Genomic DNA, 54,355 nt, shown 5'->3' with positions numbered 1-54,355 from the left:
CATCGTCTACAAGGCGCTCAACATCTGGCTGGTCAGCCAGACCGACTGGTCGAAGCTCGTGCTCGGCATCTTCATCGTGCTGATCGTGGTGGTGTTCCCGAAAGGCATCGTGGGCGTGGTCGAAACCGTCATGCATCGGCGCCGCGCAGCGGCCCCCAAGGGGGCTTCGCTGTCGGCCAAGATGGAGGGCGCACAATGAGTCTCGGCGTGTCGCTGCTCTCGGTCGAAGGCCTGTCTAAATCCTATGGCGGCATTCACGCCGTCCGTAACGTGTCGTTCACGCTGCAGGCCGGCGAGATCCTCGCGCTGATCGGTCCGAACGGCGCCGGCAAGAGCACCTGCTTCGACATGCTCAACGGCCAGAACGTGCCGGACAGCGGCCGCATCACCGTGATGGGGCAGGAGACCACGGGGCGCAAGCCGCGCGAGGTCTGGCGGCTCGGAGTCGGGCGAACATTCCAAATCACCGCGACCTATCCGACCATGACGGTGCGTGAGAACATCCAGGTCGCGCTGGTCTCGCATCATCGCCGCCTGTTCGATTTCTGGAGCCCGATGCTTGGCATCGAGCGCGACGAAGCAGATCGCCTGCTCGATCTCGTCGGCATGGCCGGCTATGCCGAGCGTCCCTGCGGCGAGCTCGCCTATGGCGACCTCAAGCGGCTGGAGCTCGCGATCGCGCTCGCCAACCAGCCGAAGCTGCTGCTCATGGACGAGCCGACCGCCGGCATGGCGCCGCGCGAGCGCGTCGAGTTGATGCGGCTGACCGCCGGAATCGCGCGTGAGCAGTCGATCGGTGTCCTTTTCACGGAGCACGACATGGACGTGGTGTTCGAGCATGCGGACCGCATTCTCGTGCTCAATCGTGGCAGTCTCATTGCCGAGGGATCGCCAGCCGAGGTGCGGGCCAATCGCGAGGTGCAGGCGATCTATCTCGGCGAAGGCCTGCTGTATGATGCCGATCATCGCGAGGGAGCTCCGGCATGAAGCTGTCCGTCGCCAATCTCAACAGCCACTACGGTCCTGCGCATATCCTGTTCGACATCGGCCTCGAGGTCGGCGAGGGCGAGGTGGTGGCACTGCTCGGGCGCAACGGCGCCGGCAAATCGACGACCTTCCGCTCGATCGTCGGCCTGGTCGAGCTGCGCGAAGGCCAGATCATGTTCGAGGGCAAGGACATCTCGTCCGCGCCGACCCATGAGATCGTTCGCGCCGGCCTCGGCTATGTTCCGGAAGAGCGCAGAATCTTCACCGAGCTGACGGTGGAGGAGAATCTCGAGGTCGGGCGCCAGAAGCCGCGGCCCAATGCCCCGCAATGGACCCGCGAGAAGTTGTATCAGCTGTTTCCAAATCTCGGCGAGATGAAGAGTCGCCCGGGCGGCCGCATGAGCGGTGGTGAGCAGCAGATGCTGACCATCGCCCGCACGCTGATGGGCAATCCGTCGCTGGTCCTGCTCGATGAGCCCTCGGAAGGCTTGTCGCCGAAGATCGTGGAGCAGATGGTCGATGCGATCCTGACCATGAAGAAGGAAGGCGTCTCGCTGGTCGTCTCCGAGCAGAACCTGCATTTCGCGAAGCTGATCTCTGACCGCGCCTACATCATCGAGCGCGGTCGCATCTGCTTCTCCGGCACCATGGCCGAGCTCGACGCGCGGCCCGACATCCGCGACGCGCATCTGTCGATCTGAGGCGAGGAAAGATATGGCCAAGAGCGCCCCGCTGAAGCGGTCGACAAAAGCGGCGACCAAGACGACGCCGAAGCCACAGGCCAAGCAAGCCGCGAAGGCTGCGCCAAAGCCGGCCCGCACGGCCTATGTGCTGGACGACCAGATCGGCTTCATCCTGCGGCAGGTGTGGCAGCGCCACACCATGATCTTCGCGCGCGACATCGGCAGCAACCTGACGCCGACGCAATGGGCGGCGCTGTCGAAGCTGGTCGAGACCGGACCGTGCTCTCAGAACCAGCTCGGACGGTTCACGGCGATGGATGTCGCGACCATCAAGGGCGTGATCGATCGGCTGACGGCGCGCGGTCTCACTGAAACCAGCCCGGACCCGCAGGATGGTCGCAGGCTGTTAGTCAGCCTGACCCGCGCCGGCCAGCAGCTCGCGGAGAAGACCGCACCGCTCGCGCTGGCGATCTCCAAGGAAACGCTGGCGCCGCTCGATGCGAAGGAACGCGAGACGCTGCTGTCGCTGTTGAACAGGCTGCGGTAGTCGCCACGAGCGCAGGTCGTGTAGGGTAGGCAAAGACGCATTCGCGTAGCGAATACGTCGTGCCCACCATCTATGCTGCGACGAAGACGCTGGGTGCGTCGCACACGGCGCTGGCGCGTCGCGCGCGCCTTTGCCCAACCTTGCTACGCAATCTTCATCAAACTCACGGCGTCATTGCGAGGCGCCCTTGCGCCGAAGCAATCCAGAGCTTCACATGCGGCCCTGGATTGCTTCGCTGCGCTCGCAATGACGGCGGAGAAAGCCGGTCGATCCTATTTCGCCACGATCTCCGGGATCTTCGTCGCCGGCGGCGTATTCCGGCTGCGCTGGGTGCGGACGATGCCGTCGATGATGGTCATGCCGATGCCCGGGAGGTCGCCGAGCTGGACGCTGTCGAGCAGCGTCTCGGCCGGCGAGTGCTGCGCCTTGTCCATGATGACGAAATCGGCGGAGCGGCCGATTTCGATCAGGCCGCAGTCGAGCTCGCGCATCCGCGCGGTGTTGCCGGTGGCGAAGCAGAACGCGATCTCGGCCGGCACGTCGCCGAGCGAGGACAGCAGCGACACCATGCGCAGGATGCCGAGCGGCTGCACGCCGGAGCCGGCCGGCGCGTCGGTGCCGAGGATCACGCGGTTGAGTTCGTTCATCTCGCGCGCGGTGCGCAAGGTGAACAGCGCCGAGCGCTCATTGCCGTTGTGCACGAGCTCGAGCCCGGCCTTGCAGCCCTCGCAGATGCAGCGGATCTGGTCGTCGGGCAGGGCGGTGTGGCCGCCATTGATGTGCCCGATGACGTCGGTGCCGGCCTCCAGCACCACGTCCTTGTCGATCAGGCCGGAGCCGGGGATCGAGGGGCCGCCGGTATGGATGGTGCTCTGGATGCCGTATTTCCGCGCCCAGCCGACCATCTTGCGCGCGGTCGGGCCGTCCTTGACGCCGCCGAGGCCGACCTCGCCGAGCAGCTTGACGCCGGCCGCGGCGAGCTCCTTGAAATCGTCCTCGACCATCTCGCATTCGATGACGGGCGCGCCGGCATGCACCTTCACGCCGCCCGGCCGCAGCGTCCAGAACGCGCGCTGCGCGAAGATCGCCATCGCCTTCAGGCCGACGACGTCGCGCGGACGGCCGGGCATGTGCACCTCGCCGGCGGAGATCATCGTAGTGACGCCGCCATGCAGATAGGAGTCGATCCAGTTGGTCTGGTTCTGCCGCGGCGTCCAATCGCCGGCGACGGGATGGACGTGGCTGTCGATCAGGCCCGGCGCCACCGTCGTGCCATGGGCATCGACGATCGTGGTCGCACCTTCGGTGTCGACGTCCTTGAAGCGGCCGATTCCCGTGATCTTGCCGTTCTCGGCGACGATCGTGTCGGCATCCAGGATGGGCCGTTCCAGTGCGCCGGACAGCATCAGGCCGATGTTGCGGATGACCAGCTTGCTGGGACCGGTTGCTTGCGGCGCGTCATGGGCCATCGGGATATCCTTCTCTCCTGGCAAAGCATTTGCGGCAGTTTGCGCCTGCACGCGGCGCAGCATCAAGCCGGTTTCGGTCATTCGTACACGAATGATCGGGGCCGGCAAGCTGCGGCCTGCACGAAGATTTGGCGCGGGTTGCCTACCCTTCAGACACAGCGCGGGCCCTATGAGTGCGGCTTCGGTCGCGTGTTCGACATTCCCGTCCCCTGTGCTTGTGGCGGTGGTCTACGCGCTGGTGATGAACCGCACCCCTGGACGTTGCTGCCGCAATCCGGCATCACCTCGTGCGATCCTTTTGCGACGTCGGTGACGGCAATGAGCGACGACCTTCACACGATCAGCGCGGGCGGCATCACTGCCGCGGTCAAGGCTGACGGCGCCGAGCTGTGCTCGCTGAAGACGGGCGGGGGCCTGGAGTTGCTTTGGCAGGCCGGAGCCGTCTGGCCGCGCCATGCGCCATGGTTGTTTCCGATCGTCGGCCGACTCAAGAATGACCACCTCCACCACCGCGGCCAGACCTATCCGATGACGCAGCACGGCTTCGCCCGCGACCTCCGCTTCACTTGGCTGGAGCGCGGGGCCGAGTCGTGCGTGTTGCAGCTGACCGACGACGAGACGACGCGGGCGCGCTATCCGTTCGCCTTCCGTCTCACGGTGAGCTACCGGATCACCGCTGATGCGCTGGACGTGGCGGTCGAGATCGCCAACCCCGGCGCGGAGGTTCTGCCCGCCTCGTTCGGATGCCATCCCGCCTTCAACTGGCCGCTGCTCCCCGGCCAGCCGAAGGAGAGCTACCGGCTGATTTTTGCAGAGCCGGAGCCGGCGCCGATCCGCCGTCTGACTGGCGGTTTGCTGCGCGAGCGGCCGGAGCCCTCACCGATCGAGGGGCGCGTTCTCCCGTTGAGCGAACGTCTGTTCGACGACGATGCCGTGATCCTCGATCAGCCGGCCAGCCGTTCGGTTCGCCTCGTCGGAACCACAGGACCGGCGCTTGAGTTAACTTCGGATCATTTTCGTCAGCTTGGAATCTGGTCGAAGCCCGGCGGCGTGCCGTTCCTGTGCATCGAGCCGTGGCGCGGTTTCGCCAGTCCGCTCGATTTCGACGGCGAGTTTGCGGCCAAGCCCGGCGTCATGCACATCGCCCCGGACTCTGCAGAGACGCTGCGATGCCGCATCCGGGTCGACGGATTGCTATGACTGATGCTCGCAGCGCCCATTTGCGTGCACAGCGGTAACTGTGACTCGCAGTTTTGGGCCTGGAAATGACGGCGCCGTGACCTACATCAGAGACGAGCGCGGAACTTTGGCTATGATGCGTCGAACGACCGGCGGTTGGTGGGCGCTTTCTCCGAACTGATAACGGTCGATCACCGAACATGATGTGCGGCGTGATGTCAGGCGCTCTTAGCTGGCTCTTGCAGCCGGGCAGCGCTGCGAGTTCGCCATCGGCCGGCGTGCAGAGATCTCGCGGCGGGGCGCGTAAGTGGCGTTACGCGGGGAACGGGAGGACGGGATGGTGTTGAGAGCTGTTATCGGCACGATTACATGCGCCGTGTTGCTCACGGCGAGCGATGCTGTGGCGGGGGCCTATCGGCCGGGTGACTTCCTCAAGCTTGATCTGTCGAAGGCCGTGTTGTCGCCGGAGCCGCTCGGCCCCGAGGCGCATTTCGAACCTGTGCCTATCGAAGCCAAATCAGATCGACCTGCGGTCGCCGTCCGTTCCGCGATCGACCCGGACGAGCGCTCCGCCATCCCGCGCGCCGTCGCCACCCGGCGCGCTCATGGCACCAGGACGGCCGAGCGGCCCCGCGGCGCCGCTCGCACCAAGCTCGTCCATCGGCGCGGCAATCCGCTGGACGCGCAGGCGATGGATACGCGCATCCAGACCTGGCCGTGCCGGCCCGGCAGTGGCGGCATCTGCAACTGGCGCTGAGCAGACAGGCTCGGCGTGCGCCTGCACGCCGGAACCGACCTCCCGACATCTTGATTGAGGTGGATGCCGGCTCGCTTGAACTCCCAAGCGGAGCGAAGGCAAGCTGAGCGCTTCCCGCCAAGGTCTTGATGTTTCGAGGCTGCCGCCGGCGTTCGCTGGCGAGTGGTTCGCGCGATTCCAGGAGAATTCATGAACGCCATCGACACCCAGGGTATTCGTCTGCCCAAGCTCGGGCTCGGCACCTTTCGCATGCAGGGCACCGTCTGCCGCGAGGCCGTCGAGAGCGCGCTCGCGCTCGGGTACCGCCACATCGATACTGCCGAGATGTACGCCAATGAGGATGCGATCGGCGCCGCGCTTGCGGCAACAAATCTGCCGCGCGCCGAATTGCACGTCACCACCAAGGTCTGGCCGGAGAACCTCGCGCCGGACGCGATCCGTCGCGCATTCGACACGAGTCTGAGGAAGCTCAGGCTGGAGTTCGTCGACCTCTATCTCATCCACTGGCCGGCCAAGGGAATGGACCTGCCGGCTGCGCTGGAGACACTGTTGAAGCTGAAGGAGGAGGGGCGCACGCGCGCGGTGGGCGTCGCCAATTTCACCGTCGCGCTGCTGAAGCAGGCGGTCGAGGAGATTCGGGCGCCAGTGGCGTGCAACCAGGTCGAGTATCACGTGATGCTCGATCAGTCGAAGCTGATGGCTTACATGGCGAGCCGGTCAATTCCCCTGGTGGCTTATTGCCCGCTGGCGCAGGGACGCGCCGCCGCCGACGAGACGCTGGGGGCCATCGGCAGGAAGCATGGCGCCAGCGCCGCCCAGGTCGCGCTGAAATGGCTGTTGGACCAGGATGGGGTGGCGGCGATCCCCAAGGCAGCGCGCCCGGAAAGTCAGCGGGCGAACTGGGATGCGATGAAGCTTCAACTCGATGATGAGGATCGTGCCACCATCGCGTCCCTCCCGAAGGACAAGCGCTTCGTCAATCCGGCCTTTGCGCCGGACTGGGATCGCTGACGACCGTGCCATCGGGCCGGGGTGAATGGACCACAGAAAATGGCCCCTTGCGGGGCCATTGCTGCGTCGAAGTCCGCGGATCAGTCGCGCTTGATGATCACGGTGCGGTCATGATGGCGGTGGAGCGGCCGGACATAGTGGTGAGGCCGGTACTCACGATGCATGCGGTATTCGGCGTGGGAGCGATCCCAGCCGTGGTGGTAGTGATGGCCGCCACGCTTGATGACCACCGTCTCCGCGTTGGCGATCGACGGTGCCGCGAGAGCGACGACTGCAAGGGAAGCGAGCGCGAGAGCGATTTTCTTCATGTTGTCCTCCAGAATGAAAGTGCGGGATCAACTTGAAGTGTGAAAGAACGTTCCGCAGGACCTTCCACGAAGTTGCTGAATACACGTTCAGATTTGGTCTTCACGCTTGCGGGCGAGCTGCGTCTCGAGCCTGCCGCGTCAGTCGCACTTCCTGAGCGCTGGCGTCGGCTTGCCGTTGGCGACGAAGCGCGCCTCGCGAATGGTATAGCTGCCGTCCTCGCCACGATTGAACACCGAGCGGATGCCGCCGTCCGTCGTCTTGATGATCCCATTCTCGCGCGTCTGGCGCGCCCTCGACAGGACGATCGAGAGGACCAGAGTCTGGTCGGGTTCGATCCGCGCGGTGGCGACCTCATTGACGTCGGAGGGATCATGGTCGCGGCGATAGACCAGGCTGCCGTCCGGCGAGATCTCGTAGGAGATGATGGCGCCGCGGCCTCTGACCGGAGGCGCACTGCAATCAGCAGCCCAGGTTCCGATCAGGCCCCACGCACGTGCCACCTCGGCCGTATCGTCCGCCGAGGCGGCCGGCGCAAAGGATGATGCGAGCAGGAGGATTGCGAGCAGGCGTTGGGAGATCGAGGTCATGGGGTCTCGCAGGAATGTCGTCCGTCCATCTTAATGCACCGCGTCAACGGCGCAATGTCGGACCTGCGAGATAGGCCCGAAGCGTCGATCTTCCGGTGCGGGTCTTGCCGGAGCCGCCGACAAGGCGCATGCTATCGGCAACTACAAATAAGATGTGGGGGAGGCCGAGCATGTCCGCGCTGTCGCGCCGTCATTTCCTGTTGTCTTCCGGAGCGGCCGCCATGGCTGCGGTGTCGGGCCCGGCTCACGCGGCGATGGGGCCGGCCGACAAGTTCGACCTTCTCATCAAGGGCGGCGACGTCATCGATCCCAGCCAGGCCCTGCGCGGCCGGCGCGACATCGGGATCCGCTGGGGCGTGGTCGAGGCCCTCGAACCGGACATTCCGGTCGAGCGTGCGCTGCGGTCGATCGACGCTGCCGGCCGGCTGGTGATGCCGGGCCTCATCGACCTCCACAGCCACGTCTATCCCTATGGCTCGGCGATCGGGATTCCGCCGGACGAGCTCGTGCAATTCCAGGGCACCACGACGGTCGTCTCGGCCGGCGATGCCGGGGTGAACAATCTGGCGGCGCTGCGCCGCTTCATCGCCGCCCAGTCGCGCGCCCGCATCTACGCCTTCGTGCATATCGCCAACAATGGTCTGTCGGCATTTCCGGTCGCGGAGCTCTATAACATCGACAACGCCCAGGTGGATGCCTGCGCCATGGCGCTGGCCGAGAACCCGGACTTTCTGCTCGGCGTCAAGGTGCGGATGTCGGAGAACGTGATCTTCAAGCATGGGCTCGAGCCGCTGAAGCGCGGCATCAAGGCCTGCGAGTTGTGCGGCTGGCCGGCGCGGATGATGGTGCATATCGGTGGCGTCGAGACCGGTGAGTTGATGTCGCAGATCCTGGACCTGCTGCGCCCCGGCGACATCCTGACCCATGCCTATTCCGGCGCGCCGAACATGGGCGGCGCCTTCACCAACATCGTCCAGGACGGCAAGCTGCTGCCCGCGGCGCTCGCCGCCAAGCAGCGCGGCGTGCTGTTCGATGTCGGCCATGGCGGCGGCAGCTTCGATTTCACCGTGGCCGAGGTCGCGATCCCCGGCGGCTGCGGCCCGGACACCATCTCCTCCGACATCCACGTGTTCTCCGGCAATAGCCCGGGCATGCCGTTCCTGCCCAACGTGATGGCGAAATTCATGGCGATGGGACTCTCGCTGGAGCAGGTGGTGAGCATGGCGACCTCGGCGCCGGCCAAGATCATCAACCGTGCGCCGAAGATCGGCACCTTGCAGGTCGGCGCGCCGGCCGACGTCGCAATCATGGACCTGGTCGAGGGTCCCGTCAGCTTCGTCGATACCCGCGGCAACAAGCGCGAGGGCAAGCTGCAGCTCAAGCCGGTGCAGACGGTGATCAATGGCGTGCCGTTCGGGCGGCCCTACCAGTCGCCATTTTCGGTGCGATGAGCAGCGCGCGATCACTCGATCGCGCGCGTCCGCTCCACATTGGACGAGCGCAGTGGCACGCCGAACTCCTCCCGGCAGACGTCGGCGAGCACCGCGATGCCCTTGCGGATGTCCTGATGCGAGGGGCTGGCGAAGCACAGCCGCAGGCGGCTCCGCGCATGCGCGGCGTCGGTGGACCATTCCGGTCCCGGATTGATCGACACGCCGCGCTTGAGCGCGGCCTGTGACAGCTTCATCGCGTCAACCTGGTCCGGCAGCTTGAGCCAGAGGAAGATTCCGCCCTTCGGCGCCTCGAACTCGGCGGCGGTGCCGAACTCGGCGTTGAGCGCCTCGATCAGGGTGTCCAGCTTGGCGCGCAGGCCCCGCACCAGCTGCGGCACGTGGGTCGCGAAATGCGGCCCGCAATATTCCGCAAGCACCATCTGCTCCAGCGCGCCCGAGCCGGCATCGGTCTTGAGGGACAGCAGCACCGACATGATCTCCCAGGGGGCGACCAGGAAGCCGACCCGCAACGCGGGCGCGACCGACTTCGAGAACGACCCGAGATGGATCACCCCGCCATGGTCGGACATGCCGTGGATCGCGCGGGGCCGTTTGCCATCCCAGATCAGGTCGGCGTAGCAGTCGTCCTCGAACACCGGAACACCATAGGCGCGCGACAGCCATAGCAGCTCGGCCCGGCGGCTTTCCGGCATGATGGTGCCGGTCGGGTTCTGCACCGTCGGAATGGTATAGATGTATTTCGGCCGGATGCCGCGATCCCTTAGATCGGCCAGCACCGTCGCCAGCGCATCCGTTCGCATGCCGTCCTGGTCGAGCGGGATGCCGATGACCTTGACGCCCAGTCGCGCCAGCCGCGTCAGCGTGCCCTGGTAATTGTCCTGCTCGACCAGCACGGTGTCGCCGCGCGTCAGCAGCGCCTGGTTGACGAGGTCGAGGCCCTGCAGCGAGCCCGAGAGGATCATGATGTCGTCGGCGCGCGCCGACATGCCGGCGTCCCGCGTCAGCTTGGCGGCAAGGAAGTCCCGTAGTGGCCGGTAGCCTTGAGGCCCATGCGCGAGGCCGTAGGTGGCCAGCGCGCGTCCCTCGCGGGCGAGCACGGCGTCGGCGGCCGCGCGCAAGCCCTCCACGGGCACGGCATCGGCGTCGTTGTTGCCACCGACGAAGCTGTATTTTGCGAGTCCCGTCCAGCGCGCGGCCGGTGCGGGCAGGCCGGGGCTGAGGAGGGGTGCAAAATCGAATGCGGCCATGAGGCGCGGCTCCCTTGTTCTCGATTTGAGGCGACTTTAAACAGATACCAGGGCGCTTGTCCTCGCAGGGCAGGTCCTTTTCCCGGGGGAAGGCGACCTTCGAACGGCGGTTCCACCGCTCTGGCGCGCGCCTGCGATCCCGGCTAAAGCAGCCCGGAAAAGCAGCGAGACTTGCAATGGCCGACTCGATCCAGGAAGTTCTGTACGCCTTCGCCAAGGGTGAGATGGTCGTCGTGACCGATGACGACGACCGCGAGGGCGAGGGCGATCTCATCGTCGCCGCCTCGCTCTGCACGCCCGACAAGATGGCGTTCATCATTCGCCATACCTCGGGCATCGTCTGCGCGCCGATCACGGCCGACGACGCGCGGCGGCTGCGGCTCGACCCGATGGTCGCGCACAATGATTCCAACCACACCACGGCCTTCACCGTCTCGATCGACTACAAGCCGGACGGTGGCACCGGCATCTCGGCCGAAGAGCGCGCCTCCTGCTGTCGTGCGCTCGCCAACCCGAATGCCGGCGCCGCTGATTTCGCGCGCCCCGGCCACATCTTCCCATTGATCGCGCGTGACGGCGGCGTGCTGCTGCGCTCCGGCCACACCGAGGCGGCCGTCGATCTCTGCAAGCTCGCGGGGCTCCCGCCGGTCGGCGTCATCTCCGAGTTGATGAACGACGACGGCACGGTCATGAAAGGCGAGCAGGTCGTTCGTTTCGCCGCGGCCCACAATCTCAAGCATGTCACCATCGCCGATCTGATCTCGTACCGGCAGGCGCGCGAGAAGCTGATCGAGCGGGTGTCGACCTTCACGACCGACAGCCCGATCGGGCCGTTGCAGGGCTTCGCCTACCGCTCGCCGTTCGATCCGATCACCCACGCCGCGTTCGTCTATAACGGCATCGGCGACGGCAAGAACGTGCTGACGCGGCTGCACAAGCCCAACATCGTGAAGGATCTGATCGCAGGTCCGCAGCGTATCCAGGCGGTGCTGCAGCACTTCAAGCAGGCCGGTCGCGGCGTGCTGATCTATCTGCGCGACGGCGCGGCCGGCGTTCCCGTCGAGCCGGTCGAAGAGCCGCACACCGCGGAGGCCGATCGCCATCGTCAGTGGCGCGAGGTCGGCGTCGGTGCGCAGATCCTGCGTGATCTCGGCGTGACCTCGATCCGGAACCTGACGTCGTCGGCGCATGACTACAAGGGCCTGTCGGGTTTCGGCATCGAGATCGTCGCCAACGAGCGGCTTGAAGGCTGAACCTCCAGGATTTAACCTCTAGACTGCTGCGACCCGTGCGCAGCGAGACGCGAAAGGACCATTCATGAGCGCGCGCCCTCAGGCAAAGGACAAGCCGGCCCAGTCGAGCTTCCAGTGGGACGATCCCTTCCTGCTGGACGATCAGCTGACCGAGGACGAGCGCATGGTGCGTGACACCGCGCGCGCCTACGCCCAGGACAAGCTGCTGCCGCGCGTGACCAAGGCCTATCTCGAAGAGAAGACCGACCGCGAGATCTTCAACGAGATGGGCGAGCTCGGCCTGATCGGCATCACCTTGCCGGAGGAATATGGCTGCGCCAATGCGAGCTACGTCGCCTATGGCCTGGTGGCGCGCGAGATCGAGCGGGTCGATTCCGGCTATCGCTCGATGAATTCGGTGCAGTCCTCCCTGGTGATGTATCCGATCTACGCCTATGGCGACGAGAGCCAGCGCAAGAAGTATCTGCCGAAGCTCGCCAGCGGCGAATGGGTCGGCTGCTTCGGCCTCACCGAGCCGGATGCCGGCTCCGATCCGGCCGGCATGAAGACGCGTGCCGAGAAGGTCGGCGACGGCTATCGCCTGACCGGCAGCAAGATGTGGATCTCGAACGCGCCGATCGCCGACGTGTTCGTGGTGTGGGCCAAGTCGGCCGCGCATGACAACCAGATCCGCGGCTTCATCCTCGAAAAGGGCATGAAGGGCCTGTCGGCGCCGAAGATCGGCGGCAAGCTCTCCTTGCGCGCCTCTATCACCGGCGAGGTCGTGATGGACGGCGTGGTGGTGCCGGAGAGCGCGCTGCTGCCCAACGTGTCCGGCCTGAAGGGGCCGTTCGGCTGCCTCAACCGCGCCCGCTACGGCATCTCCTGGGGCGTGCTCGGCGCCGCCGAGGACTGCATGCACCGCGCCCGCCAGTACACGCTGGACCGCAAGCAGTTCGGCAAGCCGCTCGCCGCCACCCAGCTGGTGCAGAAGAAGCTCGCCGACATGGAGACGGAGATCGCGCTTGGCCTGCAGGCGAGCTTGCGCGTCGGCCGCCTGATGGACGAGGGCAAGATGGCCCCGGAGATGATCTCGATCGTCAAGCGCAACAATTGCGGCAAGGCGCTCGACATCGCCCGCGTCGCGCGCGACATGCACGGCGGCAACGGCATTTCGATCGAGTATCAGGTGATGCGCCACGCCGCCAACCTCGAGACGGTCAACACCTACGAGGGCACGCATGACGTTCATGCGCTGATCCTGGGCCGCGCCATCACCGGCATCCAGGCGTTCTTCTAGTCTTCGTCGTTCCGGGGGCTCGGCAGGAGTCCCCAACTGTCATCGTCCGCCCCGGGTCCCGCCTTTGGCGAGCTTGAGGACAGGCTCCAGCGGACGATCCGGTACTCGGAAACAACAGGATCAGTCGAGATGTCGCGGCGTACCGAATGCCCCGCCTGCGCGGGGCATGACGTCCGAGAAACGGGTCATCAAGTGCCCGTCGAAAGATGAGGCAAGTGATGGCCGAGGAAGACGTCCCGTTCAACCGTCATTTCCCGCTTCCCGCGGGCGTCGTCGAAGAGGTGCGCCCCGGCATTCGCCGCGTCCTCTGCAACAATCCGAGTCCGTTCACCTTCACCGGCACGGTCAGCTACATCGTGGGCACCGGCAACGTCGCGATCATCGATCCCGGCCCGGACAACGAGGCCCATGCGCAGGCGCTGCTCGATGCCATCAGAGGCGAGACGGTAACGCACATTCTGGTGACGCACACCCATCGCGATCACTCGCCGAACACCGGCCGGCTGAAGGCCGCGACCGGCGCCACCGTCTATGCGGAGGGCCCGCATCGCGCCTCGCGGCCGCGCTACGAGAGCGAGAAGCACAATCCGGAATCCGGCGTCGACCGCGACTTTGCGCCGGATGTCACCGTTGCTGACGGCGACGTGATCGAAGGGCAGGGCTGGCAGCTCGAAGCCGTGGCGACGCCCGGCCATACCGCCAACCATCTCGCCTTCGCCTGGGGCGAGCGCGGCACCACTTTCGTCGGCGATCACGTGATGGGTTGGGCGACCTCGATCGTGGCGCCGCCCGACGGCGCGATGGTCGACTACATGGCCTCGCTGGAGCGGCTCGCCGCGCGACCTGAGGAGTTGTATTTCTCAGGCCACGGCCCGGAAATTCCGGAGGGACCACGCTACACGCGCTTCCTGATGCGCCACCGCCAAGCGCGCGAAGCCTCGATCCTGCATCGTCTCGCCAAGGGCGAGGCTGACATCCCGACGATGGTGCGCGCGATCTACATCGGCATCGACCCGCGGCTCACCACGGCGGCGGGCTACTCCGTTCTCGCCCATCTGGAAGACCTCGTCGCCCGCGGCATCGTCGCAACGGAGGGCGATCCGGTGATCGGCGGGACGTATCGGCTGGTGTAGCGAATAGCGAATAGGGAATAGCGAGTAGGGGAAGAGTGCGAGCCGGGAAGACTTCATTCCCTATTCGCTACTCCCTATTCGCCATTCGCCCCGCTCACTTCTTCACCGTCTTCGCATTCCCCTTCGCCGCCACCGGCGGCGGCGTGACCTTCTTCACCGGCTTCTGCGCCTCGGCCTCGCCGGCGTTGGACAGGTCCTCGATCAGCTTGGTCACGCGCGCGGCGTTGCTGCCGATATCGGACTCGAAATAGCGCGAGGCGGAGCGGACGTCGACGCGGGAATCCTCGCCGTCGGGCTGGATGCGGATCGAGATGTCCTCGCGGAAGCCCATGATCGGTGTGCGTGCGACCGCCTCGATGCGGCCGACGCGGCGCGGCGGCTGCGGCGCGCGCTCGTCGACCACGAACCATTTGCGCCGGTTGACCAGCTTCAGGGCGATCGCGTAGGCGCGATCGGGCGGCAGCTCGATCTGCACCGGCTCGATGTCCGGATAGAATTTCTGCTGCTGCTCGGCCGAGTACAGCCCGGCATAGACGGCCGTGTTGGTGCCGTCGCCGTTGCGGAGCGGCGCCAAAGCCTCGAAGCGCGGCGGATCGATCGGGTCGGTGGTGATGTCGTAGATCTTCGGCAGCTTGCGGTACTGGAGCGCGAGGTAGGCCGGATAGGCCAGCACCACGGCGTCGATCATGAAGGCGAGCAGAATCCGGCTCATGCCGCGGCTGCCGTTGCGCCAGATCGCGACGAAGGCGGCAAGTCCGAGCAGGATCGACAGCGCGGCAAGCCCCAGCGCGCCGAAGAACGTCGCCAGCGCCGGCTTCATCTCCAGAAAATCGAAGCGCAGGATCAGGATCGAGACCAGCACGGCGACGACCGAGAACACCGCCAGATTGCGGGTCCAGGTCGCGAGGCTGGAGATCGGCTCCGACAGATAGGGGGCGTGAAACCTGCGTGCCATCGTGTCAGGAACTGCCGGGTTGGGCCGCTGCCTGCATTGCGCCGGGCGGCCGGGTCATCCGTGTGAGACCACGCGGATGGGGTAAATTCAAGAGGCGTCTGGTCCGGAGAGGGCGGATGATCCGGACACCGTCTCAGGTGCTTTCGCTGGGGCGGATACGCAAGGCCGTCAGCATCAACAGGACGGTCGTGATGGAGAATGCTGCGCCGGTCGTGAACGTCGCCCGCGGCCCATAGGCGTGCCACAGCCAGCCCGCCAGCAGGCTTGCGACGAGCAGCGCACCGCCGGTGACGAGGTTGAAAAGGCCGAAGGCGGTGCCGCGCAAGTCCGGTGGGGCGGTATCGGCGACCATCGCCGAGAGCAGCCCCTGCGACAGTCCAAGATAGAGGCCCCAAAGCGCAACGCCGATCGCGGTGCCGATCAGGCCGGGCAGGAATGCCAGCGTCAGGTCGGCGGCTGTCAGCACGACGAGGCCACAGGTCAGCACGTTGCTGCGGCCGATATGGTCGGAAAGGATTCCGGCCGGCATGGCCACGCCGGCATAGACCAGGTTCATCAGCACGTAGACCAGCGGGATCAGGAATAGGGGAAGGCCGTCGGCCTGCGCCTTGAGCACCAGGAACGCCTCGCTGAAGCGGGCCAGCGCGAATACCGCGCCGATGGCGACCACGATCCAATAGGCGCGTGGTAGCCGGCACAGCTCGCGCGCATGGATCGGCCAATCGCGGCGCGGCACAGGCGCGGTCTCCACCGGTTCGCGCAGGCCGAACAGGATCAGCAGCACGGCGAGCGCGGCCGGCAGTGCCGACCACCAGAACACCGCGCGGAAGTCGTTGGCGTAGAGCGCCATCAGTGCCACGGCGAGGAGGGGACCGGCAAAGGCGCCGACCGTGTCGAGCGCCTGGCGCAGGCCGTAGCTCGCGCCGCGGATGCCTTCCGGCGTCACGTCGGCTATCAGCGCGTCGCGCGGCGCCTCGCGGATGCCCTTGCCGATGCGGTCGACGAAGCGTGCGGCGAGGATCTGCCACGACGTGCTGGCGAGCGGAAACACCGGCTTGGTCAGTGCCGCCAGCCCATAGCCGATCCCGACCAGAAGCTTGCGCTTGCCGATCCGGTCCGACAGAGCGCCGGAGAACACCTTCGTCACCGCCGCGGTGGCCTCGGCCACGCCTTCGATCAGGCCTATGGTCACCGTAGAAGCGCCGACCACGGTCGCGAGGAAGATCGGCAGCAGCGCGTGGATCAGCTCCGAGGAGATGTCCATCAGGAGCGACACCAGCCCGAGCGTCAGCACCGTCGACGGCACGTCGCGCCATGTCGTGCGCGCGGTCCGTGGTCCTGTCGTGTTCATCGCGGCATTGTAGCGATTGGATCTCGTCGAGCCTTGCGCCACGTCAACGCTGTATGCCGGCGGCAATGCAGAACGGCCTCCCCGGTGATGGAGAGGCCGCTCGTAATGATGCGCCGTTGGACGTGGCCTGCTCAGGCCGCGGCGTTGGGGAAGCGATAGCTCTTGAACTGGTCGCGCAGCGCGGTCTTCAGGATCTTGCCGGTTGCCGTGTGCGGAATGCCGTCGACGAAGGCGACGTCATCGGGCATCCACCATTTGGCGATCTTGCCTTCCATGTATTTCAGGATGTCCTCGCGCGTCGTCGTCTGGCCGGGCTTCAACTGCACGATCAGCAGCGGGCGCTCATCCCATTTCGGATGATAGACGCCGATGACGGCAGCCTCGGCGACGGCGGGATGGCCGACCGCGAGATTCTCCAGGTCGATCGAGGAGATCCATTCGCCGCCGGACTTGATGACGTCCTTGGAGCGGTCGGTGATGCGCATATAGCCATGTTCATCGACGGTGGCGACGTCGCCGGTGTCGAAGAAGCCTTCATCGTCGAGGATGTTGCTGTCGACCTTGTAGTAGGCCTTCGACACCGCGGGTCCGGACACCTTGAGCCGGCCGAAGGTCTTGCCGTCCCACGGCAGCTCGGTGCCGGCATCGTCGGTGATCTTCATCTCGACCCCGAACGGGGGGAAGCCCTGCGTCTGCAGCACATCGAGCTTGGCGTCGCCGTCGGCGCCGAGGAACGGCGGCTTCAGGGTGGCGAGCGTGCCGATCGGGCTCATCTCGGTCATGCCCCAGGCGTGACGCACGCCGATGCCCATGTCGAGGAAGGCCTGGATCATCGAGCGCGGCATCGCCGAGCCGCCGCACACCACCATCTTTAGATGCGGCAGTTTGAGGTTATGCGCCTGCATGTGCTGCAGCAGCATCAGCCACACCGTCGGCACGCCGGCGGTGTAGGTCACCTTCTCGGTGTCGAGCAGCTCGTAGACGGACGCGCCGTCGAGCTTGGGGCCGGGCATCACCAGCTTGGTGCCCATCGAGGGAGCGGAGAAGGCAATGCCCCAGCTGTTGGCATGGAACAGCGGAACCACCGGAAGCATTGTGTCTGCTGCGGACGTACCGAGCGAATCCCGGCTATTGGCCATCAACGCATGCAGCACGTTGGACCGATGCGAATACAGCACACCTTTCGGATCGCCCGTGGTGCCGGACGTGTAGCACATCGCGGCTGCGGTGTTCTCGTCGAAGGTCCCCCAGGCGAAATCGCCGTCGGCCTCGCCGATCCACGATTCGTAGGCGACGGCGTTCTTGAGCGTCGTCTGCGGCATGTGTGCGGCGTCGGTCAGCACGATGTAGCGCTCGACGCTCGGCAGCTTGTCGGCGAGCTTCTCGAGGATCGGCACGAACGTCAGATCGGTGATGACGATGCGGTCCTGGGCATGGTTGATGATCCAGCCGATCTGCTCGGGAAACAGGCGTGGATTGACCGTGTGACAGATCGCGCCGATTCCCATGATGCCGTACCAGACCTCGAGATGGCGGCCGGTATTCCAAGCGATGGTGGCGACGCGGTCGCCCAGCTTGATGCCGTCGCGCGTCAGCTTCTGCGAGACCTTGAGAGCGCGGTCGTGGATTTGCCGATAGGTGGTGCGAACGATGGGGCCTTCGACCGAGCGGGTCACGACCTCCTGGGAGCCGTGGATTGTCGCCGCATGCTCGATGATCCGGTGACAAAGCAGGGGCCAGTCTTGCATCAAACCAAGCATCAGGTCGTTCCTCCGGTATTCGCTTGCAGCGAGGGTCTTTTGGTCTCTTTGGTCAATTTTAGCGCGTGCCGCATCCGACGCAAATGGACTTGTGATGGCCACGACGTCGCGCCGGGCGTGATGGTTAGCGCTGTGGCCGTGGCGATCGCATTGAGCTGGCTCATGGCGGCGCCGGCGGCGGCCGCGAAATCAGCGCACCGCAGCCCGCCCGCGGCCTCTGAGCTCGCTGCGAAGCTGGCCGATGGCGTTGCCAAAGTGCCGCTTCCGCAGCCGCGGCCGGCCGACGCGCCGGCGCGGGAGGCGGCCAAGGGCGAGGATGCCGCTCCGCGCGACGAGGCCAGCACCGGTCCGAAGGTGGATGCCAAAGCCCCGCCGCCGCCTTCGGCTTGCAGGCTGGCCCTGACCGAAGAGGTCGCGATCGCGCCGTCGATTCCGCCGATCAAGGGTCCTGGCGGCTGCGGCGGCGAGGATCTGGTGCGGCTGGAGGCGGTGGTGCTGCCTGACAAGCGCAGGGTGGCGCTGACGCCCGCGGCGACCATGCGTTGTCCGATGGCGACTGCGGTCGTCAATTGGGTGCGCGACGATGTGGCGCCGCTGGCCGAACGGCTCGGCAGCGCGGTCACCGCGCTCGACAATTTCGATTCATATCAGTGCCGCGGCCGCAACAATGTCAGCGGCGCGCAGCTATCGGAGCACGGCCGTGCCAATGCACTGGACGTCCACGGCTTCGGGCTGGCCGACGGCCGCATGATCGATCTCACCGACCGCACCCAGCCGCGCGATTTGCGCGAGGCGGTGCTGCACGCGGTGTGCACCCATTTCTCCACGGTGCTCGGCCCCGACTCCGACTGGTACCACGAGGATCACATCCATCTCGACCTGATGGAGCGGCGGAACAATTACCGGATCTGCCAATGGGACGTGCTCGACCCGCTGCCGAAGGTCGCGCCCTTGATGCCGGCCGCCCGGCCTGACGATGCGCCGCCGCGCGAGACCGAACAGGCCGGCACTGAACGCTCCAGGAAGACCGCGAGCACCCCGGCCGAGCGCAACGGCACCAGTCGCGGCGTCTCGGCGGAGATGGAGGCCGGAACGTCTACCGCAGCGGACGGCACCGCTCCGTCAGCTGACGAGGGGACCGAACGGTCCGCCGTGGAAGAGCGCTCTCCCGCGCAAAAACCAGCTGATTCGGCCCGCAATCGGCGCACGGCGTCAAAGCCGGCGCCCGAGCAGCAAAAGGTCGAAGCCGCTGCGCCAGAGGCGCGATCCTCGACCGCCAAGCCGCCGGCAGGCGGTCCATCCGCAGTGTCGGACAAAACCCGCGATGCAGCCGGGCGCGACCAGCGCGCGCAGACGAGCCAGAATGGGGAGCGAGCCTTGCCCTCGAAGCCGGCGTCGCGGAAGCGCCATCACAGTCGCCGAAGCTGGGATCCGTTCCGTGGATTGTTCTAGCGCGTGATGAGATGAGGTCTGGTTGCTAGCTGCGAACGAAGGTGCGCTCCCTCTCCCGCTTGCGGGGGAGGGCTGGGGTGGGGGTGTTGCCGCGATTGAGGCTGCCCGAGCGGAGAGAGCCCCCACCCGGCGCTTCGCGCCGACCTCCCCCGCAAGCGGGAGAGGTGAAGCGAGCCTGCGGTTAAGTCGATTCAACCAAGAGGCATCGCGCTCTAGCGCCCAAAACAAAAGAGCGCCGGTTGCCCGGCGCTCTCAAAGAAGGATGCTAAACGCGTTTCTCGGCTTTTGAATTTCGTCCGCCGCAGGCGATGCTTACTGCATCGCGGCGTAGGTGCCGCCGCCCTGCAGCGCCATCTGCGGCTTGTAGGGCGAATCACCCTTCTTCGGATCCAGCACCACGACGATGGTGCCGACCTTCACCCGGTTATAGAGATCGATCGCATCCTCGTTGGTCAGGCGGATGCAGCCCGAGGAGATCGAAGCACCGATATATTCCGGCTGGTTGGTGCCGTGGATGCGGAACAGCGTGTCCTTGCCGTTGGCATAGAGATACATCGCGCGCGAGCCCATCGGATTGTCCGGACCGGCCGCAACGTAGGTCGGGACGCCCAGGCGCTCGATCTCGCTCTTGGTCGGATGCCAGGCCGGCCATTCGGTCATGGCCCCGACCTTGGCGATGCCCGACCACGCCATCGCCTCTTCGCCGACGGTGATGCCGTAGCGAATCGCCTTGCCGCCATCGAGCACGTAATAGAGGTAGTGGCTGTCGGAATCGACCACGATGGAGCCCGGGGCTTCCTTGCGGTGATAGTCGACGATCGCGCGCCGATAGGGCTCGGCCACCGGCGTGTTGGTGTAGCGGATCTTCGCGAGAAGCTCCTTGTCCTTCGGCTTGAAGGCCTGGGTGTTGGTCGCCTCGTACGTCGTGGCCTGCATGCAGCCCGACAGCATCAGGCCGGCGGCCAGGAGTCCGAGTTTCACCTTCAGCGACATGTCACCAATTCCAATCGACAGCTGACGTTGCAATGACACGGCCGCGCCACTGCAGCGCGATTCCACATGTCCCATTATCGTCAAAATCGTTCTCAATTCCAGCCGCTACACGCACAGGTCACGCTGCAGCGCCGCGATTGTTGCTTTTTTGCCGCAAAGTTGCGGGCAGTCATCCACAGCTGTGCTCCGAATGGCACGGTCATGCCCCCCTGGGCGCTGCGCGAGAGGCCGCGGAGCATGGGCCTGAAAAGTCCATGGACCGGGCCCGCAAGCTGCGTCACAAGGCAGCAGCATCCCACCGCTAAGTCCCCGAAATTCACGTTTCGCGATTCGGAGTTTGTCCATGTTCTCGGTGTTCGTCCCGTCGGAAGCCGCGCTGAAGAAGGTGGCGGTCACCGATCCCGCGGCTCTGCCCGAGAATGCGGTGTGGGTCGACCTGGTCAACCCGAGCAATGCCGAGGATCGGGCCGTCGAAAAGCTGGCCGGGATTGCGGTGCCGACCCGCGAGGACATGCAGGAGATCGAGATCTCCAGCCGTCTCTACATCGAGAACGGGGCCCGTTACATGACGGCCACGCTGATGTGTCACTCGGATTCCGATATGCCCAGGACCACGGCCGTCACCTTCATCCTGGCTGGCCACCGTCTCGTGACGGTGCGCTACGACCAGCCGCGCCCCTTCGCCGTGGTGGAGGCCAAGCTCGCCCGCAACTGTGCGCCCGGGATCACCGGCGAGATGGTGCTGATGGAGTTGCTCGATGCGGTAATCGACCGCTGCGCCGACATTCTCGAGAAGGTCGGGGCTGATATCGACCAGGTCAGCCACGAGATCTTCGAGCCTAACAATGAGCGTCACGGCCATGCCAAGCAATATTCGCAGATCCTGATCGCGATCGGCCGCAAGGGCGACCTGACCTCGAAGGTACGTGAGAGCCTGGTGTCGATCGGCCGCCTCGTCACCTTCCTGTCTGCGGTGGTCGAAGGCGTGAAGTGGTCGAAGGACATGCGTGAGCAGCTCAAGACCATGCAGCGCGACGTCGCTTCGCTGACCGACCACGCGTCCTACCTCGCGAGCAAGATCACCTTCGTGCTGGATGCGATGTTAGGCGTCGTCAACCTCGAGCAGAACAACATCATCAAGCTGTTCTCGGTGATGGCGGTGGTGCTGATGCCGCCGACCTTGATCGCATCGATCTACGGCATGAACTTCAAGATGATGCCGGAGCTCGAATGGGTGCACGGCTATCCGATGGCGCTGGTGCTGATGCTGATCTGTGCGATCGTGCCGTACTACATCTTCAAATTGAAGAAGTGGCTGTAGTGCCGCTGGCCTGAAAATCCAGGCTCTACGCGAGAGGGACGAATCTGCGCGAGGCCTGCGGCATTGTGCCGTCATTCCAGGCGATGCCTCATTCGCGCCCTGTTGTTAGCAGCGGCGTAGACATGTCATTGATCGATCGTCATGCTGTCCGTCGCTATGCACTTAAGGTGACACAAGCGGTGAGATGCAACACATAATAGGAAATACTTGTTAGGCCGGCTGCAATGCCGCTGCAAAGCTGCCCCAATTCCTCAGGTAAAATTTGATGGGAACGCTGAACGTTTGATCGAAACTTCTCTGCGATAAATCTGCACCAGCATGACAAACAACGAGCGCCTCGGCGCGTGGCATGCAAGGCAGAGCTCGAGGGCGCGTTCATCGCGCCTTATCCAAGAGGCGGCGGCAATGGTTGAGAAACGCATAATGGCATCGAACAACGTGATCGATCTTGCCAGCTATCAGCGCAGCCGCGCCGACATTGTCGTGGCGTTGTCGCCGCGTACCTGCCGCTACTGCGGCGCCGAACTCGAGGACGACGAGCGCGATGATGATTGCTCCAGCGCTCTCAACGTCGAGTCCGACCGCCTGCGCTGGCGCGCCGCGCAGATTCTGCGCGGTTTGGTGTGCGAAGGCTGAACGACCGTTCTCGACTGGGCGGTATTCAGGCAATGCCGCCCGCGCTGCCAATGATCGGAAATTCGGTGCGCCGATCCCATCCCATGAACAGCGTTCCCTCCGGGAGCGCTGTCTTGTTTGTGGTGGTCGGTAGGTTCCGTAGCGATCTTCGGAGATGGCGTTAATCGCGCCTTCGTCCGGTCATCCGGAACTTGCCGAACGTGGCAAGCCGCTATGAACCAAATCGCCGCTATGAACCAAATCGAAGACGGGCAAGCGTCTCTGCGTCGATTGCCTCAGACGTGCTGGCCGCCGTTGATGTGGATCTCGGCGCCGTTCACGTAGGAGCTGGTCTCCGAGCACAGCACATAGATGATCTTGGCAACCTCGTCGGGGGTGCCGAGGCGCTGCATCGGGATCTGCTCCTGGACGATCTTCTCGGTGCCCGGCGACAGGATCGAGGTGTCGATCTCGCCGGGGGCGATCGAGTTGACGCGGACGCCGACCCGGCCGAAATCCGACGCCATCTCGCGGGTCAGGGCGGCCAGCGCCGCCTTGGAGGTCGCGTAGGCCGCGCCCGCGAAGGGATGCACGCGCGAGCCCGCGATCGAGGTGACGTTGACGACGGAGCCCTTGGCCGCCTTCAGCTCCTTGATCAGGCCGCGCGCCATCATGATCGGCGCAAAGAAGTTGACGCGGAAGACGTGATTCCAGGTGTCGAGGTCGGTGTCGACGGTGCCGAGCCGGGCGCCGCCGGCGCCCTTCGGCGAGATCGCGGCGTTGTTGACCAGCGCGTGCAGCTCGCCGCCGTCGATCCGCTGTTTGATCTCGGCGATCGCGCGCACGGTGTCCTCGGGATCGGACAGGTCGACCTGGACATGGTCCTCGGGGCCGGCGCCCCACGGGCATTCTTCGGGAAAGGGGTGCCGTGAGCAGGTGAGGACGCGCCAGCCGGCAGAGGAGAAGCGGATCACGGTGGCATGGCCGATGCCGCGGCTGGCGCCGGTCAGCAGCATCGTGCGCCGTGGCTGGTTGGAAGAGGTCGGCATGAATTGCGTCTTTCACGATCCCGGACGGATCAACTTACCACAATGGTTGGTGTGTTCGGCGCCTGATTCACGCGCGCGATGGCGATTCGTTGGCGCGTCGGACGCCTAGAGGCCGGGCGCAAGCGCGCGCGGCGATCCCCCTACGGATACATCCGCACTTTGGTCCAGGGCTGGCCCGAAGCCTCGCGCCGGAATTCGATGCGGTCGTGCAGGCGGAATGGCCGGTCGTGCCAGAACTCCATGCTGACGGGCGTGATGCGCCAGCCGCTCCATCCTGGCGGGCGCGGCACGTCGCCGATGATGTATTGCGCGGCGACCTTGGCGATCGCCTGCTCGAACGCGAAGCGGCTTTCCAGCGGCTGCGACTGCTTGCTGGCCCAGGCGCCGAGCTGCGCCTGCTTCGGCCGGGTCGCGAAATAGGCGTCGGCCTCTTCGTCGGTCACCGGCGTCACGAGGCCGCGGATGCGGACCTGGCGGCGCAGCGACTTCCAGTGAAACAGCAGCGCGGCCTTCGGATTGGCGGCGAGCTCGCGGCCCTTCTGGCTGGCCTTGTGGCTGTAGAAGACGAAGCCGTCCGCGTCATAGCCCTTCATCAGCACCATGCGCACGTCAGGCAACCCACTGTCGTCGACCGTTGCCAGCGCCATCGCATTCGGATCGTTGGGCTCGCTCTTGCCGGCTTCGGCAAACCACGCCGCAAACAGCGCAAACGGCTCGCCGGCCTGGGTAAAATCGGCCGATGTACCGGATGTTAAGGTTGTCTGGTGTTTGATGCTCGTGGGGTCGGTCATGTGTATGGGGAGTCCGAGTTTTGCGTTCACCCGCGGCCAGGCGCGTGCAAGTCCATTCTGGTCCGGCCCTATATAGGGCATCGGTCCGGCTTGGCCTATCCGCGATCGGTCATGCCGGCACCGCTTTGACACTCATTCTAATCGGCTTGTCCGGCAGCGGCTGCAGCCTGTCGCACCCTGAAACGGCCTTTGCCAAGATGGACGATGCAGAGGTCACCGGCGCGATCAGCCCGCCGCCCGAGCGCGAGCCGACCGAAGCCGATCTCGCTTTTGCCCGCAACGCTGCGTCGGACGTGCTGACCAAGGGGACCAAGGATTCCAGCCAGCCCTGGCAGAATCCGCAGACCGGCGCCCGCGGCTCGGTGACGCCGATCGCCAAGTCCTACACCGCGGACAACGGCCGTACCTGCCGGGATTTCCTGGCGAGCTACGTCAACGGCAAGACCGAGCGCTGGCTGCAGGGCTCGGCGTGCCGGATCGAGCGGGGGCGATGGGACATCCAGACGCTCAAGCCCTGGCAGCAAAGCTAGCTGGGATCGTCTGAAACCCGTTGCAAAAATACAACGGACTCCCCAGATGAAATGCAAAGCGGGCGGGGAGCCCATAGGTTAGTATCTGACTTTCTGTAAGGAGACGTGACGGATGCGCGACCCCTATGAGGTCTTGGGGGTGCCGCGAAGCGCCAGCGCTGCGGCCATCAAGAGCGCCTATCGCAAGCTCGCCAAGAAGCACCACCCCGACAGCAACAAGGATGATCCGAAGGCATCGGCAAGGTTTGCCGAGATCAGTTCTGCCAACGAGATCCTGGGCGACGAGGAGAAGCGCAAGCAGTTCGATCGCGGCGAGATCGATGCTGACGGCAAGCCGCGCTTCCAGGGCTTTCCTGGTGGCGGCGCCGGGCGCGGCGGTCCAGGGGGCGGCTTCGAGAACTATACCTTCCGCAGTGGCGGCGGGCCGGGCGGCGGCTTCGGCGGCGGCGGTTTCGAGGACATTCTGAACAGCATGTTCGGCGGCGCCCAGCGCGGCGCGCGCGGCGGGGGCAGCCCGTTCGAGTTCGACGCCGGCGGTGTCGGCCTCGATCTCGATCTGAAGGTTGCGATGTCGGTCTCGCTCGAGGAGTCCGTCAAGGGCGGCGAGAAGCGCGTGCGGCTGCCGTCGGGCAAGGAGCTCAACGTCAAGGTCCCCGCCGGCGTCACCGCCGGCCAGCAGATTAGGCTGAAGGGGCAGGGCGAGAGCGCGCCCGGACACCGGCCGGGTGATCTCCTGATCACCATCCAGATCGCGCCGCATCCGTTCTTCAAGGTCGAGGGCAGCGACCTCAGGCTCGATCTGTCGATCACGCTTTACGAGGCGGTCCTGGGCGCCAAGGTGAGGGCGCCGACGCTCGGCAGCGCGGTCGAGCTGTCGATCCCGAAGAACACGTCCAGCGGCCGGACCTTCCGGCTCAAGGGCAAGGGCTTGCCCAAGAGCGATGGCTCGGCCGGCGATCTGTTCGTCACCACCCGGATCGTGCTGCCCGACGGCAACGACGCCGAGCTCGAGGCGCTGATGACCAAGTGGCGCGATCGCCATCCCTACAATCCGCGCAGCAACCTCTCCTGAGGTTGCATTTCGCAGGTATATCGGCTAGAAGTTGAAGTGCGAGCTGGAAAGCTAAAAAGTGCGGCCTCGAAAGGGGGACCAGCGCGGTACAAAACCCCAATCGAGGCCGCTTCCGTGTCGATCGGCGGATCGAACACTCCTCATTTTTTCGTGAACATTTGGCGCTATATTGAGACGTGCCGGTGACCGGATTCCAGATTTCCGGTGACCGAATTGCGGCGCCGACCTTGGCGTGTCCCCCTGCGCGGGAGGACGCAGGCACCGCTTCCCCTCGCTCATCTCCTGCAGCCTGCGAGCAAGCCCTTCAGATCGTATCGGGAATTGTGACGGTGCTCGTGGGGGCCACGATCTCCGGCGTCTCGCCGCTAGCCGCCCGTCCGTTCGGACTGATCATAAACAAGGCGCGCAACCTGGGTGAGACGCGTCCGGTCGCTGCTGCCGCTGACGACGTAGCTGACGCCGCGCTCCGCCCAGGACAGCGCAGCGGTGGTGCCCTGCGCCGTATAGCGCATCTCGGCCGCCTCGATCCCGACCTTGGTCGCATACACCGTGAAGCGCTCGCCGGACGTGCTCTCATACATCAGGAAGGAGGCCGGGCCGGTCGGTCCCGGCAGCAGCCGGCCACCGACGAGCTTCAGTCCTGTGGTTTCCAGCTCCGGCGCCTGCACGGTGCGACCACAGCGCCGCGTCAGCCATTGCTGCAGATGGGCCTTCTCGTCGCCGGGGACCTCGACCGGATGGCGCACCTCCACGACGTAGAGCCGGTGCGCATCGAGCGCCTCGCCGGCGAGGGCCTGCAGCGGCGACGGCGAGGACGCGGCGCCACGCGCGACCCAGCCGACCGCGCCGCCGACCGCGAAGGCCGCCACGCTTGCCGCTATCGCACCGATGACCCAGCGCCGCGGCTGGCGTTCCAGACCGTCGAGGTCGAGCCGCGGCGGCACCGGCTCGTTGACGATCGAATCGTAGCGGGCGTGAAGCGCCTCGGCCATGCTGCGCCAGGATTGCACCCGCTCGGCGTCCGCCGGATGCTCGGCCAGCCAGCGCTCGACGTCGCTGCGGCGCTCGGCCGGCAGCTCGCTGTCGACATAGGCGTGCAGCTCGTCTTCGGTGACGGGAATGGTCGGGTCGGTCATCATCGGGATCTCATGGCAATCGAGCGGCTGCGGCGATGCGCGGTCGCTGCAGGCTTGAGCAGGCGAACATGGCAGGGCGGCTTTTGTGCAGTGGTCATTTCACCCTCCGCAGCGCCGGCCGCTCGCCCTCGAGCACGGCACGGACATGGGCGCGAGCGCGGGCGAGGCGGGACATCACGGTGCCGATCGGGACACCCTGGATGTCGGCGACCTCGCGGTAGCTCATGCCTTCGAGCACGACGAGGAGAAGCGCTGCGCGCTGCTCCTCCACCAGGGTCGCCAGTGCGCGCTCGATGTCCCGGCCCTCGGCCTCGGTGCCGCTGGCGTCGGGATTGTCGTCCCGAAGCGGCATGAAGTGGGGCCGGCGCGCCAGTGAACGCCGGCGGTTCTTGTTCAGATTGGTCAGGATCGTGTACAGCCAGCTCCTGATGTCGCCGCCCAGGAACAGCCGTTCCGAGCGCAGCGCCCGCACCAGCGTGTCCTGGACCAGCTCGTCGGCCGCGTCCATGTCGCGCGCCAGCGCCCGGGCATAACGGCGCAGTGCCGGAATCATGGCCTCGACGCTCTGGCGGAACGCGTTCATGGAATGCCCTGCGGCTGTTCGCTGCGATGAGAAGGGCGCAGGCCGCAGCCTGTGCCTTGCAAAGATCATAACACCGCGATGACGCGCCTATTCCGGGCCGCAAGCCCTGCGGGGAGTTTGCCACAGAGCGGGCGGAATGGGGCTGTACCGGGCCAGACCGGTGGTGTACGTCCAGTCCTTAATAATCAGTTCGATGGGAAGCCGCATGGCGCAGATTTCAGGTTTGATGCAGGGCAAGCGCGGGGTCGTTCTCGGCGTGGCCAACAACCGCTCGATCGCCTGGGGCATTGCCAAGGCGGCGCGTGCGGCGGGCGCGGAGATCGCGCTGACCTACCAGGGCGACGCGCTGAAGAAGCGGGTCGAGCCGCTGGCGGCCGAGCTCGGCGGCCTCGTGCTCGGCCATTGCGACGTCACCGATCCCGCCACCATCGATGCGGTGTTCGACGTGCTCAAGGAGAAGTGGGGCAAGATCGATTTCGTCGTCCACGCCATCGCCTTCTCCGACAAGAACCAGCTCGACGGGCGCTACATCGAGACCACGCAGGACAATTTCTCCAAGAGCATGCTGATCAGCTGCTACTCGCTGACCGCGATCGCGCAGCGCGCCGAGAAGCTGATGACGGACGGCGGCTCGATCATCACGCTGACTTATTACGGCGCCGAGAAATGGATGCCGCACTACAACGTGATGGGCGTCGCCAAGGCCGCGCTGGAGGCCAGCGTGCGCTATCTCGCCGCCGATCTCGGCGAGAAGAACATCCGCGTCAACGCGATCTCGGCAGGACCGATCAAGACGCTGGCCGCCTCGGGCATTGGCGACTTCCGCTATATCCTGAAGTGGAACGAGTACAACGCGCCGCTGCGTCGGACCGTGACCATCGACGAGGTCGGCGACAGCGCGCTGTATCTCTTGTCCGACCTGTCGCGCGGCGTCACCGGCGAGGTGCATCACGTCGATTCCGGCTATCACGTCGTCGGCATGAAGCGGCCCGAGGCGCCCGACATCTCGCTCAGCAATTCCGTCGGCGCCAAAGAATAGCGTTCAAGGAATAACGTCAACGCGCAATGCCACGGCCCACGATCTACTACATCCGCCACGGCGAGACGGAATGGAATGCGCTCGGCCGGCTGCAAGGCACGCAGGACATTCCGCTGAACGCGCTCGGGCAGGTGCAGGCGGTCCAGGCCGGCAACATCCTGGCCGAGATCGTTGCGCGCAACGGCCATGATGCGGCAGGCCTGCCTTACGTCGCGAGTCCGCTCAGCCGCGCCCGCGCGACCATGGAGCTGGTGCGTGAGACCCTGAGGCTGCCGGCCGAGGGCTATGCGCTCGATGCCCGGCTGCGCGAGATCGGCTACGGCAAATGGGAAGGGGCGACGCTGCCGGAAATGCAGGCGGCAGATCCCGCCTTCTATGCCAGGCGTCTGACCGACAAATGGTCGCTGGCGCCCGAGGGCGGCGAGACCTATGCCGACGTCGAGCGCCGCGTGCGCGACTGGTACGATGGGCTGTCTGGCGATATCGTGGCGGTCGCCCATGGCGGCACGGCGCGGGCGCTGATGGTCGCCTTGGGCTTCGAGACGCCGCACGGCGCCGTCGACCTGCCGATCCAGCAGGGCGCGGTCTATGTGTTCGGCGAGAACGGGTTCGAGAAGTACAGTTAGTTATCCCCGTCATTCCGGGGCGCCTCGCAGAGGCGAACCCGGAATCTCGAGAGTCCGGGTCTGGTCCTTCGGACCATCCCGGAATGACGGTTTTTCCGATTGGGTGATCAGCTCATGTCCTTCAACACCTTCGGCCACATGTTCCGCGTCACCACCTTCGGCGAGAGCCATGGCGTCGCCATCGGCTGCGTCGTCGACGGCTGTCCGCCACGCATTCCGCTGACGGCCGAGGAGATCCAGCGTGATCTCGACCGCCGCCGTCCCGGCCAGTCGCGCTTCACCACCCAGCGCCAGGAGCCGGACCAGGTGAAGATCCTGTCCGGCGTGATGGCCGATCCCGACACGGGAGCGCAGGTCACCACGGGCACGCCGATTGCGCTCCTGATCGAGAACACCGACCAGCGCTCCAAGGACTATTCCGAGATCAAGGACAAGTTTCGTCCGGGTCACGCCGACTTCACCTACGAAGCCAAGTATGGCCTGCGCGACTATCGCGGCGGCGGCCGCTCCTCGGCGCGCGAGACCGCGACGCGCGTTGCGGCCGGCGCCGTCGCGCGCAAGGTCCTGCCGGACGTGAAGGTGCGCGGCGCGCTGGTGCAGATGGGCCCGCACAAGATCGACCGCGGCAACTGGGACTGGGACGAGGTCGCGCGCAATCCCTTCTTCTGCCCCGACAAGGACAAGGCGGCGTTCTTCGAGGACTATCTCGACGGCATCAGGAAATCCGGCTCGTCGATCGGCGCCGTGCTCGAGATCGTCGCCGAGGGCGTGCCGGCGGGACTTGGCGCGCCGCTCTACGGCAAGCTCGATGCCGAACTCGCCGCGGCGATGATGAGCATCAATGCCGTGAAGGGCGTCGAGATCGGCGCCGGCTTCGGCGCCGCCGAGCTGACCGGCGAGGAGAATGCCGACGAGATGCGCTCGGCCAATGACGGCACGCGCTTCCTCTCCAACAATGCCGGCGGCATTCTCGGCGGCATCGCCACGGGGCAGCCGATCGTGCTGCGCTTCGCGGTCAAGCCGACCTCGTCGATCCTCACCCCGCGCCAGACCGTCGACCGCTCAGGCCAGGAGACCGAGATCCTGACCAAGGGCCGGCACGACCCGTGCGTTGGCATCCGCGCGGTTCCGGTCGGCGAGGCGATGATGGCTTGCGTGCTGGCCGATCACCTGCTGCGCCATCGCGGCCAGGTGGGGTAGACGCACGCGGCCGCCGCGGCTGTTTGCTGTTGTCACGCTGCTCGCTTAATGTTGTCCCATGGACATCCTCAAGCTGCAGGAGATCAAGGACTGGCTGGTCGACGGTGCGCGTTCCGCAGCGACGCCGGGCCAGATGATGTCCGAATGCTGCGAGCGGCTGGTCGGGCTCGGTGTGCCGTTGTGGCGCGTCGGCGTGTTCGTCCGCACCCTGCATCCGGACATTGCGGGCCGCAGCTTCATCTGGCGGCCGGGAGCGGAGGTCGAGACCTCCACCGTTGATTTCGGCTTTGAGAGCCGCCCGATTTACAGGAGCAGCCCGCTCGCGCTCGTGTTCGAGAGCGGGGCGGAATTCAGGGCTGATCCTCGCGGCTCGGAGGCCGAGCGCTTTCCGATCCTGATGGATGTGCGCGCGGAGGGGGCGACCGACTATCTCGCGCTGCCCTTGACCTTCGTCGATCGGGCGATCCATGCCTCGAGCTGGACCACGAGGGATCCCCATGGCTTCAGCGAGCAGCACGTGAACGCAATCCGGTCGCTGATGCCGGCCCTGGCACGCTACACCGAGATCGTCACGCTGCGCCGGACTGCCTCGATGCTGCTGGACACCTATGTCGGCAACAGCGCCGGCGAGCGCATTCTCGGCGGCCAGATCCGCCGCGGCCATACCGATACGATGGATGCGGCGATCTGGCTGTCGGACCTGCGCGGCTTCACGCCGTTGTCGGACCGGCTGCCGGCCGAAGACGTGGTCGAGATCCTCAACAACTACTTCGACTGCCAGGTTGCCGCGATCCGGGAGCAGGGCGGCGAAGTGTTGAAGTTCATGGGCGACGGTCTGCTCGCGGTGTTTCCGATTCCCGAGCAGGACGGTGATCCGAGCGCGGTCTGCGGGCGCGTGCTCTCGGCGGCGCGGACCTCGCGCGCCAGTGTCGATGCGCTGGAATATGCGGTTGGCGGCCGGGTCGAGCGCTTTCGCTTCGGCGTCGCCCTGCATGTCGGACGGTTGCTCTATGGCAATATCGGCGGCGGCAACCGGCTCGACTTCACCTGCATCGGCCCGGCCGTCAATCTCGCCGCACGGTTGGAGAAGATGGCCGCGCAACTGCAGCGGACGGTGGTCGCGTCCGAGGCCTTTGCCGGCGCCTGTCCCGAGCCGCTGACCGATCTCTGGACCGATCTCGGTGAATTTCCGATCGCTGGCCTCGCGACCGCACAACGTGTGTATGGGCTGCGTGAGGAAGGGAATTAGTTCGCCGCCGGCTCAGGTCTCCGGCTCGGTAGTGAACAGCAGCGGGTATCCCTTGGCGCGGCCGGCATCGGTCGCGCGCGTCGCCTTGGTCTCGGCGACGTCCTTGGTGAACACGGCCACCACGCAGACGCCGAGCTTATGGGCCGTGATCATGACCTTGTAGGCCTGGTCCTCGGTCATGCGGAATTCCGCCTTCAGGATCATCACCACGAAATCGCGCGGGGTGAAATCGTCGTTGACGAGGATCACCTTGTAGAGCCGCGGACGCTCGGTCTTGGTGCGTACCTTCGTCTTGGGCTTGGTGACGGCATCGTTCATTCTAAGGGCGCGCCTGTGTTCCTGATGCGGCAGTCGAGCCACGATACAGGCTTCGGCCGCTCCGGGAAACCACGGGCTGCATGCCTTGCGCGATGGGCGCACGCAGCTGTCTGACATCCGGGCAAACCCCGGGGACTAACCGGAATGTGAATGGATGTGTGCGTTCCCGCTTTGCGCTCTGCGGATTGCATGTCACCATCATCAGACGCGATTGGAGGGCAGCTCATGCGCTGGTGGATCTCGATCGGGGTGGCGTGTCTGGCAGGCGCCTTGGCCGGCGGCGACGTCGCCACCGTCGTGGCAGCGCCGAGGGCCCAGCCGGCGCAGCAACTGAGTGAGAAGGAAGCGTCCGTCGACGTCGAGCTGATCCTCGCCGTCGATGTGTCCTACTCGATGGATCTGGACGAGCTGGCGATCCAGCGCGAAGGCTACGCCCAGGCGCTCAGCTCGCGCGAGTTCTTGCAGGCGCTGAAGAGCGGCGTGCACGGCCGCATCGCCGTGACCTATTTCGAATGGGCGGCCTCGAGCGACCAGAAGATCATCATTCCATGGCGCCTGATCGACGGACCGGAAAGTGCCGACGCCGTGGCCGCCGAGATCATGAAGACGCCGATCCGCCGCGCGTCGCGCACCTCGATCTCGGGCGCGATCTACTTCGCCATGCCGCTGTTCGATGAGAATCCCTATCGCGGGCTGCGGCGCGTCATCGACATCTCCGGCGACGGGCCCAACAACAACGGTCCTTCGCCGGTGACGATCGCGCGCGACGAGGCCGTCGACAAGGGCATCACGATCAACGGCCTGCCGATCATGGTCAAGGAGCCGTCCTACTCGACCATGGATATCGAGAATCTCGATCTCTACTACAAGGATTGCGTGACCGGCGGCCACGGCTCGTTCGTGGTCACGATCAAGAGCCGCGACGAATTCAAGGAAGCCATCCGCACCAAGCTGCTGATGGAGGTCGCCGGACGTACACCGCCGCCGCGCATCGTGCCGGTCGCCGACGATGCCGACAAGGAGCCGCGCGTGTCCTGCACGATCGGCGAGAAGATCTGGCAGGACCGCTGGGGGCGGTGACCAGCTGGCCCGGGCTGCCGAGCAGACGAGCGCGTGGGGAGGCTTGATTGGTAAGGCGCCGCGATCTCAGCCGGCCGTCGCAGCATGGACCAACGCCTGTTTCAATTCGGCCTCGACCTCCCGCAGGCTGCGGAGCGCCGCACCGAATTCGCCATTGCCGATCGATTGCCAGATGAGCTCCACGCGCCGCGAGACCGCCGAGCGCCAGTCCAAACGTCGCGGCCTCCTTGAGCGCACCCTTCTCGTTGATCAGGTAGCGCCCGTTGACCGCAAACAGCACCTGCGCAAGGCAGGCGAGGGCGCGATAGGCGCAGCCCGCGACGTGGGTATGGTCGCCACGCCCGACAGCCAACTCGGCATTATCGATGCTGAATGCGATCTCCCACTGGAAGCGCGCAATAATCGCGTCGCGCAGGCGGCGCGGATAGGGCGTGCAGCGCGACTTCAGTCTCGCCAGCAGTTGCGCGGGATCGTGCAGCGGGCGGCAGAGCGCGACCTCGCCCATCCAGATCGCCGAGACGAAGCCATGCGGATGGCCTGGCTGGTAGTGCATCTCGATCCGCCCTTTCCGGCAGTCGTCGATCACGCCGCCGACCGCATCGATCTCGCGATAGAGCAGGTCGACTTTGTGCCCGTCGATTCTGAGCCAGCCGCCGCCGACGACCCACTGTCCCCAGCCGCCGACCGCCGTCAGTTCGACCGTTTGCGGGTCGTCGACGAGCCGCCGCACTGCTTCGCGCAGCGCGTCGGTGTCGAGGTCGTGCCTGGATGCGATGTAGAGCCCGACGTCGTAGTCCGAGCCCGCCTGCGCGGTGCCGCGCGCACGTGATCCACCGAGCGCGATGGCGCGCAGTCCCGGGACATCGGCAAGTTCGCCAACGATGCGAGTCAGCAGCGGGTCAGGCATTCACGTGTTCTCCCAGGATGACAGTATGAAGTTCTTGCGTGGAAAAACTCCACAGGGCCGCCGTTCAGGCTGATCTGTTGCCATTAAGCCACAATCTCCCAAAAACCAGGGGTTGTACCTCTCGCAGGTTTCCCTTTGCCACCGTGCCGCCGCGATTGGGCCGCGACCATGAGCGGGTTGAGGCGGAGGCGCACAGAACATGCGTATCATCGACCGGACAGCCCATCCCGCGCAGCGCGTCAGGCGCTCGTCAGTCATCCAAGGTCCGCGTGCAGGGCTCGCTTGCCAACTTCTCAGGGCAGCGCTGGTGTGTGCGGCGGCGGCTTCGCTCGCAGCCTGCGCGCAATCATCGGCGGTCCGGCAGGCGCGCTGGGCGGCGCCGACGAAGCAAGCCGGAGCCGAATTCCGGCCGCAGGTGCAGCGTGCGGAGACGGCGCCGGAGTCAGTGGTGCGCGTCCGGCGGGCCGAGCTCAGCCCGCCGCCGGCGCACTCCGGAGCGTCCGGTCTCGCCAGCTACTATTCGGAAGGCCAGAAGACCGCGAGCGGCGAGCGCTTCAATCCCTCCGAGCTGACGGCCGCGCATCGCAGCCTGCCGTTCGGCACGCGGCTGCAGGTCACCAACGTCAAGACCGGCCGCTCCGTGGTGGTGCGCGTCAATGATCGCGGACCGTTCGTGCAGGGGCGGGTGGTCGACGTGTCCTACTCAGCCGCGCAGGCGCTCGGCATGGTCAACTCCGGCGTCGCGCCGGTGAAGGTCAGCGTGGTCAGGTAGACATGTCCTCGTCATCGCGAGCGTAGCGAAGGATCCAGGGCCAAGAAGAATGCCTGCGTTGCTTCGCCGCTTCGCTCGCGATGACGTGCAGGCATCGAGATCAGCTCACCGCACCAGCCGTGCCACCAGCTCCACATGCGGCGTGTGGCGGAATTGGTCGACCGGCACCACGGTCTCGAGCCTGTAGCCGCCGTCGATCAGCATGCGCACATCGCGCGCGAACGTCGTCACGTTGCAGGACACCGCGACGATCACCGGCACCTTGCTGGCCGCGAGCTGCTTGGCCTGCGCCTGAGCGCCCTGGCGCGGTGGGTCGAATACGACAGCGTCGATGTCGCGCAATTCCGGCGGCATCAGGGGACGGCGGAACAGGTCGCGTGTTTCGGCCTTGATCGGCTTCAGGCCGGGCGTACCGGCCGCCTTCTGCAGCGCCGCGACCGAGCCGGCATCATTGTCCATGGCGGTGACGCGCACCCGCGTAGCGAGCCGGAGCGCGAACGGGCCGACGCCGCAGAACAGGTCGGCGACGTGCTTGGCTTTGCCGATCCGCTCCAGCACCAATTGTGCCAGCGTCTCCTCGCCTTGCACGGTGGCCTGCAGGAACGAGCCGGGCGGCAGCGTCACCTGTGCCGTACCCATCGCGACCACGGGCGCATTGCGCATCAGCACCAACTCGCCATGGCGGGTCAGCCGCGCCAGCCGGTGCTGTTCGGCGAGGCGGGACAGGGCCGCGATGCGCGGCGGCGGCAGCGGGCCGGAGCCGCGGATGTCGACGTCGAGGCCGTTGCTTGTCGCGGTCGCCTGGATGTCGAGCGGCTTGCCGGTCGGCTTCAGCGCCTCCGCCAGCGCCCACGCGGCTTCCAGCGCACCGTCCAGCGCGGGGTCGAGGATCGGACAGCGGTCGATCGGTACGATGTCGTGGCTGTTGGCTGCCGAGAATCCGACGCGGAGAACCTCGTGCGTGCCCATCCGGGCGTGGAAGGTGGCCCGGCGCCGGCCGGCGCCGTGGGCATCGATCAGATCGGCCACGTCGCAATCGACCTTGGCCGCCCGTAGCGTCTCGACGACGATGTTGCGCTTCCACTGCTGATAGGGCTCGGGCGCCCAGTGCTGGATGGCGCACCCGCCGCAGACGCCGAAATGCGGACAGAACGGCGCGATCCGCTCGGGGCTCGGAATTTCCACCGCGAGCAGCTTGCGGCGATCGGGATGGCCGGGAACGACGGCCGCCTCGACGGTCTCGCCGGCGAGCGTATAGGGCACGTAAAGCGCCTCGCCTGATGACAGCGAGGCGCCGTCGCCGCGATGGCCGACGTGGTCGATGACGAGACGCTCAACCATGACGGCGTGCTCCCAGGAAGAACTCGGCGTTGCCGTCGCCGCCCTTGATCGATGATGGGAAGATCTCGATGTCACTGCAGCCGAGCGAGGCGGCGAAGGTGGCGATGTCGTCGCAGACGGCGGCGTGCACCGCTGCATCCTTGATGATGCCGCCCTTGCCGTGTGCGCCCTTCGCCTCGAATTGCGGCTTGATCAGCGCCAGCAGGCTCATCGGCGAGGCCGCGAGCGACAATGCGACCGGCAGCACCGCCTTGAGCGAGATGAAGCTGCAGTCGATCACGACGATGTCGGGGCGCTGCGGCAGGCGCTTGCCGTCATAGCTGCGGATGTCGGTCTGCTCCATCGACACGATCTTCGGATGATTGCGCAGCGAGGGATGCAATTGGTCGCGGCCGACATCGACGGCGAACACGACAGCCGCGCCATTGGCCAGCAGCACCTCGGTGAAGCCGCCGGTGGAGGCGCCGACGTCGAGGCAGACATGGTCCTCGACCTCGATGCCGCAATGCTCCAGTGCTGCCGCAAGCTTGACTCCGCCACGCGACACCCAGGGATGCGCCGGCTCCGCCTGCAGCACGGAATCAACTGGGATGCTCTCCGAGGCTTTGCCGACCTGCTTGTCGTTTGCGAACACGAGCCCAGCCTCGATCGCCGCCTGCGCCCGCGCGCGGCTCTCGAACAGGCCGCGTTCGACGAGCAGGATATCAGCGCGTTTGCGGGCAGGGGGCATGAGTTTGATCAGTCGTCATGAATTGTTGAGCACGCACACCAAATTCAGTGTCGTCCCGGGCAAGCATCAGCGCGCATCGCGCGTTGATGCGCCGACCCGGGACCCATAACCACAGGACTTAGTTTGTAGGGAGATGGCAACTACGAGTCTGCCCAACATGACGTCCTGTGGTCGGGTCCCGGCGCCGCGTGCGCAATTGCGCACTAGGCCGGGACGACAGTGGTGTGAGGCGAGATCGCGCCCCATATAGTGAGTTCGTAGGGTGGGCAAAGGCGCGTGCACCGGCCGCTCCGCAAGCTCGTATCGCAATTGACGCGCCGTGCCCACCATTTCGATTGTGGGCGCGGATCCACGGTGGGCACGCGTCGCCTGACGGCGCCGCTTTGCCCACCCTACGGCGTCTTGCCGAGGAGCCGCTCCGCCGCCAGCTTCACGCAGATCTCGAACGCCGCCAGGTCGTGCCACACATCCCCCGACCGCTCGCGCGGGAGGACCAGCGGGGCACCGTACAGGTCGAGCGCGTGGATCATCATCAGGTTGTCGGGCAGGCCGAAATCCTCGACCGTCAGGCCCTCGGCATCGACCAGGCGGCCGTCCTGCTCCGTCACCGTCGTGAAGCGGCGGGCGCAGTCGGCATAGACGGCGGGATCGTTGCAATAGCCCAGGCAGAGCTTGCCGCGGCCCGCCATGTAGCCGAGCTCGTAGACGGTGCCGGCATCGGCGCCGGGCCCGCGGAATGGCGTGAGATTGGCGATGATGGCATCGGCGTCGTCCATCATCGCCTCGTTGCCATGGAAGATCTGGCGCGAGGCGTCGGAGGAGGCGAGGTCAACGCTGTTGTCGAGGGGGTAGCGGCCGATCAAGCCATGGCGATCGCAGATCGCGACTTTCCGCTGGCCGATTTCAATGGCATCCGGCAGGAACACGTCGGGACCTGCCAGATAGATCTTCATGGCTCACCACCACGGCGGGACGCAAGCGCGCCTCAGGCGAGCTTGACCGACTCGGTCGTGTAATCCTTGCCGAGCGCCTCGAACACCTTGCGGACGATGCCCTTGGCGTCCAGCCCGGCGCGGGCGTACATCGCCGCCGGCGTGTCGTGGTCCTGGAACTCGTCCGGCAGCACCATGGTGCGCATCTTCAGGCCGCCGTCGAGCATGCCCTGATCGGAGAGATACTGCATTACGTGCGAGCCGAAGCCACCGACAGAGCCTTCCTCGATCGTGATCAGGATGTCGTGCTCGCGGGCGAGCTTCAGCACCAGCTCTTCGTCGAGCGGCTTCATGAAGCGCGCATCGGCGATCGAGGCGGACAGGCCGTGTGCGGCGAGCTCGTCGGCCGCCTTCTCGCACTCGGCGAGCCGGGTGCCGAAGGAGAGCAGGGCGACCTGCTTGCCCTGGCGGATCATGCGGCCCTTGCCGATCGGCAGCGGAACGCCAACCTCGGGCATTTCGACGCCGCGGCCTTCGCCGCGCGGATAGCGCACCGAGCTCGGCCGGTCGTTGATCGCGACCTGGGTCGCCACCATGTGCACCAGCTCGGCTTCGTCGGAGGCCGCCATGATCACCATGTTCGGCAGGCAGCCGAGATAGGCGTTGTCGAAGGAGCCGGCATGGGTCGCGCCGTCGGCGCCGACCAGGCCGGCGCGATCGATCGCGAAGCGGACCGGCAGGCTCTGGATGCAGACGTCGTGCACGATCTGGTCGTAGCCGCGCTGCAGGAAGGTCGAGTAGATCGCGCAGAACGGCTTGTAGCCTTCGGCCGCGAGGCCGGCGGCGAAGGTCACGGCATGCTGCTCGGCGATGCCGACGTCGAAGGTGCGCTTCGGGAACGCCTTGGCGAAGATGTCGATGCCGGTGCCCGAGGGCATCGCGGCGGTGATGCCGACGATCTTGTCGTCCTTCTCGGCTTCCTTGACCAGGCTCTGGCCGAACACGTTCTGATAGGCCGGCGCGTTCGGCTTGGCCTTGGCCTGGGTGCCGGTGGCGATGTCGAACTTGGCCACCGCGTGATATTTGTCGGCCGCCGCTTCCGCGGGCGAGTAGCCCTTGCCCTTCTGGGTCACGACGTGGACCAGGATCGGGCCGGTCTCCATGTCGCGGACGTTCTTCAGCACGGGAAGCAGGTGGTCGAGGTTATGGCCGTCGATCGGGCCGACATAATAGAAGCCGAGCTCCTCGAACAGCGTGCCGCCGTCCATCATGAAGCCGCGGGAATATTCCTCGACGCGGCTGGCGCGGTTGGCGATCACCTTGGGCAGATGCTGGCCGAGCTGCTTGGCGGCGTCGCGCAGGGTGCGGTAGGTCTTGCCCGAGTACAGGCGGGACAGATAGGCCGACATCGCCCCGACCGGCGGCGCGATCGACATGTCGTTGTCGTTGAGGATCACGATCAGGCGGGAGTTCATCGCGCCGGCATTGTTCATGGCCTCATAGGCCATGCCGGCGGACATCGCGCCGTCGCCGATCACCGCGATCACGTTGTTCTTGCCGCCCGACAGGTCGCGCGCAACCGCCATGCCGAGGCCGGCGGAAATCGAGGTCGACGAGTGCGCGGCGCCGAACGGATCGTAGTCGCTCTCGGCGCGCTTGGTGAAGCCGGAGAGGCCGCCGCCGGTGCGCAAGGTGCGGATACGGTCGCGGCGGCCGGTCAGGATCTTGTGCGGATAGGCCTGGTGGCCGACGTCCCAGATCAGGCGGTCGCGCGGCGTGTCGAACACGTAATGGATGGCCGTGGTCAGCTCGACCACGCCGAGACCCGCGCCGAAATGACCGCCGGTTACCGAGACCGCGTCGATGGTCTCCTGGCGCAATTCGTCGGCGACCTGCCGGACCTGCTCGACCTTCAGCCGGCGCAGATCTTCCGGAGTCTTGATGGTGTCGAGAAGCGGCGTCTTACTAAATGTGGTCACGGTGACATTCCAATTTTGCAGGTCGGGTTCAAGGGCCGACATCTGAGAGGTTCATCGTAACGGGCGGCGAAACCTGAAGTCTTGAAGGTGACATCCGCGCGGATCGAAGCCGCAGTCCGGAGACTAGCCGGGTTTGGGATCGATCTATGTGATGTAAGTCACTCTTGGTGGCCTTGCCGTCCTCGTTAGTCGCCCAAGATCGCCAAGTCGTTCAGCCAAGTCAGTTTTGCTAGCTCCTGCAAGCGCTTAGTTTCCTCTCTCCAGAGAGGATAAACACTTCCAAAAACCCGCAGTTGCGAGAAGCTTTACACCAAAGTGCGTCTTAAAGCCAACCCGATGGGAGTTGGCAAGCCCGCAAACGGTACCCTTGCGCCACCTCTCAACCGCGGCGGCGTGCCGGAGGTTCCATTCAACTGCTCAAATCGACGGCAGCCGGCGCTCCGGAATAGACCGGGGAAGCCGGCTCGGTCCAGGCCTTTTCCCGCGGCGCAAAATCCGCCGATGCGGTGATTGCGCACGCCGCGGCGCCGTGAGCCATGCGTTCGCGTAAGGGATTGGTCCGTAGACGATCATGAAGAAGTCGTCGGCGTGCGGCCTTTCGTTGGCCGTCAAGTCGATGCGAAAGAGCTGCGAGCGAAGCACGTCGTCATGATTGCGCCGGATGATCGCGGACCTGGATCGGCACGATCACAGGATCAAGGGCGAACTGCCGATTCAAATCGTGTCGCATGGTAAACGAAGGACGCACCTCTGGGTCTCAAGTGGCCAACGCGGCGGCCGAGACTTCGCCGAGGGCCACCTCGCGGCCGAGCTCTTCGATGCAGTTGCACCGATCTGCGGCTGAATTGCACGATTGAGAGGCGCGCTTTGCCCGCGTCAACTCGCGCCCGGCGGCAGCGAAATAAATCCGGACTGTTGCTCGGAGAGGGCCGTTCGGCCGCAAGCCGCTATTGCACGTCGAGCGGCACGGTTCCCGTCGCATGGCCGCTGGCGTCGGTCGTGATCTTCTCGACCCGAGCCTCCGCCTGGCGCAGCAGCTCCTCGCAGCGCCGCTTCAGTGCTTCGCCGCGCTCATAGATCGCCACCGACTCCTCGAGCGGCACCTTGCCGTCCTCGAGCCGCTTCACGATCGATTCCAGCTCCTCGATCGCGCGCTCGAACGACAGCTTCTTGACGTCGGTTACGGTGTTGTCCGCCATGCGGGTTCCCTGCAGCTCACTCAACTCCGGGGCCGTGCTTTTACACCCCGGTCGCGGCCATGTCAGGCCCCGCCGGGGGTGGGATCGGCTGGAACCTGGGGATCACGCCCCAGTCAGGGCCGCGACGTGGGCTGAGACGGATTCTTTAAGCCCCTGAAGGTCATAGCCGCCTTCCAGAACCGAAACGACCCGCCCGCCGGCGGATTTGTCGGCGAGATCCATCAGCTTGCGGGTGACCCAGCCGAAATCCTCCGCCCGCAGGTTCAGCGACGCCAACGGGTCGCGGTAATGGGCGTCGAAGCCGGCCGAGATCATCACGAGCTCGGGGCTGAACTTGGTGAGCTGCGGCAGGATCAGGTTTTCGAAGGCGGAGCGGAACTCGAGGCTGCCGTCCTCGGAGGCCAGCGGCGCGTTGACGATGGTGTCGTGCTCGCCGCGCTCGCCGCGGGCGCCGGTGCCCGGGAACAGCGGCATCTGGTGGGTCGAGCAGTACATCACGCTCTTGTCGGCCCAGAAGATGTCCTGGGTGCCGTTGCCGTGGTGGACGTCGAAGTCGACGATGGCGGCGCGCTCGATGCCGAAGGTGCGCTGGGCATAGCGGGCGGCGATCGCGACATTGTCGAAGAAGCAGAAGCCCATCGGCTTCGCGATCTCGGCATGGTGCCCGGGCGGACGCACCGCCACGAAGGCGTTGCGGTGGCGGCCGGACATCACGGATTCGGTCGCCGCGACGGCGCCGCCGACGCCGCGCATCACGGCTTCCCAGGTGCCCGGCGACATCGAGGTGTCGCCGTCGAGATAGATGATGCCCGAGGTCGGCGCCATCTGGCGCAGCTCGGTGACGTAGTGCTCGTTGTGGCAGAGCAGGGCCAGCTCGATATCGGCCTCCGGGGCCTCGTCGCGGTCGAGCAGGGCGAAGCGCTCCTCGGTCAGGGCCTCCTCGACCGCCCGCAGGCGGTCGGCGCGCTCTGGGTGGCCGGACGGCGTGGCGTGATCGAGGCAGGCTTCATGAGAGAGATACAGCGTCGACATCAGGGCTCTGCCACTCGCGCGTTGCGGGAGTGCCCAATCTATGCGCTGAACGCAGCCTCGGAAAGAGCCCCGCGGGCGATATGACCGGCTTTCCGGCGGGCGCGGCAGGCGTCACGAAGCCTTGTTGATGATGCGGCCGCGCGGCGGCGGGGCCAGCGGGCCATTGGACTTGAGATAGGCGAACAGCGCCTCGTCGTCATAGGGTCCCGTGATCGGATCGCGGCCGCTCTTGAATGCGGTGAAGCCGTCGCCGCCGAGCGCAAGGTAGTTGTTGATGGTGACCCGGTAGGACGCGGCGAGGTCGATGGCCTTGCCGTCCAGCATCATGCTGGCGGCGTCGATCCGAGCGCCCGCGGATTGTTTCGCATCGAAGGCATAGGAGAAGCCGCTGGAGACCTGCAGGATGCGCGGCCGCGCCGGGTCGAGCCATTGCTGCTCCAGCGCGGCCTTGATCTCGGCGCCGGTCAGGGTGACGGTCGTCAGCTGGTTGCGAAACGGCTGGCTCGCGAACACGTCGGCATAGGTCACCGCGCCGCCGTCGCGGCGAACGAGATCGGTCCGGATGCCGCCGGGATTGGTCATCGCGATGACCGCGCTTCCCTTGTCCGCCGCGGCTGTCGCTGCGAGTTGGGCATCGGCGATGACATCGCCGAGCACGCTCTCGCCGGAGGCGTTCGGCAGCCGCGACAGTGTCGCGGCGAGCACGCCGGCGGGGCGGTTGGCGTAAGGCGCCGCGAGCTTCTCATAGGCGTCGATCAGCGCGGTCTGCGCCGGATCCTTCGGCAGGGTGGTGTCGACGACGATGTTCGTCGCGGTGGCGCTGATCACGTCGCGCGTGGTGCGGTCGAGCTTGACGTCGATCGCCGTCACCAACGTGCCGAACTTGTCGCCCGAGGTGACGAGCCGCTTGTCGACGGTGCAGACATAGGCCTGATGGGTATGGCCGGAGATGACGATGTCGACGGCGCTGTCGAGCTCCTTGACGATGTCGACGATCGGTCCGGACAGTCCGGGGCATTCGTTCATGCCGCCCGAGGGCCAGCCGCCCTCGTGGATCAGCACGACGATCGCCTGCACGCTCTTGGCCTTCAATTCCGGGATCAGCGCGTTGACGCTCTCGGCCTCGTTGCGGAAGTCGAGGCCGGCCGCGCTCGCCGGCGAGATGATGCCGGCGGTCCCTTTCAACGTCAGCCCGATGAAGGCGACCGGGATGTCCTCGAAGGTGCGGATCTCATAGGGCGGAAACACCGTCTTGTCGGTGCCGGCGAGGAATGTCGACGCCGCGAGATAATGGAATTTGGCGCCGGTGAACGGCTGCGGCCCGCCGCAGCCATCGGTCGGATGGCAGCCGCCGTTCTGCATCCGCAACAGCTCGGCCTTGCCCTCGTCGAACTCGTGGTTGCCGACCGCCGACAGCGCGAGTCCCATCTGAGACATCGATTCGATGGTCGGCTCGTCGTGGAACATCGCCGACAGGAACGGGCTCGCGCCGATCAGGTCGCCGGCGGCGACGAAGATCGTGTTGGGCTGGCCGTCGGCGAGCAGCTTGACGAGGCTCGCCATGTGCTCGGCGCCGCCGGCAGGAACGACGGTGGTCTTGGTTGGATCGGCGGGATCGGCGACGCGGATGCCGGAGGAGGGCGGCTTCAGATTGCCGTGGAAGTCGTTGATGGCGAGGATGCGCAACGCCACCGGCTCGTCCTCGGCCGATGCCGGCGGGCCGGCGATGCTGGCAACGGCGGCACCGGTCAGCAGGCAGGCGAGGGCGAAGCGGGAGAGACGGCTCATGGCAGGGTCACGTGTGATGCAGGGGCCGCGGGACGAAGCGCGATTGCCCCGCCGCGGTCGCAATGACATAAAATGATTTCATAACAACAATACATCGGGAGGCCGGAATGAAAAGAATGATGCTGCTCGCCGCCACACTGTCGCTCGTGGCCGGCTCCGCTGCAGCGCAATCGCTGCCGGACCTGATGAAGCAGATGGTCGCGGCGTGGAATAAGCCGACCGAGCCGTTCAAGGTGATCGACAACGTCTATTACGTCGGCACCAACGGGCTCGCCTCCTACCTGATCACCACACCGCAGGGCCACATCCTGATCGATACTGTGATGCCGGAATCGACCGCGCAGATCGAGGCCAGCATCGGCAAGCTCGGCTTCAAGGTCGCCGACATCAAATACATCCTCAACACCCACGCCCATATCGACCACACCGGCGGGCTGGCGCAAATCAAGCAGGAGACCGGGGCGCAGATGGTGGCGGGCGCCAAGGACGTGCCGCTGCTGGAAGGCGGCTTCTATCCGGGCCGCGAGGAGGAGCGCTATCTCGGCTTCCCGCCGGTCAAGGTCGACCGCGCCGTGCGCGAGGGTGACACCGTCACGCTCGGCGGCGTCACCTTGACGGCGCACGAGACGCCGGGCCATTCGCCGGGCTGCACCAGCTGGACGACCGACGCGAAGGATGGCGACGCCACCCGCAGCCTGATCTTCTTCTGCAGCGCAACGGTGGCGCTGAACCAGCTGGTCGGCCGTCCCACCTATCCGGGCATCGTCGACGACTACAAGAAGACCTATGCCTGGGCCAAGACGGTCCATCCCGACATCCTGCTGGCGCCGCATCCGGAGATGTACGACATGGCCGGAAAGCGAGCGAAGATTGCCGACGGCGCGCCCAACCCGTTCGTCAAGCCGGGTGAATTCAACGCCTATCTCGACAAGCTCGAGACGCAGTTCAACGAAGGCCTCGCCAAGCAGACGGCTGCGCTGCAGTCCGCAAAGTAGTTGCGGCGTCCGCTATGCTGGATCGGCGGCGGCGAGCCGGTCGAGTGTGAAGCCGGAGAGGTCGACGCGCGGCGTCTCGCCCCCGGCCATCGCCGCGAGCGCCTCCCCGACGGCCGGCGAATGCTTGAAGCCGTGGCCCGAGCAGGCCGAGGCGTAGATCACGTCGGCGTCACCCGGATCGTGGTCGATGACGAAGCGGCCGCCCGGCGCGTTGGTATAGAGGCAGACCTCGCTGCGCAGGCAGCGCGGGCCGAGATCCGGCACGAAGGGGCGGACATAGGTCTCATAGGTCGCGGCGATTTCGTCCGCGGTCACCTCGCGCGCCACGTCGTCGGGATCGGTCTCGCCGGTCATCACTTCATTTGCGATCTTCACGCCATTGTCCTGCGAGCCCAGCCAGGGAAAGCCATAGATGTCGGAGGCCGCGCGATCGCGGCCGGTGACGTCCCAGATGAACACCGGCGTGCCCGGTCCAAAATGCTGCGGATTGGACAGGAGCTCGAACCAGTACAGCACTTGCCGGGTGACGTGGACGCGGCGGCGCAGCGGCGCGATCATCTCGGTGATCCATGGTCCGGTGGTGACGATCAATTTGTCGGCCGACGCCGTCGTGTCGTCGTCCATGGTCACGGTGAGGGCGCCCGCGGCACGGCGAAACGCTGTCACGCGCCGGCCGGTCAGCAACTCGGCGCCATGGCGCGCGGCGACCGCGAGCTCGGTGCGCACGCAGTCCTCGACCAGGAGATAGCCGCCTTCTCGATCGAGAAAGGCGCGATCGCCGGGCGCGGTGGCAAAGGCCGGATAATCCGCGCGCAACCGCTCCGCGGAAAGCGTCTCGCCGTCGACGCCGTGCAGCCGCGCCGCGGTTTCGATGTTGCTGAAGAACTGCGCGCTGCTGACGCCGTGGACCTCGCCGCCGTGCTGGCTCGGAATGAACAGGCAGCCGCATTGTTCGAACAGCCGCGTGCTGGTTTCTCGCTCCAGCGCGCGCCAGATCGCGTGCGAGCGCTGCGCCAGCGGCGTGTAGTCGACGCCTTCGCCGATCGCCGCACGGGTGATGCGGGTCTCGCCATGGGTCGAGCCGAAGCGGTGCGGCGGCTGGAAGCGATCGATGCCCAGCACGCGCCTCCCGGCCTTGGCGAGATGCAGCACGGCGGCGCTGCCGACCGCGCCGCAGCCGATCACGATGACATCAAACTGCGCCATGCGCGCCCGCCGCGGCCTCGCTCATTTCTTCTTCTTGCGCGATAGGAACGCCTTGAACGCGCTGACCGCCTCCTCGGAGGTCATGCGCTCGGCGAACAGATAGGCCTCCTGGTCGATGCGCCGGGTCAATTCGTCCGGCGCGGTGCGGATCAGCTTGCGCCCGATCGCCACCGCCTCGGCCGGCAGCCGGCAGATGTCGCGCGCCACCTTGTGCGCCTCGACCTCGGTGTGGCCCGGCGCCACCACCGTGTTGACGAAGCCGGCGATCTGAGCATCCGTCGCCGTCATGGTGCGCCCCATCACCAGCATCGCGAACGCCCGCTGATAGCCCATGGTCTGCGGCATCAACAGGCTCGAGGCGCCCTCGGGCACCAGGCCGAGATGGATGAAGGGCGTCGAGAACGTCGCCGTGGTGGAGGCCAGCACGTAGTCGCAGTGAAACAGCATCGTCGTGCCGATGCCGATCGCGACGCCGTCGACCGCGGCGATGATCGGCTTGACGTTATGCGCCAGCGAATACAGGAACTTGGTCGCCGCCGAGGTGCGCGCGGCGTCGTTGCCGGCCGACCCCGCATGCAGGAAGTCCTCGAGATCGTTGCCGGCCGTGAACACGCCGGAGCCGCCGGTGATGATGATGCATCGCACCAGCGGATTGTTCTGCGCGGTGTCGATCGCATCGCTCATGCCGAGATACATGGCCTGGGTGATCGCGTTCTTCTTCTCCGGGCGCCTGAGCTTGATCGTCCGCGTCTCGCCCTCGTCGGTCACGATCAGATGGTCGGTCATGGGCCCCTCATGCGTGTGCGCCGGCGGCTGCGTTGCCGCCGATCATTTGTCCAGTCTTGCATCTCGCCGCAGCCTACATCATCCGCTGGTCGCGCCAAGGGCTGAAGCGGTCATTGGTCGCGGAGGGAATGCGGGCGTGATCGCAGGCGAGCGCTCGCCATGATTCTCGTCGTGGTTTACGACTGGTTTGCAACAGCATCGGCGTCCGCTATCGTCCCGCGCAGAACGGCGATCTTTTGCAAGGCAATTCGATGACCAAGGTCTTTTCAGTGCTGCTGTCGCTGCTGCTGCTCTGTCACGCCTTCCCGGGGATCGCTGAGGCTGCCGCCACAAACCGCGCGCTGCTGTCGCTGTTCTGCGCGTCCGGCGCGATCGCGGGCACCACCTGCAAGCGCGCCAGATCCTATCCCGACTCCGAGGGGCGCCGCTGTGACGTCACCCTGAAGCCGGAGCGGCAGCAGGGACGTTTCCTGGCCTCCAGCAATCCGCTGCTGGTCGTGAGCTATGGCAGCGGCTGCGAGCCGCACGCGACCGATTTCGGCGGCGCGGTCGTGTTCGAGCAGGTCGGCGGCGCCTACAAATTTCGCGGCTTCCAGCCGGGCATGCAGGTGAATGAATGCGTCATCTCCACCGCCAGGGACGAAGCGCAGGACGTGCTCGTCTGCCTGACCGGGCATATGGGGCAGGGGGTGGTCGAGACCGGCGTGGCGCGCGTCGGCTTCGCCAGTGCCAGCGGCGGGTCCATCGAAATGTCCTACGATTTTCTGCTGCAGGCCGAGGACACGACGGGAGCCTACCTGACCAACATCGTTAGCTGTTCGGAGCGGCTCAAATATTTCGGCCTGTCGAAGCTCGCGGCCGGGCCAACCCCCGGCAGCGTGGTCGCCGCCGTCAGCTACGCCGATCGCGAGACGATCAGCACGGCCTGCGCCAAGGGCTTTCCGAAGCCGAAGGACGCGGAGGACATGCGCGAACTCGCACCGGGTGAAGCCTTTGTGCCGGACGGTTACGCCAAGAGTGGCAGCGTCATCATCGAGATTGCAAGCCGCTCGGCAAAGTTGCGCTGAGTCTGCCGCGGTCCAGTTGTCGCGCCTCAGCGTGATCCGTCCGGGCGGGGCGGGGCAGCCGGAGGGCGCAGGCCGGCGGCCGGCGATGCCTGCTGCCGGACAGCCTCGCGCCGCAGTGCCTGCTCGAGCACGATCAGCCGCGTCGCCATGCGGGTCAGCTCGTCATGCACGGAGCCCTGGACGCCCTGCACGGCATGCTGCACCTCGCGCAACGCGTCGCGCTGGGTCTCCGCCTTGAGCACCCTGAACTCGGCCTCGATCGAGGTCAGGCGGTTGTTGACCGCCCTGATGGCCTCGGCGATCTCCTTCTGGCCGTCCTGCAGCGCGCGCACGTGATCGACCAGCCGCAGATGATCGGTCAGCTCCTCGACCGTCTTGCCGATATTGCTGCGGCCCCACATTACTTCACCGACCTCAGCAGGGTCCTGATCGTCGCCAGATGGTCCTCCGGCGATCCGAGCCGCGCCGAGATCGCGCTCATCAGATCCTTGCGCAGTTCCGACAGTTCGTCCTCGGGCACGATGCGCTCGACGGGCTCATCATAGGGCACCCGCCGCGGCTCGACCTCGACGGGGCGCGGCGCGACGTCGAAATAGGGTGGCCGCTCGTACACCGGGATGTGCGGCGCCTGACGCGATGACGTGACGCGCGCGAGACTCGGAAACCGTGGTGGCGGCGTGCGCGCCGGACGTTCGATCTGATCGATCAGCGCCGCCAGCGCGACGTCCATATTGCTGTCGTCAGGCTCATCGTCGACAACGTAGGACGGCTTCCGCAGTGTCGCCCCATTCGCGTGCGATGATGACGTGAATGACGATGCGTGGTCGCGGAGTCGCGCGATGACCCGGCGGACTCGCTCGCCGAGACCTGGCTTCTCCCTGGCCGGTGTTCGCATCAACATGTCACTCTCCAGCTGAACAGCTTAGGCGAGCAGGGAAAAGCTTAGCAAGAGGCAGTCGTCGAGCTGCCAACAGGATGTATGGCGGTAGCCGGCGCAGATGCTTGCGCGCGCCGGTCCCACAGGTCCGTTGCCGGGGTGTCGTCTGCGCCCGCCTATAGTGCGACAGTGTGCATAAGAAGCGACCGGCGCAGGCAGCCGGCGCTCGGGTTCCGGGGCGAGAGGTAAGGAACAACCGTGTGGTCGGGCCGTTCGGACATGACTGCGTCCCCTCCAACGCTCCGAGGTCCCCCGATGTATCACCACGTCAAGAAGCTGATGTTCACCGTTCGTGTCGACGAGCCAGATCCGCGCTTCGGCAACATGCTGCTCGAGCAGTTCGGCGGCGCCAATGGCGAGCTCGCCGCCGCCATGCAGTACTCGATCCAGGGCCTCAACTGCGAGGATCCCGACCGCAAGGACCTGTTGATGGACATCGGCACCGAGGAGCTCAGCCATCTCGAGGTCGTCGGCACCCTGGCGCGTCTGCATCTGAAGCCGTCGAAGTTCGATCGCGAGGCCGCCGAGGCCGATCCCTTGATCGCGATTGCCGACGGTGGCGGTGTGAACCTGTTCAACTCGCAAGGCAATGCCTGGACCGCCGATTATCTGAAGATCACCGGCGAGCTCGACGTTGACCTGCGCAGCAACATCGCCGCCGAGGCGCGCGCCAAGATCGTCTACGAGCGGCTGATCAACTTCACCGACGATGCCGGCACCAAGGACGCGCTGCAGTTCCTGATGACGCGCGAGATCACCCACATGAAGGCGTTCGCGGTGGCGCTCGAAAGCATGGGCAAGCCGGCCTTCAGCATCGGCCGCCTCGCGCCGACGCCGGGTCTGGTCGACCAGTTCTTCAACGATTCCACGGGCTCCGGCGATCATGGCGAGATCGATACCCGCGGCCCCTGGAACGAAGGCGGCGACTGGGTCTTCACGGAGTCGCCGGCGATCCAAGCCGGTGAGCCCGGCGCGGCGTCGTCGATCGTCACCGAAAGCTCGCCGCCGGCCGACGAATCCGGCCTGAGCGATCTGCTGATGGACGAGCTGCGCGACATTCTCCATGCCGAGAAGCAGCTCACCAAGGCGCTGCCGAAGATGGCCGAGGCCGCGCGCTTCGATCAGCTGCGCGAATTGTTCGAGCAGCATCTGGTCGAGACCGAAGCGCAGATCGAGCGCATCAACGAATGCTTCGAGCTGCTCGGCAAGACGCCGCGGGCAAAGCCCTGCAAGGGCATGATGGGCCTCATCGAGGAGGGCCAGGAGATCATGACCCAGGCCGAGGACAAGGAGGACGCCGCCGCCGATCTCGCGCTGATCGGCGCCGCGCAGCGCGTCGAGCACTACGAGATGTCGGGCTACACGACCGCGCGCAATCTCGCCTCCCAGCTCCGCCACTGCGCCGTCGTCGCGCTGCTGTCGAAGTCGCTGGCCGAGGAGGAGAATGCCGATCAGCTCCTCAACCAGGTCGCGCGCTCCTTGATGTCGGTCGCCAAGATGCCGGCCGCGATCGAGCAGGCGTGAGGCGGGGAGCGGGACCTGCGCGGCGCTTGCGCCATGCAGGCCGCCGTGGCGCGCAGACGCCACCGTGGAGCGCAGCGCAGAAATTGCGACACAACAACTGTCATCGCCCGCGCAGGCGGGCGATCGAGTACTCCGAAACGGTCGACTTCAGTCGAGACGCCGCGGCGTACTGGATACCCCGCCTGCGCGGGGTATGACGACCATTTTCAGGGCGCCGCGTGTGCCCTGAAGGATGGGTCGAGCGTCACGCCTTCGGCCGATATGCTCTGCATCTTGCGAGCGCCGCTCTCGCCCCGGCCGTCATTGCCTGGCATTCACGCGCGAACGGCGCAGCCGTTCGACGCAGCGCGCGGGAGCCCGGAATCCATAACCACAGGCGATCATGGCCGGACGAGAGCCATCCCTTGCGAATCTTTCGCCCGCTTACTCCGTATAGCTGTGCACCCGCTCCGCCCTGCGGAAATGGTTCGTCGACAGGCAGCGCCGCGCCCGGCTGATCTGCGCATCGGTGGCGCCGCGGCTGCGCGCATACATCTCGGCCACCTCGGCCGTGTATTTCTCCACGTAGTAGCGCACCTCCGAGCAGGACATCCGGGTCTCAGGACCGGCCTCGTTGGCCGCCTGTACCTCGGACCCCATCGCCAGGATCAGAATCCCCGCACCGATCGCACCCCGCAACATCGACATCCTCCCCATTGTCGCAGCTGCCTGCTAACAGGCGTGACTCGGAGCGAGGGCGCAAATTAACAATGACACGCGCGTGACATCATCAGCGCAGTGTGGCTTCGCGGTGTCACCGGACGTGACGGTTGAGCATCGCTTGCAACCGTCGCCGGGCGGAATGGCCTGTCCCCGTGCCGCCCTGACAGTGTTGAGAGATCGAACGGTTCCGGCTTCGGAACCTACGCCTCTGGTCGAGACGGCATCATCAGCCCTGAGCGAAGGCGTGTCGCGCGTCCTGCGAGGCCTCAGGTCGTCACGGTCGTGCTCGCCGTGCCCGCGCTGCCCGAGACGCCGTTGCTCGCGGCGCTGTTGGTCGCGCCTTGCGCGTTGTAGGTCTGCGCGCCCTTGCTGCTGCCGTCCGAGCTGGCGGCAGTCTTGGTCACCTCGGTCGAACCGTCGGAATAGGTGATCGTCGTGGTGGTGACGCCGTCGAGCGTGATCGAGACCTCGCTGACGACGGTCTTGCCCGACGACGAGCCGCCGCTGCCGGAGGAGCTTTCCGACGTGCTGTCAGCCGAGCTCGTGGCCGACGAGGATGACGTCGCAGACGTCGTCGAGCTGGATGATGTGGCCGAGGTGGTTTGCGACGAAGGCGCCGCGAGGGGCGTTGTGACAGAGCTGATCGACATGGGACTCTCGCATGAAGAAAGGGCAGGTGCCGCACGGGGCGCGGCACGCTTCTTCAACGCAGCCTCCGCGCCAAGCTGGCGCAATGAGTTGCGTCTGAGTGTGTCCGGATGCTGCGGTCTTCATGCGGGGTCATCGAAACTTGCGGCCAGCCGCGCCGTCCGCGGTATAGTCTTCTGTCGCAGGGTGGCACACCGAGACGTTGCGGATCACCTTCGCGCCTCTCTTGCTCTCCCGGCGCAAGTTCGGACTGATGGCGAAGAGCGGGGAGAGTGATTGCCAAGCGCCGGCGCCGCGCTCTAGTCTCCCTCACGCATGACCGTCGCACTCTCTCCCCAGCAAGCCTCACTCGTCGCGGAAACGGGTGCGCTGCACATCGCGGCCGCGCTCGATGCGTCCGCCCTGCGCGCTCTCTTCGAGGCGCTGTCCGGCCACGCACCGGAGCAGGCGGGCAGCCGGCTGCACGGCGTCGCGGCGCTCAGGCCGTTCCTCGCCAATGCCGGACCGGTCGGCGCCGCCGCTGCCGCGGTTCTCGGTGACGCCACTCGCCCGGTGCGGGCGGTCTATTTCGACAAGACGGCCGCGTCGAACTGGGCCGTGCCCTGGCATCAGGACCGCACCATCGTCGTCCGCGAGCGCATCGATGTCACCGGGTTCGGGCCCTGGACCATCAAGGGGGGCCTACAACACGTCGCGCCGCCCTATGAGGTGCTCGCGCGCATGGTCACCCTGCGCGTCCATCTCGACGTCGTGCCGGACGGCAACGCGCCGCTGCTGATCGCTCCAGGCTCGCACCGCCTCGGTCGCATTTCGGAAGGCGATGTGGCCGCGACGGTCGCGCGCTGTGGCACGGCGACGTGCTGCGCCGACGTCGGTGACATCTGGCTCTACGCGACGCCGATCCTGCACGCTTCGGAGCCCTCAACCCAGCCCGGCCATCGCCGGGTGCTGCAGATCGATTTTGCCGCGGACGAACTGCCGGGCGGGCTGGAGTGGCTCGGGGTCTAGACGAAGAGAGGGGCCGAGCAGCCGCAAAGTCACCTGCGGTGGCGTGCGTGCGGAAAGCGTGTTCATTCGCCTGCGCGCTGACGATCCGCAGCCATCCTATTTGCCTATTTGCCGAGGATCTTCTCCGCCGCGGTGACGATGCTGACCGTCGGATGCTCGGCGCAGTACTTGCCGAACTTCTTGGCGTTCTCGAGGAACACCTCGGTGTCGAAGATCGCCTCGTCCTGGTCGCCCTTGTACCAGCCGTCGAGCCAGATCAGCACCATCTTGATACCGTCGTCGCCGCTTTCGACGAACTGCTTGCAGCTCATGGTGGAGAGATCGAGAACGACGGCCGACGCCGGCGCGGACGACAGCATCAGGGCCGCGGCAAACAACGTCGCAACGACAGATTTCATATTCTTGCTCCGAATGGATTTGGTGAAAAACAACGAACTATGCAGAGGCATCGCGAATGAGGAGCCGAACTGCGTGACCACGGTCGAGCCGGCACCTGAGCAGATAGAACTGGCTGGATCGATGGCGGAAGTCAAGAACGGCAGCGGCTTCAATCAGAGGAAGCGCGGCGGGCTACGCCTTCGGCTAGCTGGCCCATGCTCGCTCCATCTCTCCGAGGTAAGTGAGCACAGTTGAAGGCGAAGTTTTCGATTGACTCAATTGCAAGTAGATCAATGAGCAGCTAAGGTCTTCGTGCTGAACTTTGGGAGGTGCCGATGGAAAATCGCGAAGTACTCCTCGAGCAGGTCAGGCGCGCATACAAGGCGCGCGACACGGGGGCGTTGGACGACCTGATGGCAGAGTGTCATCCGGACGTGGTGTTCACACTGGCTGGCGACCGGAACGCCACCAAAATGTTGGGGTGCATGTGTGGTCACCCCCAAGTCAAGGAGGGCTTGGCCAAGCTCATCGATACGTTCGAGTTCGCGCAGCGAAATATCCTGACCGAACTGGTGGACAACGATCGCGTGGCCGTGCGTTCCCGCCTCACCGTGCGAAGCTGTCCGACGAATATGACGCGGGAAACCGAGATACTCGACCTCTTCAGAATTCAGGATGGGAAGATCGTCGAACTAATAGAGTTCGCCGACACGGCGCTCATCCAGACGATGGCGTCGTAAGCCGGTTGAGCGCTACGTGGCGACCACCAGAGCGGCTCGCACTGCGACCTGCGTGGTGCGGCATCGTATCATTGTCCCGGAAGTGAATGGCTGACTGGGGCAGGGCTTGAACTTTATCGGCAATCGACCTGGTTCCTTCCGGTTTGCCGGAGCGCAGGGAAGCGCGCTTCCGACCCGTCGGCCAAATCAGCTCGGTCGGGCCAACTCCTGTCAAGTCGTTCTGAAAAACATAAATCGCTTTGCGGCTTGCCCAAATCAGCATTATGGTTCGCGCATCCCGTTGCACGGTAGGGGACGGTTCGCGGTCGTCACGGACGTTGGCAGCGGGATGCGGTGGACGCGGGCGGCGCAGTGCTGTTGGCACGGACGAACGTTAGCCTGCGGACGGTGAAGGCGCGTGGTTCCGATACTCCGATGCTAGTATCCAGCGCAATGCGCGAGAAGCGCATTGTCGCGACATGGTGGCCAGAAAGCCCGGCGCACCAGGGAGATCACGTATAAGACGTAAGCCCATCGCGCAGGGAATGCCGGATGACCGGCTGGACCTGTGGTGACTGCCGCCTGCTTATCTTTCTGCAGGCGGGCCATGGGTTGGTGTGCCGAGTATGAACGACAGCTTGGAGGTGGAAGTCCTCTATCCAGCCTGATGGCGGCGAAGGATTAGCGAAG

At 65.8% G+C, this 54,355-nt stretch carries 54 protein-coding genes and 2 pseudogenes (1 of these 56 cut by a window edge); 28 read left to right on the top strand and 28 right to left on the bottom strand.

The genetic code is table 11. The annotated features are described in order from the left end of the window. The 4 genes in view from QX121_RS27560 to QX121_RS27545 are tightly spaced (at most 13 nt apart) and all read left to right on the top strand, a layout consistent with a single transcriptional unit that may run on beyond the window. Positions 1-199, top strand: the 3' portion of a protein-coding gene (locus QX121_RS27560; RefSeq protein ID WP_315813535.1) for an ABC transporter permease. 1,688 nt of this gene lie to the left of the window's left edge; only the last 199 of its 1,887 coding nucleotides appear in the window; the start codon falls outside the window, past its left edge; its stop codon occupies positions 197-199. Beyond that, positions 196-987: an ABC transporter ATP-binding protein gene (locus tag QX121_RS27555; RefSeq protein WP_315813534.1), complete on the top strand. Its 792-nt coding sequence runs from the start codon at positions 196-198 to the stop codon at positions 985-987. Before QX121_RS27560 ends, QX121_RS27555 begins: the two co-directional genes overlap by 4 nt. After that, entirely contained in the window at positions 984-1,688 is a 705-nt protein-coding gene (locus QX121_RS27550; RefSeq protein ID WP_315740912.1) for an ABC transporter ATP-binding protein, read from the top strand. The genes QX121_RS27555 and QX121_RS27550 overlap by 4 nt, the downstream gene beginning before the upstream one ends. 13 nt (positions 1,689-1,701) lie before the next feature. Beyond that, positions 1,702-2,217 (top strand): MarR family winged helix-turn-helix transcriptional regulator, encoded by a 516-nt coding sequence (locus QX121_RS27545; RefSeq protein WP_315796893.1) that lies wholly within the window; start codon positions 1,702-1,704, stop codon positions 2,215-2,217. Positions 2,218-2,489: 272 nt separating this feature from the next. On the opposite strand, the gene QX121_RS27540 is transcribed toward QX121_RS27545, so the two are convergent. Next, positions 2,490-3,686, bottom strand: a complete 1,197-nt coding sequence (locus QX121_RS27540) for an amidohydrolase family protein (RefSeq protein WP_315813533.1) — start codon at positions 3,684-3,686, stop codon at positions 2,490-2,492. Between the two features lie 318 nt (positions 3,687-4,004). Here QX121_RS27540 and QX121_RS27535 point away from each other — a divergent pair, with 318 nt between their 5' ends. The 3 genes from QX121_RS27535 to QX121_RS27525 all read left to right on the top strand — a co-directional run bounded on the left by QX121_RS27535 (position 4,005) and on the right by QX121_RS27525 (position 6,633). Continuing rightward, positions 4,005-4,886 (top strand): aldose 1-epimerase family protein, encoded by an 882-nt coding sequence (locus QX121_RS27535; protein WP_315813542.1) that lies wholly within the window; start codon positions 4,005-4,007, stop codon positions 4,884-4,886. Positions 4,887-5,202: 316 nt separating this feature from the next. Then, positions 5,203-5,622 carry a hypothetical protein gene (locus QX121_RS27530; protein ID WP_315758057.1) on the top strand — a complete coding sequence of 140 codons (420 nt, stop codon included), beginning with the start codon at positions 5,203-5,205 and terminating at the stop codon, positions 5,620-5,622. A gap of 189 nt (positions 5,623-5,811) precedes the next feature. Next, the gene (locus tag QX121_RS27525; RefSeq protein ID WP_315758056.1) at positions 5,812-6,633 is read left to right on the top strand and encodes an aldo/keto reductase; all 822 of its coding nucleotides are present in this window, start codon (positions 5,812-5,814) and stop codon (positions 6,631-6,633) included. 80 nt (positions 6,634-6,713) lie between these two features. On the opposite strand, the gene QX121_RS27520 is transcribed toward QX121_RS27525, so the two are convergent. Next, the gene (locus tag QX121_RS27520; RefSeq protein ID WP_315740907.1) at positions 6,714-6,941 is read right to left on the bottom strand and encodes a hypothetical protein; all 228 of its coding nucleotides are present in this window, start codon (positions 6,939-6,941) and stop codon (positions 6,714-6,716) included. A 138-nt stretch (positions 6,942-7,079) separates the two neighbouring features. Further along, positions 7,080-7,529, bottom strand: a complete 450-nt coding sequence (locus QX121_RS27515) for a hypothetical protein (protein ID WP_315740906.1) — start codon at positions 7,527-7,529, stop codon at positions 7,080-7,082. A 170-nt stretch (positions 7,530-7,699) separates the two neighbouring features. Here QX121_RS27515 and QX121_RS27510 point away from each other — a divergent pair, with 170 nt between their 5' ends. Continuing rightward, entirely contained in the window at positions 7,700-8,980 is a 1,281-nt protein-coding gene (locus QX121_RS27510; RefSeq protein WP_315813532.1) for an amidohydrolase/deacetylase family metallohydrolase, read from the top strand. A gap of 11 nt (positions 8,981-8,991) precedes the next feature. Here the strand turns inward: QX121_RS27510 and QX121_RS27505 are convergent, their stop codons facing one another. Beyond that, positions 8,992-10,230: a PLP-dependent aminotransferase family protein gene (locus QX121_RS27505; RefSeq protein ID WP_315813531.1), complete on the bottom strand. Its 1,239-nt coding sequence runs from the start codon at positions 10,228-10,230 to the stop codon at positions 8,992-8,994. Positions 10,231-10,406: 176 nt separating this feature from the next. Here QX121_RS27505 and ribB point away from each other — a divergent pair, with 176 nt between their 5' ends. The 3 genes from ribB to QX121_RS27490 all read left to right on the top strand — a co-directional run bounded on the left by ribB (position 10,407) and on the right by QX121_RS27490 (position 13,895). Further along, positions 10,407-11,483, top strand: a complete 1,077-nt coding sequence (gene ribB / locus QX121_RS27500; RefSeq protein WP_315740903.1) for a 3,4-dihydroxy-2-butanone-4-phosphate synthase — start codon at positions 10,407-10,409, stop codon at positions 11,481-11,483. Positions 11,484-11,547: 64 nt separating this feature from the next. Beyond that, positions 11,548-12,762, top strand: a complete 1,215-nt coding sequence (locus QX121_RS27495) for an acyl-CoA dehydrogenase (RefSeq protein ID WP_315813530.1) — start codon at positions 11,548-11,550, stop codon at positions 12,760-12,762. Between the two features lie 218 nt (positions 12,763-12,980). After that, positions 12,981-13,895 (top strand): MBL fold metallo-hydrolase, encoded by a 915-nt coding sequence (locus tag QX121_RS27490; protein WP_315740902.1) that lies wholly within the window; start codon positions 12,981-12,983, stop codon positions 13,893-13,895. A 94-nt stretch (positions 13,896-13,989) separates the two neighbouring features. On the opposite strand, the gene QX121_RS27485 is transcribed toward QX121_RS27490, so the two are convergent. The 3 genes from QX121_RS27485 to QX121_RS27475 form a co-directional block, all read right to left on the bottom strand. Further along, on the bottom strand, positions 13,990-14,850 hold the full coding sequence (locus tag QX121_RS27485) for a DUF1499 domain-containing protein (RefSeq protein WP_315758050.1): 861 nt from the start codon (positions 14,848-14,850) through the stop codon (positions 13,990-13,992). Positions 14,851-14,983: 133 nt separating this feature from the next. Then, positions 14,984-16,201, bottom strand: a complete 1,218-nt coding sequence (locus QX121_RS27480) for an MFS transporter (RefSeq protein WP_315776223.1) — start codon at positions 16,199-16,201, stop codon at positions 14,984-14,986. 131 nt (positions 16,202-16,332) lie between these two features. Further along, the gene (locus QX121_RS27475) at positions 16,333-17,961 is read right to left on the bottom strand and encodes a fatty-acid--CoA ligase (protein WP_315776224.1); all 1,629 of its coding nucleotides are present in this window, start codon (positions 17,959-17,961) and stop codon (positions 16,333-16,335) included. 120 nt (positions 17,962-18,081) lie between these two features. Here QX121_RS27475 and QX121_RS27470 point away from each other — a divergent pair. Beyond that, a pseudogene (locus QX121_RS27470) lies at positions 18,082-19,146 on the top strand (extensin family protein); the annotation flags it as partial. A 579-nt stretch (positions 19,147-19,725) separates the two neighbouring features. On the opposite strand, the gene QX121_RS27465 reads toward QX121_RS27470, so the two are convergent. Beyond that, on the bottom strand, positions 19,726-20,406 hold the full coding sequence (locus tag QX121_RS27465) for a L,D-transpeptidase (protein WP_315758048.1): 681 nt from the start codon (positions 20,404-20,406) through the stop codon (positions 19,726-19,728). Between the two features lie 343 nt (positions 20,407-20,749). On the opposite strand from QX121_RS27465, the gene QX121_RS27460 reads away from it, so the two are divergent. Both QX121_RS27460 and QX121_RS27455 read left to right on the top strand, forming a co-directional pair. Then, complete coding sequence (locus QX121_RS27460) at positions 20,750-21,727, top strand: magnesium transporter CorA family protein (protein ID WP_315740897.1); 978 nt, start codon at positions 20,750-20,752, stop codon at positions 21,725-21,727. Between the two features lie 318 nt (positions 21,728-22,045). Next, on the top strand, positions 22,046-22,363 hold the full coding sequence (locus QX121_RS27455; RefSeq protein ID WP_409999188.1) for a hypothetical protein: 318 nt from the start codon (positions 22,046-22,048) through the stop codon (positions 22,361-22,363). 275 nt (positions 22,364-22,638) lie between these two features. On the opposite strand, the gene QX121_RS27450 is transcribed toward QX121_RS27455, so the two are convergent. Then, positions 22,639-23,391 (bottom strand): SDR family oxidoreductase, encoded by a 753-nt coding sequence (locus tag QX121_RS27450; RefSeq protein ID WP_315776225.1) that lies wholly within the window; start codon positions 23,389-23,391, stop codon positions 22,639-22,641. Positions 23,392-23,531: 140 nt separating this feature from the next. Beyond that, positions 23,532-24,182: a pyridoxamine 5'-phosphate oxidase gene (pdxH, locus tag QX121_RS27445; RefSeq protein WP_315740895.1), complete on the bottom strand. Its 651-nt coding sequence runs from the start codon at positions 24,180-24,182 to the stop codon at positions 23,532-23,534. Between the two features lie 125 nt (positions 24,183-24,307). Here pdxH and QX121_RS27440 point away from each other — a divergent pair, with 125 nt between their 5' ends. Together QX121_RS27440 and QX121_RS27435 are read left to right on the top strand one after the other, a co-directional pair. Then, positions 24,308-24,712, top strand: a complete 405-nt coding sequence (locus QX121_RS27440; protein ID WP_315740894.1) for an RT0821/Lpp0805 family surface protein — start codon at positions 24,308-24,310, stop codon at positions 24,710-24,712. Between the two features lie 112 nt (positions 24,713-24,824). Continuing rightward, complete coding sequence (locus QX121_RS27435) at positions 24,825-25,784, top strand: DnaJ C-terminal domain-containing protein (RefSeq protein ID WP_315813529.1); 960 nt, start codon at positions 24,825-24,827, stop codon at positions 25,782-25,784. Between the two features lie 365 nt (positions 25,785-26,149). Here QX121_RS27435 and QX121_RS27430 read toward each other — a convergent pair whose 3' ends face one another. Both QX121_RS27430 and QX121_RS27425 read right to left on the bottom strand, forming a co-directional pair. Further along, entirely contained in the window at positions 26,150-26,923 is a 774-nt protein-coding gene (locus QX121_RS27430) for an anti-sigma factor (RefSeq protein WP_315813528.1), read from the bottom strand. A gap of 91 nt (positions 26,924-27,014) precedes the next feature. Continuing rightward, the gene (locus tag QX121_RS27425; RefSeq protein WP_315740891.1) at positions 27,015-27,503 is read right to left on the bottom strand and encodes a sigma-70 family RNA polymerase sigma factor; all 489 of its coding nucleotides are present in this window, start codon (positions 27,501-27,503) and stop codon (positions 27,015-27,017) included. A 205-nt stretch (positions 27,504-27,708) separates the two neighbouring features. On the opposite strand from QX121_RS27425, the gene fabI reads away from it, so the two are divergent. From fabI to QX121_RS27405, 4 genes are all read left to right on the top strand, one after another. Continuing rightward, positions 27,709-28,542, top strand: coding sequence for an enoyl-ACP reductase FabI (gene fabI / locus QX121_RS27420; RefSeq protein WP_315813527.1), 834 nt, complete (start codon positions 27,709-27,711; stop codon positions 28,540-28,542). A 26-nt stretch (positions 28,543-28,568) separates the two neighbouring features. Next, positions 28,569-29,168 carry a histidine phosphatase family protein gene (locus QX121_RS27415; protein ID WP_315758041.1) on the top strand — a complete coding sequence of 200 codons (600 nt, stop codon included), beginning with the start codon at positions 28,569-28,571 and terminating at the stop codon, positions 29,166-29,168. A 114-nt stretch (positions 29,169-29,282) separates the two neighbouring features. Continuing rightward, complete coding sequence (gene aroC / locus QX121_RS27410) at positions 29,283-30,368, top strand: chorismate synthase (RefSeq protein ID WP_315740888.1); 1,086 nt, start codon at positions 29,283-29,285, stop codon at positions 30,366-30,368. Between the two features lie 58 nt (positions 30,369-30,426). Then, the gene (locus tag QX121_RS27405) at positions 30,427-31,617 is read left to right on the top strand and encodes an adenylate/guanylate cyclase domain-containing protein (RefSeq protein WP_315813526.1); all 1,191 of its coding nucleotides are present in this window, start codon (positions 30,427-30,429) and stop codon (positions 31,615-31,617) included. 12 nt (positions 31,618-31,629) lie between these two features. Here QX121_RS27405 and clpS read toward each other — a convergent pair whose 3' ends face one another. Further along, positions 31,630-31,935, bottom strand: a complete 306-nt coding sequence (gene clpS, locus QX121_RS27400; protein WP_035654766.1) for an ATP-dependent Clp protease adapter ClpS — start codon at positions 31,933-31,935, stop codon at positions 31,630-31,632. Positions 31,936-32,160: 225 nt separating this feature from the next. Here clpS and QX121_RS27395 point away from each other — a divergent pair, with 225 nt between their 5' ends. Beyond that, positions 32,161-33,015 carry a DUF1194 domain-containing protein gene (locus tag QX121_RS27395; RefSeq protein ID WP_315772915.1) on the top strand — a complete coding sequence of 285 codons (855 nt, stop codon included), beginning with the start codon at positions 32,161-32,163 and terminating at the stop codon, positions 33,013-33,015. A 172-nt stretch (positions 33,016-33,187) separates the two neighbouring features. Then, positions 33,188-33,844 carry a hypothetical protein gene (locus QX121_RS31700; RefSeq protein WP_409999379.1) on the top strand — a complete coding sequence of 219 codons (657 nt, stop codon included), beginning with the start codon at positions 33,188-33,190 and terminating at the stop codon, positions 33,842-33,844. On the opposite strand, the pseudogene QX121_RS31695 reads toward QX121_RS31700, so the two are convergent. After that, positions 33,785-33,922 (bottom strand): annotated as a pseudogene (locus QX121_RS31695) (nucleotidyltransferase domain-containing protein); the annotation flags it as partial. The gene QX121_RS31700 and the pseudogene QX121_RS31695 sit on opposite strands and share 60 nt — an antisense overlap. A gap of 199 nt (positions 33,923-34,121) precedes the next feature. Here QX121_RS31695 and QX121_RS27385 point away from each other — a divergent pair. After that, a complete protein-coding gene (locus QX121_RS27385) occupies positions 34,122-34,694 on the top strand; it encodes a septal ring lytic transglycosylase RlpA family protein (protein ID WP_315740882.1) in 573 nt (190 codons plus the stop codon). 105 nt (positions 34,695-34,799) lie between these two features. Here QX121_RS27385 and QX121_RS27380 read toward each other — a convergent pair whose 3' ends face one another. The 7 genes from QX121_RS27380 to QX121_RS27350 form a co-directional block, all read right to left on the bottom strand. Next, positions 34,800-36,035 (bottom strand): class I SAM-dependent RNA methyltransferase, encoded by a 1,236-nt coding sequence (locus QX121_RS27380; protein WP_315813525.1) that lies wholly within the window; start codon positions 36,033-36,035, stop codon positions 34,800-34,802. After that, positions 36,028-36,765, bottom strand: a complete 738-nt coding sequence (locus tag QX121_RS27375; RefSeq protein WP_315796904.1) for a TlyA family RNA methyltransferase — start codon at positions 36,763-36,765, stop codon at positions 36,028-36,030. Before QX121_RS27375 ends, QX121_RS27380 begins: the two co-directional genes overlap by 8 nt. A 392-nt stretch (positions 36,766-37,157) precedes the next feature. Further along, complete coding sequence (locus QX121_RS27370) at positions 37,158-37,718, bottom strand: nucleoside 2-deoxyribosyltransferase (protein WP_315813524.1); 561 nt, start codon at positions 37,716-37,718, stop codon at positions 37,158-37,160. Between the two features lie 32 nt (positions 37,719-37,750). Continuing rightward, positions 37,751-39,676, bottom strand: a complete 1,926-nt coding sequence (gene dxs / locus QX121_RS27365; RefSeq protein ID WP_315740878.1) for a 1-deoxy-D-xylulose-5-phosphate synthase — start codon at positions 39,674-39,676, stop codon at positions 37,751-37,753. A 947-nt stretch (positions 39,677-40,623) separates the two neighbouring features. Beyond that, entirely contained in the window at positions 40,624-40,875 is a 252-nt protein-coding gene (locus QX121_RS27360; RefSeq protein ID WP_315740877.1) for an exodeoxyribonuclease VII small subunit, read from the bottom strand. Between the two features lie 102 nt (positions 40,876-40,977). Beyond that, positions 40,978-41,907, bottom strand: coding sequence for a histone deacetylase family protein (locus QX121_RS27355; protein ID WP_315740876.1), 930 nt, complete (start codon positions 41,905-41,907; stop codon positions 40,978-40,980). Between the two features lie 111 nt (positions 41,908-42,018). Further along, a complete protein-coding gene (locus QX121_RS27350) occupies positions 42,019-43,695 on the bottom strand; it encodes a bifunctional metallophosphatase/5'-nucleotidase (RefSeq protein ID WP_315813523.1) in 1,677 nt (558 codons plus the stop codon). A 107-nt stretch (positions 43,696-43,802) separates the two neighbouring features. On the opposite strand from QX121_RS27350, the gene bla reads away from it, so the two are divergent. Further along, a complete protein-coding gene (gene bla / locus QX121_RS27345; RefSeq protein ID WP_315813522.1) occupies positions 43,803-44,690 on the top strand; it encodes a subclass B3 metallo-beta-lactamase in 888 nt (295 codons plus the stop codon). 12 nt (positions 44,691-44,702) lie between these two features. On the opposite strand, the gene solA is transcribed toward bla, so the two are convergent. Next, positions 44,703-45,896, bottom strand: a complete 1,194-nt coding sequence (solA, locus tag QX121_RS27340; protein ID WP_315813521.1) for an N-methyl-L-tryptophan oxidase — start codon at positions 45,894-45,896, stop codon at positions 44,703-44,705. Between the two features lie 21 nt (positions 45,897-45,917). Then, entirely contained in the window at positions 45,918-46,682 is a 765-nt protein-coding gene (locus QX121_RS27335; protein ID WP_315758028.1) for a crotonase/enoyl-CoA hydratase family protein, read from the bottom strand. A 251-nt stretch (positions 46,683-46,933) separates the two neighbouring features. Here QX121_RS27335 and QX121_RS27330 point away from each other — a divergent pair, with 251 nt between their 5' ends. Then, entirely contained in the window at positions 46,934-47,749 is an 816-nt protein-coding gene (locus tag QX121_RS27330; RefSeq protein ID WP_315813520.1) for a hypothetical protein, read from the top strand. A gap of 26 nt (positions 47,750-47,775) precedes the next feature. Here QX121_RS27330 and QX121_RS27325 read toward each other — a convergent pair whose 3' ends face one another. Then, positions 47,776-48,150, bottom strand: coding sequence for a hypothetical protein (locus QX121_RS27325; protein WP_315740870.1), 375 nt, complete (start codon positions 48,148-48,150; stop codon positions 47,776-47,778). Continuing rightward, positions 48,150-48,479, bottom strand: coding sequence for a hypothetical protein (locus QX121_RS27320; protein WP_315813519.1), 330 nt, complete (start codon positions 48,477-48,479; stop codon positions 48,150-48,152). Before QX121_RS27320 ends, QX121_RS27325 begins: the two co-directional genes overlap by 1 nt. Positions 48,480-48,941: 462 nt before the next feature. On the opposite strand from QX121_RS27320, the gene QX121_RS27315 reads away from it, so the two are divergent. After that, positions 48,942-50,210, top strand: coding sequence for a DUF892 family protein (locus QX121_RS27315; RefSeq protein WP_315813518.1), 1,269 nt, complete (start codon positions 48,942-48,944; stop codon positions 50,208-50,210). A gap of 423 nt (positions 50,211-50,633) precedes the next feature. On the opposite strand, the gene QX121_RS27310 is transcribed toward QX121_RS27315, so the two are convergent. Together QX121_RS27310 and QX121_RS27305 are read right to left on the bottom strand one after the other, a co-directional pair. Further along, a complete protein-coding gene (locus QX121_RS27310) occupies positions 50,634-50,891 on the bottom strand; it encodes a hypothetical protein (protein ID WP_315782529.1) in 258 nt (85 codons plus the stop codon). Positions 50,892-51,178: 287 nt separating this feature from the next. Beyond that, positions 51,179-51,562, bottom strand: a complete 384-nt coding sequence (locus QX121_RS27305; protein WP_315813517.1) for a hypothetical protein — start codon at positions 51,560-51,562, stop codon at positions 51,179-51,181. Between the two features lie 313 nt (positions 51,563-51,875). On the opposite strand from QX121_RS27305, the gene QX121_RS27300 reads away from it, so the two are divergent. Next, positions 51,876-52,568 (top strand): phytanoyl-CoA dioxygenase family protein, encoded by a 693-nt coding sequence (locus QX121_RS27300; RefSeq protein ID WP_315772937.1) that lies wholly within the window; start codon positions 51,876-51,878, stop codon positions 52,566-52,568. 104 nt (positions 52,569-52,672) lie between these two features. On the opposite strand, the gene QX121_RS27295 is transcribed toward QX121_RS27300, so the two are convergent. Further along, complete coding sequence (locus QX121_RS27295; protein ID WP_315772939.1) at positions 52,673-52,966, bottom strand: HdeA/HdeB family chaperone; 294 nt, start codon at positions 52,964-52,966, stop codon at positions 52,673-52,675. Positions 52,967-53,281: 315 nt separating this feature from the next. Between QX121_RS27295 and QX121_RS27290 the strand changes: the two genes are divergently transcribed. Then, positions 53,282-53,686, top strand: coding sequence for a nuclear transport factor 2 family protein (locus QX121_RS27290; RefSeq protein ID WP_315740864.1), 405 nt, complete (start codon positions 53,282-53,284; stop codon positions 53,684-53,686). Positions 53,687-54,355: the final 669 nt, after the last annotated feature.

The sequence above is a fragment of the Bradyrhizobium sp. SZCCHNR2028 genome, from assembly GCF_032380995.1.
GTDB lineage: Bacteria > Pseudomonadota > Alphaproteobacteria > Rhizobiales > Xanthobacteraceae > Bradyrhizobium.
Note: the sequence above shows the minus strand (reverse complement) of the source record. Positions and strands in the feature narration are given on the sequence as shown.

What these genes read in the sequence shown, in the direction of transcription:
- QX121_RS27370 (WP_315813524.1), bottom strand. Translation starts at nt 37,718, where the DNA reads ATGAAGATCTATCTGGCAGGTCCCGACGTGTTCCTGCCGGATGCCATT.
- QX121_RS27335 (WP_315758028.1), bottom strand. Translation starts at nt 46,682, where the DNA reads ATGACCGACCATCTGATCGTGACCGACGAGGGCGAGACGCGGACGATC.
- QX121_RS27295 (WP_315772939.1), bottom strand. Translation starts at nt 52,966, where the DNA reads ATGAAATCTGTCGTTGCGACGTTGTTTGCCGCGGCCCTGATGCTGTCG.
- QX121_RS27520 (WP_315740907.1), bottom strand. Translation starts at nt 6,941, where the DNA reads ATGAAGAAAATCGCTCTCGCGCTCGCTTCCCTTGCAGTCGTCGCTCTC.
- QX121_RS27555 (WP_315813534.1), top strand. Translation starts at nt 196, where the DNA reads ATGAGTCTCGGCGTGTCGCTGCTCTCGGTCGAAGGCCTGTCTAAATCC.
- QX121_RS27415 (WP_315758041.1), top strand. Translation starts at nt 28,569, where the DNA reads ATGCCACGGCCCACGATCTACTACATCCGCCACGGCGAGACGGAATGG.
- QX121_RS27300 (WP_315772937.1), top strand. Translation starts at nt 51,876, where the DNA reads ATGACCGTCGCACTCTCTCCCCAGCAAGCCTCACTCGTCGCGGAAACG.
- QX121_RS27460 (WP_315740897.1), top strand. Translation starts at nt 20,750, where the DNA reads ATGTTCTCGGTGTTCGTCCCGTCGGAAGCCGCGCTGAAGAAGGTGGCG.
- aroC (WP_315740888.1), top strand. Translation starts at nt 29,283, where the DNA reads ATGTCCTTCAACACCTTCGGCCACATGTTCCGCGTCACCACCTTCGGC.
- QX121_RS27310 (WP_315782529.1), bottom strand. Translation starts at nt 50,891, where the DNA reads ATGTTGCGGGGTGCGATCGGTGCGGGGATTCTGATCCTGGCGATGGGG.
- QX121_RS27510 (WP_315813532.1), top strand. Translation starts at nt 7,700, where the DNA reads ATGTCCGCGCTGTCGCGCCGTCATTTCCTGTTGTCTTCCGGAGCGGCC.
- QX121_RS27425 (WP_315740891.1), bottom strand. Translation starts at nt 27,503, where the DNA reads ATGAACGCGTTCCGCCAGAGCGTCGAGGCCATGATTCCGGCACTGCGC.
- QX121_RS27355 (WP_315740876.1), bottom strand. Translation starts at nt 41,907, where the DNA reads ATGTCGACGCTGTATCTCTCTCATGAAGCCTGCCTCGATCACGCCACG.
- QX121_RS27290 (WP_315740864.1), top strand. Translation starts at nt 53,282, where the DNA reads ATGGAAAATCGCGAAGTACTCCTCGAGCAGGTCAGGCGCGCATACAAG.
- QX121_RS27325 (WP_315740870.1), bottom strand. Translation starts at nt 48,150, where the DNA reads ATGTGGGGCCGCAGCAATATCGGCAAGACGGTCGAGGAGCTGACCGAT.
- QX121_RS27375 (WP_315796904.1), bottom strand. Translation starts at nt 36,765, where the DNA reads ATGCCCCCTGCCCGCAAACGCGCTGATATCCTGCTCGTCGAACGCGGC.
- QX121_RS27515 (WP_315740906.1), bottom strand. Translation starts at nt 7,529, where the DNA reads ATGACCTCGATCTCCCAACGCCTGCTCGCAATCCTCCTGCTCGCATCA.
- pdxH (WP_315740895.1), bottom strand. Translation starts at nt 24,182, where the DNA reads ATGACCGACCCCACGAGCATCAAACACCAGACAACCTTAACATCCGGT.
- QX121_RS27490 (WP_315740902.1), top strand. Translation starts at nt 12,981, where the DNA reads ATGGCCGAGGAAGACGTCCCGTTCAACCGTCATTTCCCGCTTCCCGCG.
- QX121_RS27465 (WP_315758048.1), bottom strand. Translation starts at nt 20,406, where the DNA reads ATGTCGCTGAAGGTGAAACTCGGACTCCTGGCCGCCGGCCTGATGCTG.
- QX121_RS27405 (WP_315813526.1), top strand. Translation starts at nt 30,427, where the DNA reads ATGGACATCCTCAAGCTGCAGGAGATCAAGGACTGGCTGGTCGACGGT.
- fabI (WP_315813527.1), top strand. Translation starts at nt 27,709, where the DNA reads ATGGCGCAGATTTCAGGTTTGATGCAGGGCAAGCGCGGGGTCGTTCTC.
- QX121_RS31700 (WP_409999379.1), top strand. Translation starts at nt 33,188, where the DNA reads ATGAGCTCCACGCGCCGCGAGACCGCCGAGCGCCAGTCCAAACGTCGC.
- QX121_RS27505 (WP_315813531.1), bottom strand. Translation starts at nt 10,230, where the DNA reads ATGGCCGCATTCGATTTTGCACCCCTCCTCAGCCCCGGCCTGCCCGCA.
- QX121_RS27525 (WP_315758056.1), top strand. Translation starts at nt 5,812, where the DNA reads ATGAACGCCATCGACACCCAGGGTATTCGTCTGCCCAAGCTCGGGCTC.
- QX121_RS27480 (WP_315776223.1), bottom strand. Translation starts at nt 16,201, where the DNA reads ATGAACACGACAGGACCACGGACCGCGCGCACGACATGGCGCGACGTG.
- QX121_RS27540 (WP_315813533.1), bottom strand. Translation starts at nt 3,686, where the DNA reads ATGGCCCATGACGCGCCGCAAGCAACCGGTCCCAGCAAGCTGGTCATC.
- QX121_RS27395 (WP_315772915.1), top strand. Translation starts at nt 32,161, where the DNA reads ATGCGCTGGTGGATCTCGATCGGGGTGGCGTGTCTGGCAGGCGCCTTG.
- ribB (WP_315740903.1), top strand. Translation starts at nt 10,407, where the DNA reads ATGGCCGACTCGATCCAGGAAGTTCTGTACGCCTTCGCCAAGGGTGAG.
- QX121_RS27485 (WP_315758050.1), bottom strand. Translation starts at nt 14,850, where the DNA reads ATGGCACGCAGGTTTCACGCCCCCTATCTGTCGGAGCCGATCTCCAGC.
- bla (WP_315813522.1), top strand. Translation starts at nt 43,803, where the DNA reads ATGAAAAGAATGATGCTGCTCGCCGCCACACTGTCGCTCGTGGCCGGC.
- QX121_RS27535 (WP_315813542.1), top strand. Translation starts at nt 4,005, where the DNA reads ATGAGCGACGACCTTCACACGATCAGCGCGGGCGGCATCACTGCCGCG.
- QX121_RS27305 (WP_315813517.1), bottom strand. Translation starts at nt 51,562, where the DNA reads ATGTCGATCAGCTCTGTCACAACGCCCCTCGCGGCGCCTTCGTCGCAA.
- QX121_RS27475 (WP_315776224.1), bottom strand. Translation starts at nt 17,961, where the DNA reads ATGCTTGGTTTGATGCAAGACTGGCCCCTGCTTTGTCACCGGATCATC.
- QX121_RS27315 (WP_315813518.1), top strand. Translation starts at nt 48,942, where the DNA reads ATGTATCACCACGTCAAGAAGCTGATGTTCACCGTTCGTGTCGACGAG.
- QX121_RS27530 (WP_315758057.1), top strand. Translation starts at nt 5,203, where the DNA reads ATGGTGTTGAGAGCTGTTATCGGCACGATTACATGCGCCGTGTTGCTC.
- QX121_RS27350 (WP_315813523.1), bottom strand. Translation starts at nt 43,695, where the DNA reads ATGAGCCGTCTCTCCCGCTTCGCCCTCGCCTGCCTGCTGACCGGTGCC.
- QX121_RS27450 (WP_315776225.1), bottom strand. Translation starts at nt 23,391, where the DNA reads ATGCCGACCTCTTCCAACCAGCCACGGCGCACGATGCTGCTGACCGGC.
- solA (WP_315813521.1), bottom strand. Translation starts at nt 45,896, where the DNA reads ATGGCGCAGTTTGATGTCATCGTGATCGGCTGCGGCGCGGTCGGCAGC.
- QX121_RS27360 (WP_315740877.1), bottom strand. Translation starts at nt 40,875, where the DNA reads ATGGCGGACAACACCGTAACCGACGTCAAGAAGCTGTCGTTCGAGCGC.
- QX121_RS27550 (WP_315740912.1), top strand. Translation starts at nt 984, where the DNA reads ATGAAGCTGTCCGTCGCCAATCTCAACAGCCACTACGGTCCTGCGCAT.
- QX121_RS27495 (WP_315813530.1), top strand. Translation starts at nt 11,548, where the DNA reads ATGAGCGCGCGCCCTCAGGCAAAGGACAAGCCGGCCCAGTCGAGCTTC.
- QX121_RS27330 (WP_315813520.1), top strand. Translation starts at nt 46,934, where the DNA reads ATGACCAAGGTCTTTTCAGTGCTGCTGTCGCTGCTGCTGCTCTGTCAC.
- QX121_RS27435 (WP_315813529.1), top strand. Translation starts at nt 24,825, where the DNA reads ATGCGCGACCCCTATGAGGTCTTGGGGGTGCCGCGAAGCGCCAGCGCT.
- clpS (WP_035654766.1), bottom strand. Translation starts at nt 31,935, where the DNA reads ATGAACGATGCCGTCACCAAGCCCAAGACGAAGGTACGCACCAAGACC.
- QX121_RS27320 (WP_315813519.1), bottom strand. Translation starts at nt 48,479, where the DNA reads ATGGACGTCGCGCTGGCGGCGCTGATCGATCAGATCGAACGTCCGGCG.
- QX121_RS27455 (WP_409999188.1), top strand. Translation starts at nt 22,046, where the DNA reads ATGACAAACAACGAGCGCCTCGGCGCGTGGCATGCAAGGCAGAGCTCG.
- QX121_RS27430 (WP_315813528.1), bottom strand. Translation starts at nt 26,923, where the DNA reads ATGATGACCGACCCGACCATTCCCGTCACCGAAGACGAGCTGCACGCC.
- QX121_RS27385 (WP_315740882.1), top strand. Translation starts at nt 34,122, where the DNA reads ATGCGTATCATCGACCGGACAGCCCATCCCGCGCAGCGCGTCAGGCGC.
- QX121_RS27380 (WP_315813525.1), bottom strand. Translation starts at nt 36,035, where the DNA reads ATGGTTGAGCGTCTCGTCATCGACCACGTCGGCCATCGCGGCGACGGC.
- QX121_RS27545 (WP_315796893.1), top strand. Translation starts at nt 1,702, where the DNA reads ATGGCCAAGAGCGCCCCGCTGAAGCGGTCGACAAAAGCGGCGACCAAG.